This window comes from Exiguobacterium sp. ZWU0009, from assembly GCF_000798935.2.
GTDB lineage: Bacteria > Bacillota > Bacilli > Exiguobacteriales > Exiguobacteriaceae > Exiguobacterium_A > Exiguobacterium_A acetylicum.
The window spans coordinates 2,446,703-2,504,373 of the sequence record NZ_CP018057.1 but is presented as its reverse complement, the minus strand read 5'-3'; the positions used below and the strand labels follow the sequence as shown (position 1 = coordinate 2,504,373).

Genomic DNA, 57,671 nt, shown 5'->3' with positions numbered 1-57,671 from the left:
GCTTGCGTTTCGTCCGCTCTCTTTTTTTTGTATACTGACGACAGATACCACGAAGAAAGGAGCGACCGTCATGCAAGAGGTCACGACCGTCCCAGAAAACGGGCTATTGTATGTCTATGCACCGATGTGCGGGACATGCGCCATCGCGGAGCGCATGCTAGATATCGTCGAAGCGACGGAATCAGGTCAATCGATTCAGAAGGCGAACGGGAATTTCATTCCGGATTTCTTAGAAGAAGCCCGCGTCATGAGTGTTCCTGCGTTGCTGCGAATTGAAGAAAATCAAGTCGTAGAGCGACTTTATGCTTTTCAGTCCGTACAAAACGTCTTTGCTTTTTGTCAAGAACAGTAAGAAAAGTCCGACTGGATTTTTCTTTTTGTTAAATTGTCGGAATATTTACAATAATCCGTTGACAACGTCGAAATATGAATGGTATATTCATAACAACTTCTAGAAATGCATTATAGGAAGTCTAGCAGAGATGATCGTTCAATACGATTCAAGTCCTGAACCCTTTCTCCCATCCTAAGCCGGTGTATTGTTTCCCCTTAAGTCGTCCCCCAAAGACGAAGCGGTGCAATGAACAGGTGGTGGATCGAAAGGACTGATCAGGAAGTGAACGTAAGCTGGCGATCATGTCGAACAGGCGCCGTCCTCCACGCGGAAGAGCGAACAATTCCGAATGGAGCTGGGTTTTCCTTCGTAGCATTTCTAACCACATTATTCGTGTTGTCGGTTCGCCGGCAACGCCTTTTTTTGTTTTCTGGAAGTTTTTCGAGCCGGTCGCTTGCCAGGATAGCATCTCCTTGCTACAATGCGAATAAGGAAAATTACTTTAATTCATATCCGATTACTCGGAATTAACTGGTGAGATGGAGGACGACAAGGCATGACAGTACGTTTTATGGATGTTTTCACAGAATGGGCATCGACGTATGACGAGACAGTAACCGGACACGATCCGGAGTATAAAGAGGTTTTTCGTCGATACGATGAGATTTTGGATACAGTAGCGGATAAAGCGCAGTCGCCGGTCATTGAATTCGGAGCAGGTACAGGGAACCTGACACAACGTCTTCTGACACGTCACGACGCCGTACTTGCCGTCGAACCAAGTCCGGAGATGCGGGCGATCCTGACGGAAAAGATTCCATCGCTTGATGTACAGGACGGTCACTTCCTCTCGTTCGAAGCGAAGGAAGCACGCAGTTTCGTCTCCACTTATGCGTTTCATCATCTAACGGATGAGGAAAAGGGAGAAGCAATCGATCTGATGGCGTCACATTTACCGAAAGACGGAAAAATCGTCTACGCGGATACAATGTTCGTCTCAGAAGAGGCACGCCTGCAAACAATCCGTGAAGCACGCGCGCAAGGGTTCGATGCGTTAGCGGAAGATCTCGAACGCGAGTTCTACCCGTTGATTCCAGTCATGGAAGAATTGTTTACAGCACGGGGATTCACTGTTAAATTTATACAATACAATCACTTCGTCTGGCTCGTAGAAGCCGAGAAAATGGGGGAATAAATCATGGCACTTCAAAAAATGAACGTCGAAAGCTTTAACCTGGATCACACGAAAGTCAAAGCACCTTATATTCGCGTCGCGGGTTATAAAGAAGGTAAAGTCGACCAAGTCGTCAAATACGATATCCGTTTCACGCAACCAAACGTTGAGCAAATGCCGATGCGTGCGATGCACACACTCGAGCACTTACTTGCTGAAAACATCCGCAACTACTCGGATGATGTCATTGATGTCTCGCCAATGGGATGCCAAACAGGTTTCTACATGGCGATGATGAACTTCGACTCGGTCGAAAAAATGAGCGAACTCGTTGAGAAGACGTTGAATGACGTCCTCGCAGCAGAAGAGATTCCAGCGCAAAACGAAGTCCAATGTGGATTTGCGAGCGCACATGACCTCAAAGGAGCGAAGCACTATGCCGAGAAAATGCTTGCCGGTCGTGATGAATGGGACATCGTCTTCGGATGATCGCGAACAACGTCCGCGACCTCGTCGGAAACACACCACTCTACGAGATCACTTCATTCGATTTGCCTGCTGGTACGCGCATTTTGGCGAAGCTCGAATGGATGAACCCTGGGGGCAGCGTCAAAGACCGCCTTGGCATTCAACTCGTTGATGCAGCAATCGAAAACGGACATGTGACACCAGGCGGTACGATCATCGAGCCGACAGCCGGGAATACCGGCATCGGCTTGGCGCTCGCCGCTAAAAAATACGATCTCCAAGTCATCTGTGTCGTTCCGGAAAAATTCAGTCAGGAAAAGCAGACGTTGATGCGGGCACTCGGCGCAACCGTCGTCAACACGCCGACTGAACTCGATATGCAAGGGGCCATCGACCGGGCAAAAGAACTCGGTCAGGAAATTCCGAACAGTTACGTTCCGTTACAATTCGAAAACGAAGAGAACCCAGTCACGTATCAGCGGACACTCGGTCCTGAGCTGATTGCGGACTTACCGCATATCGACTGGTTCGTTGCCGGTTGTGGTTCAGGTGGTACGTTCGCCGGAACAGCGGACTTCTTAAAACAACGTCTCGGTACAAAAGCAGCAATCGTCGAACCGGAAGGCTCCGTCTTAAACGGTGGTCCAGCCGGTCCGCATAAGACAGAAGGTATCGGTACAGCAAAATGGCCAAGTCTCGTTCCGCGTGAACTCGTCGACGAGATTCATACGATTTCTGACCGTGATGCATTTGACGCAGTTCATACACTCGCTGCTCGCGAAGGATTACTCGTTGGTAGTTCAGCAGGTGCAGCGCTCGTTGCTGCGCTTGATATCGCAAAGCGTCACCCCGGCAGTACGATCGTCACCGTCTTCGCAGACAGTGCCGAACGCTACTTGAGCCAACAAATCTTTGAAAAGGTGGACGAAACTCATGCGTAAGAAGACAGCATTGATTCATGGAGGAACAGGTGTCGACCGGGCAACAGGAGCCGTCACACCTCCGATCTATCAAACAAGCACATACAAGCAGGATAAAATCGGTCAACTCAAGGACGGATATGAATACTCACGGACAGCGAACCCTACACGGACGAGCATCGAACGATTGATTGCGGATCTCGAAGGCGGCGCACGTGGTTTTGCCTTTGGTTCTGGGATGGCAGCAATCCATGCCGTCTTCCACTTGCTTGAGTCTGGCGACCACATCGTCATGACGGATGACGTCTACGGTGGTACGTTCCGCTTGATGCAACGCGTCTTACCGAAGTTCAACATCCAAGTGACGTTCGTCGATACGACGGACCTTGCGGCAACGGAAGCAGCGATTCAAGACAACACGAAGATCGTTTACGTTGAAACACCGACGAACCCGTTGTTGAAAGTAACGGACATCGAAGCGATCGCAACGATCGCCAAACGTCACGATCTTAAACTCGTCGTCGACAACACATTCGCGACACCATACCATCAACAACCACTCGCACTCGGTGCAGACATCGTCTTGCACAGTGCGACGAAATACATCGGCGGACATTCGGACGTCGTCGCTGGACTTGTCGTCGTTAAAGATGATGCGCTCGGCGAAGAGTTGCACTTCATCCAAAACTCGACAGGCGGCGTGCTTGGACCGCAAGACAGCTTCTTGCTCGTTCGTGGTCTTCGTACGCTCGGTATCCGGATGGATGCAATCGAAGAGACAGCACATGATCTCGTCGCGTTCTTACAAGCGCAAGACATTGTCTCGAACATCTTCTACCCAGGACTTGCATCGCATCCTGGTCACGACATCCAAGCGAAACAAGCGACTGGATTTGGTGGGATGATCAGCTTTGATGTCGGTTCAGCAGCGAACGCAGAAAAACTTGTCGAGGCGACACATTTCTTCACACTTGCTGAGAGTCTTGGTGCCGTTGAGAGTCTGATTTCCGTTCCGGCACGGATGACGCACGCGTCGATCCCAGCAGAACGTCGGGCAGAACTCGGTATCACGGACGGTCTCGTCCGGATTTCAGTTGGACTTGAGGATGCGGAAGATTTGAAAGAAGACTTAACACGTGCTTTCACGTTCCTCGAAAAAGTTTCTGAAAAAACTGTTTGACAACAAAAATAACCCCTGCTAATATTCAGAATATATTCTACAAACTTAATACCGAAACTCTTATCGAGAGTGGTGGAGGGACTGGCCCGATGAAACCCGGCAACCGCGGATCTAATCCGAAGTGGTGCTAATTCCAGCAGACAAAAGTCTGGGAGATGAGAGCAAATGGTTTTGTGTACTGAAAAGTGCGCGCGTTTGCTCTAAAACGCGCGCACTTTTTTATTTAGGAGGGACAGTAGTGATTCGTTTACAAGACGTAGGAAAGATTTATCGCTCAAAGCGCGGAGCAGTCGAAGCCGTCGCGAATGTTGATCTGACAATCGAGCGCGGTGAAATTTTTGGAATAATCGGTTATTCCGGAGCAGGGAAATCGACCCTGATCCGATTACTGAATATGCTCGAAGCACCAACGAGTGGTTCGATCCAAATCGATGGTGTCGAAATGACATCACTGAAACCAAAAGAATTACGAGGCGTCCGCAAGAATGTCTCAATGGTATTCCAGCACTTCAACTTACTTTGGTCACGAACAGTCGAGGAGAACATCATGTTCCCGCTCGAACTCGGTGGCTTTCCAAAAGCTCGCCGCAAGGAACGGGTTGCGGAACTGATTCAACTCGTTGGTCTTGACGGACGCGAAAAAGCTTACCCATCGCAATTATCCGGCGGTCAAAAGCAACGTGTTGGTATCGCTCGGGCACTGGCATCAAACCCAGACGTTCTCTTATGTGACGAGGCAACCAGTGCACTCGATCCGAAAACGACGGACTCGATCCTTGAGTTACTCGTCGACATCAATGAAAAACTGAAGCTGACGATCGTCTTGATCACACACGAGATGCACGTCATTCAAAAAATCTGTCACCGGGTCGCCGTCATGGAAGCCGGTAAAATCGTTGAGCAAGGTCCGGTCGCAGAAGTCTTCCGTCATCCGAAACAAGCGATGACGAAAGAATTCGTCAAACAATTGACGTCGCCGTCGGAAAACGAGTTGACGTTCGCGAAACTACGCGAACGATACCCAACCGGAAAGATCGTTCAGTTGACGTTCGTCGGATCGACGGCGGAAAGCCCGATCCTCGCGGAAGTCATGAAGGATTCACCGGTCCTGTTCAATATCATCGGCGGAAACGTCGGTCAATCGCAGGAAGGGGCACTCGGTACACTGTTCATTCAGTTGATCGGGGAAACAGAAGCAACACAAGCGGTCATCACGAAGCTTCAAGCCAGTGATGTTGAAGTGGAGGTGGATCACCGATGATTTCATTCTTTGACAACCTAGACTGGGACATGGTGTGGGAAGCGACAGGCAGTACCGTCTATATGACGGCAATCGCTGGGGTTTCGACATTCGTTCTCGGTTTGATCATTGGTCTATTATTGTATGCAACAAACGAAGAGTTATTATTCAAGAATCGGGCGTTTTATTCAATCTTGAGCTTGGTCGTCAACGTTTTCCGTTCGATTCCGTTCATCATCTTACTGATCTTATTGATTCCATTCACGACAGCAATCGTCGGTTCGTTCCTCGGACCAACGGCAGCATTACCGGCACTGATCTTCGGTGCTGCACCGTTCTACGGTCGGATGGTTGAACTCGCGTTACGCGAAGTCGATAAAGGTGTCATCGAGGCAGCCGAATCGATGGGTGCGACGAAGTTCCAAATCATCTATAAAGTCTTAATCCCGGAAGCGTTGCCTGCCATCGTTTCAGGTATCACGGTTACACTCGTCTCACTTGTCGGTTATACGGCAATGGCCGGAGTAGTCGGCGGAGGTGGACTTGGGGACATGGCCTTCATCGAAGGATTCCAGCGTTCTCAAAACGATGTCATCGTCATTGCAACACTCTTAATCTTAGCGATCGTCTTCGTCATCCAAATCATTGGTGACTTGCTGATCCGCGCAATTGATAAACGTTAATTCGAATCTTAATCATATTGGAGGAATCATTCATGAAAACTTGGAAAAAATTCGTAGGTACTGCCGCTGTATCCGTTTTAGCAATCAGCCTTGCTGCATGTGGTGAAAAATCATCAGGATCAGGTAGCGACGACAAGACACTCGTCGTTGGTGCATCAAACGTACCGCACGCTGAGATTCTTGAGCACGTTAAAAAAGAATACGAAGAAAAAGGTTACAAGCTTGAAATCAAGAAGTTCCAAGATTACGTACTTCCGAACAAAGCACTCGCTTCAAAAGAAATCGATGCGAACTACTTCCAGCACGTACCGTATCTCGAGCAACAAGAGAAAGAAAACAAATCATATAAGTTCGCGAACGCAGGTGGCGTCCACGTTGAACCACTCGGTATCTACTCGAAGAAATACAAATCACTCGATAAGTTGCCAAACGGTGCAACGATTCTGACGAGCTCAAACGTCGCGGAACGCGGTCGTGTCTTGACATTCCTTCAAAACGAAGGATTGATTAAGCTCAAAGACGGTAAAACGACAGATGCACAACTCGGTGATATCGCGGAGAACCCGAAGAAACTCAAGTTCAAGACGAACATCGAAGCATCGCTGCTTCCGCAAGCTTACAAAAACAATGAAGGCGACGCCGTTCTTATCAACACGAACTATGCGATCGATAACGGTCTGAACCCGTTGAAAGACGCAATCGCTTCAGAAGATGAGTCGTCACCATACGTCAACATCATCGTTACACGTGACGGCGATGAAAAAGACAAACGTGTCACAGCACTTCTTGATGTTCTGCACGAGAAGAAAAACCAAGATTGGATCCTCGACAAGTACAAAGGTGCAGTCGTTCCAGTCAGTAAATAAGTTCACCGAATCCGGCATCCTTCCTATATAATGGAAGGATGCTTTTCATTTGTCTGAAACAGGGGTTAGGGGGAATCATATGCAACGCATTCGTCAACTGCATCCGTTGACACTCGGGGTCTTGTTTGGAACGTTTTTCTCGCGTCTCGGAACGTTCATCACGATGCCGTTCTTCGCCATCTACATGACGACCGTTTTGAAATTCGATCCGGTCGATGTCGGCTGGGTCCTCAGTATCTCAGCGATCGCCAGTCTCGTCATGAGCTTCATCGGCGGTACATTGTCGGACCGGTATGGTCGCCGGGCGATGATGCTCGCCGGAACGATTGGGTTCGCGATCGTCTTCATTGCGCTGGCACAAGTCGAGACGTTCTGGGCGTTCTTTACGCTCAGTGCCTTGAACGGTGTCTGTCGCTCAATCTTCGAGCCATCCGCTCGTGCCTTGATCAGTGATACGACGGACGAAGCAAACCGATTATTCGTCTTCAATATCCGTTACGCGATGATCAACATCGCAGCAGCAATTGGACCGGGAATCGCCTTACTGCTGAGTGCGGGGAACACGTCAGCGACGTTTTACATCACGGCGTTCGTCTATATCGTGTACGGGGTGATGATTGGATTCTTATTCAAACGTCATCCGATCACCGAGACGCACGGTGGCAAGAAGGTCTCGTTCGGAGCGACGGTTCGTCTGTTACGGACGGACATCGCCTTTACACTCGCACTCGCCGGCATTATCTTCGGGGTCTTTGGTTACAGCCAGTTCAACTCGACCTTGCCACAGTTCTTGACGGAGACGTCACTCCTTGAAGGCGGAAAGACACTCTATGCGATCTTGATCACGATCAATGCGATCACCGTCTTGATCGTCCAATATCCGATCATGAAGTTCGGTGTCAAAACGTCACCGCTCGTCTCGATCACGACCGGGATTGCGACAGTTGCGATCGGATTGTTCATCATCGGTAATGTGAGTTCAATTTGGCTGATGGTTGTCGCGATGGTTATCTTCACGTGCGGGGAAGTCATGATGTTCACGATGACCGACATCTTGACCGATCGGTTTGCCAAACCGGAATTACGGGGCAGTTATTTCGGGGCGATGGGCTTGACGTCGATCGGACAATCCATCGGTCCGATCGCCGGAGGACATTTGTTAAGTTTATATGGAGCGGACCGTCCGTTACCGATTTTCGGGATATTAGCGGGCTTGACATTATTCGGAATACCACTACTCTTACTGTCACAACGGATTCATCGGGGTTCGACGATCGAGGAACTGGAGGAACCGGTGAAACTTTCGAATGATTCTCAACAAAACGCATGATTTTGAGAAAAATCAGCGAGCGATGACGCTTGAATAATACGCCATGTTTCTTTAAGATTAGAATGATACTAAATTAGTAACGCTCGTGTTCTGAATCGTCAGTCACGAAATGAATAGATGGAGGGATTCTAACATGAAGGCTTCACACTTGAAGATTGAAGATCTACACGTCGCGATCGACGGCAAGGAAATCTTGAAAGGCGTCAACTTGGAAATCAAAGGCGGGGAAATCCACGCGGTCATGGGACCAAACGGGACAGGTAAATCAACACTCGCATCAGCATTGATGGGTCACCCATCGTACGAAGTGACATCTGGTTCAGTCACACTCGACGGCGAAGACGTCCTCGACATGGAAGTCGATGAGCGCGCACAAGCGGGTATGTTCCTCGCAATGCAGTACCCAAGTGAAATCAGTGGTGTCACGAACTCAGACTTCCTTCGTTCAGCGATTAACTCGCGTCGTGAAGAAGGCGATGAAATCTCACTCATGAAGTTCATCCGTGAGCTTGATTCACAAATGGGTCTTCTCGAGATGCCTTCAGAAATGGCACACCGTTACCTCAACGAAGGTTTCTCTGGTGGAGAAAAGAAACGTAACGAAATTCTTCAAATGATGATGCTTAAACCAGCAATCGCGATTCTTGATGAAATCGATTCAGGTCTTGATATCGATGCATTGAAAGTCGTCGCAAAAGGTGTCAACGAAATGCGTTCACCTGAATTCGGTTGCTTGATCATCACGCACTACCAACGTCTCTTGAACTATATCGAGCCAGACTTCATCCACATTATGATGGGCGGAAAAATCGTCATGTCTGGTGGTAAAGAACTCGCACACCGTCTCGAAGCAGAAGGTTATGACTGGGTTAAAAAAGAACTCGGCATCGAAGACGTCGAAATCGAAACAAAAGCGTAAGACGAGGGAGGAAGCATGATGACTGTAGAACTGAATCTTGCAGTAAATCGCGAGGCAGTGGCAGAACGTGCGACTCGCTTAGGGGAACCATCTTGGATGGTCGCAAAGCGTCAAGACGCGCTTGATCTTGCCCCAACGCTCGCATTGCCAAAAGTAGAAAAAATCAAGATCGAAGGCTGGAACTTCACAGAAGGTACGACGGAACTCGAAACCGTCACTGGTCTTTCTTCAGATATCGAAGCATTGATCGGTGAAAACCGTGATCACATGCTCGTCACGCGTAACGGACAACTCGTCCATGCGCAAAACAGTGAAGCGGCGAACGGCGTCATCTTCACGACGCTTGAAGACGCATTAAAACAACACCCAGAACTCGTCGAGAAGTACTTCATGACGGAAGGTGTTCAAGTCAACGAAGATCGTCTTGCGGCATTAAACGCGGCACTTCGTAACGGTGGTACGTTCCTCTATGTACCAAAAGGCGTCAAGCTTTCTGTACCGATGCAAGCGATCTATACGCTTGAGCAATCAGGCGCAGCGCTTTACCATCACGCGATCATCGTCGCAGACGCGGACAGCGAATTGACGTATATCGAAAACTTTGTCTCTTACGGGGACGAAGCGCATAACGTCAACGTCGTCACAGAAGTCTTCGTCGAAGACAACGCAAAAGTTCTCTTCGGTGGTGTCGATACGCTCAGCAAGGGTGCGATCACGTATATGAACCGTCGTGGTGTCGTCAAACAAGGCGCGAAGCTTGAATGGGCACTCGGTCACATGAATGACGGTCACACGGTCACAGAAACAAAAACACACCTCGTCGGAAACGATTCGTTCTCAGATACGAAAGCCGTTACGGTCGGTCGTGGAGAGCAAAAACAAAACTTCAACGTCCGGACGGATCACTTCGGTAAAGGATCAGAAGGTTTCATCTTGATCCACGGTGTCCAAAAAGATTCAGCAACATCTATCTTCAACGGAACGTCGATGATCCATCACGGCGCTTCGAAATCAAACGGCGTTCAAACGGAACGTGTCCTCATGTTGTCTGAAAAGGCACGTGGTGATGCGAACCCAATCCTCTTGATCGATGAGGATGACGTCATGGCAGGACACGCGGCATCTGTCGGTCGTGTCGATGAACTACAACTCTACTACTTGATGAGCCGTGGCCTTTCACGGAAGGAAGCAGAACGCCTCGTCGTTCACGGATTCCTCCAGCCAGTCGTCTCGGAACTTGCGATTGACTCGGTGAAAGAACGTCTCGTTCAAGTCATCGAAGGGAAAGTAAACTAATATGGGAATCGATGCATCCATCCGCAATCAGTTTCCGATCCTCGACCAACAGGTCAACGACCGGAAACTCGTCTATCTCGATAGTGCGGCCTCTTCGCAGAAGCCGCTCGTCGTCATCAACGCGATTGACGACTACTATAAGACGATTCATTCGAATGTGCACCGTGGCGTCCATACGCTCGGAACACGAGCGACGGATGCGTACGAAGGTGCGCGTGAGAACGTTCGTCGTTTCATCCAGGCGCAACACCATGAAGAAATTATCTTTACCCGCGGCACGACGACGGCGATTAACATCGTCGCGTCAAGCTACGGCATGGAGCATGTCGAAGAAGGCGACGAGATCGTCGTCACGTACCTCGAACACCATGCGAATCTCATTCCGTGGCAACAAGTCGCTAAACGCAAAAAAGCGAAGTTGAAATACGTTGATTTGACAGCGGATGGTCGCGTGACGGTCGAAGCAGTCGAAGCACAACTGTCCGACCGGACGAAGATCGTCGCGATGGCACATGTCTCGAACGTTCTCGGTACAATCAATCCGATCAAAGAAGTCGCTCGTCTTGCACACGCTCGTGGTGCCGTCATGGTCGTCGATGCAGCGCAAAGTGCACCGCACCAACGAATCAATGTCACGGATCTCGATTGTGACTTCCTCGCCTTCTCCGCACACAAGATGTGTGGTCCAACAGGTGTTGGTGTCCTTTACGGGAAAAAGGCATTACTCAATGCGATGGAACCAGTTGAATTTGGTGGTGAGATGATTGATTACGTCGGTCTTGAAGAGTCGACGTTCAAACCGTCTCCATATCGTTTCGAAGCGGGTACACCAATCATCGCTGGTGCCGTTGGTTTATCAGCAGCGATTGATTTCTTAGAAGAGATTGGTCTAGAGAACGTCGAAGCACACGAACGTAAACTCGCGCAGTACGCGATGGCACAAATGCGTGACATCGACGGACTCACGATCTACGGTCCGGAAGAACGCGTCGGACTCGTCACGTTCAATCTCGGTGATGTCCATGCACATGACGTCGCAACCGTCCTTGATATGCAAGGAATCGCGGTTCGCGCCGGTCACCATTGTGCACAGCCCTTGATGCGTTGGCTCGGAGCGAGCTCGACGGCTCGCGCTAGCTTCTATCTCTACAACACGAAAGAAGAGGTTGACGCACTCGTGACAGGACTTCGCCAAACGAAGGAGTATTTCAGTCATGGATTTTAACAATCTCGATCACTTGTATCGTCAAGTGATCATGGATCATTATAAAACTCCCCGAAATCGCGGTGCGATCGAGGGGGGCGTCACAATCGACATGAACAATCCGACGTGCGGCGATACAATTCGTCTCCAGCTCGCGATTGAAGACGATGTCGTCCGTGATGCGAAATTTGACGGGGAGGGCTGTTCGATCAGCATGGCGTCTGCTTCAATGATGACGCAACTCGTCAAAGGGAAGACTATCGAAGAAGCCTTACGACTCGCGGATATCTTTTCGGACATGGTCCAAGGAAAAGACTATGACGACGAATCGTTCGACCTCGGGGACGTCGAGGCACTCTCGGGTGTCACGAAATTCCCGGCACGGATCAAATGTGCGACACTTGCCTGGAAGGCGCTCGAACGCGGCGTAGAAGAAGGGAAGTAAACTTCGGTCACAAGCAAGTAAGAGGAGGAAATGAACATGGCAAAGAATATGCCGGAAATTGGCGATTATAAATATGGTTTCCACGATCGCGATATCTCGATCTTCCGTTCTGGACGTGGCTTGACGACTGAAGTCGTCGAAACGATCTCGAAAATGAAGGAAGAACCACAATGGATGCTTGATTTCCGTTTGAAATCACTCAAGATCTTCAACGAACAAGCAATGCCAGCGTGGGGTGGCGATCTCTCAGAATTGAACTTCGACGACATCACGTATTACGTCAAGCCGTCTGAACGTGCAGAGAAATCGTGGGATGAAGTACCAGAAGAAATCAAACGTACGTTTGATAAGCTCGGTATCCCTGAAGCAGAGCAAAAATACTTGGCAGGTGTCTCGGCTCAGTACGAGTCAGAGGTCGTCTACCACAACATGAAAGAAGACCTCGAAGAAATCGGTGTCGTTTTCAAAGATACAGATACAGCGTTAAAAGAGAACGAAGATATTTTCCGTGAGTACTTCGGAAAATTGATCCCGCCAACAGATAACAAGTTCGCAGCCTTGAACACAGCAGTCTGGTCAGGTGGATCATTCATCTACGTACCAAAAGGCGTTAAAGTCGACACGCCGCTTCAAGCCTACTTCCGGATCAACTCGGAAAACATGGGTCAATTCGAGCGGACATTGATTATCGTTGATGACGAGGCATCGGTTCACTACGTCGAAGGATGTACAGCACCGGTCTACACGACGAACTCGCTTCACTCAGCGGTCGTTGAGATCTTCATCAACAAAAACGCTTACTGCCGTTACACGACGATCCAAAACTGGGCGAACAACGTCTACAACCTCGTTACGAAGCGTGCAATCTGTGAAGCTGGCGCAACGATGGAATGGGTCGATGGTAACATCGGTTCGAAACTGACGATGAAATACCCAGCTGTCATCCTCAAAGGTGAAGGTTCACGTGGTATGACATTGTCGATCGCAATCGCTGGTAAAGGCCAACACCAAGATGCGGGTGCGAAGATGATTCACTTAGCACCGAACACGTCGTCGACGATCGTCTCGAAGTCGATCTCAAAACACGGTGGTAAAGTCACGTACCGCGGTATCGTTCACTTCGGACGTAAAGCGACAGGTGCACGTTCGAACATCGAATGTGATACGCTCATCATGGATAACCAATCGACGTCGGATACGATTCCGTACAACGAAATCCTCAACGATAACATTTCGCTCGAGCACGAAGCGAAAGTCTCGAAGGTCTCGGAAGAACAATTGTTCTACCTCATGAGCCGCGGGATTTCACAAGAGGAAGCAACGGAAATGATCGTCATGGGCTTCATCGAGCCATTCACGAAAGAACTTCCAATGGAATATGCGGTCGAAATGAACCGTCTCATCAAGTTCGAGATGGAAGGTTCAATCGGATAATTCGTCTTACTCTCTCATCTGCGGATGAGGGAGTTTTTTTATGGAGTTATAATTGGGGTAAAGAGTGAAAAAGGAGGGGTTACTATGCGTGACGTCGTTTATTCCTTTCAAGTCTCACTCGACGGTTATATCGAGGATGCGTCAGGCAGTATCGATTTCGCTTCACCGGACGCAGAATTACATCAATATTTCAATGACTACGAGAAAGCGTTTGATACCCATGTCTACGGACGTCGTTTGTACGAGATGATGCAGTACTGGGAGACAGCGGATCAGGAAGACGAGCCGATTGTCGTGGAGTATGCGAAAACCTGGCAGGCACTTGAGAAGGTCGTCTTCTCGCGTACGCTTGATTCCGTCACAGGAAATGCGCGTCTTGCGACTCAGTCACTTGCGGAAGAACTTCAAGCTCTAAAAGCCTTACATGGAAAGCAGATTGCGATCGGTGGCGCGACGCTTGCTGCTGAAGCGTTTAAGCTCGGACTCATCGACCGTTATCATGTCGTGATTTACCCGATCCTGCTCGGCGGTGGGAAACGGATGTTTCCGGTGTTTGATCAACCAGAGGCGCTACGCTTAGCCGAAACACGCGTCTTCGAATCGGGATGTCTCGCGTTATCTTACGAAAAAATATAATCTGCTTAAAAAGAGTCTCTTATTGCAAAAGGGATTCTTTTTTGTTACATCCGATAAAATTTGGATATTATCATTTAATTTGGACGAAAATAGATTATAATAACTTTTGTGAAAAAATATATAAACATGATTAAGGTGTGAAAAAATGAAATTTTATCAAGAAATTCCTGTCATTCGATCGATTGCGGCAATCATGGTCGTTGCTGTCCATGTCATCGCAGGTCTGTATCATTCGAAAGGGGAATTCGAAAATGAAGCGATTGGTTACATCGATCAATTTTCTCGGATCGGTACGCCAATTTTTGCTATCATCAGTGCGTTTCTGTTGATGTCGATGGTCCAGCGCAAAGGATTCGATTTTGGAACATTCGTTAAGTCACGTTTCTCTAAGATCTTTATTCCTTACCTGATTTGGAGCACGATCTACCTCGTGTATCGTTATCATGTAGAAGATAGTCTAAAACCAGGTATGCCGCTATCAGATTACTTTCTCTATGGAACGGCGAACTTCCATCTGTACTTCATTTTGACGGTACTTCAGTTTTATGTCGTATTTCCGGTACTTGCACGACTTAAGAAAGGAACATTGCTACTTGTCGCGACAGTTGTGGCGATGGGCGTCAACTACTTCTGGCTGACATCAGGAAGCTTAACGACGGACATCGCGTTTCTCGATCGACTCGTCAATAGCCGCTCTTTCTTACTCAACTGGATCGCCTATTTCATGATGGGGATTACATATGCCGTCTATTATGAAGAGATTCAACAGATCCTAAAGCGTCATCGGACAATCTTGTTATTAATCAGTGGCTTGATCATCCTTGATATCTGGGTCAGCATTGATTTAGAGCGGACGTACACGTCGACGAACATTTCGAACCTTGTGTACATCCCGTTCGTTCTCGTCGTCTTGAACTACGTCTTCCGTCGTGTCCGGATGGATGCGACAGCGATGCGCATCTTCCAGACGATCGGAACGCATTCGATGGGCATCTATCTAATTCATCCGCTCGTCATCCGCGGAATTGGTCGGACGGATCTCTTCGCTTACTTCGACTCTGCGAGTATGTTCATTTGTGCGATGATCGTCACACTTACGGCTTCGATTTCTGTCTCTTATGTGATCAGTCTTTTGCCGTACGGAAACTATATCGTTCCGGTTCCAAAACGAAGAGCGCCTGCTCCGAAAATGGTCGAGGCACAGTCTACTGCTTCATGATAAGAACGATTGACTAGGCATCCTTTTCCTTCCTACATGAGTAGGGAGGAGAGGGGTGTCTTTTTCTGAAAAAAGAGTGTTTGCTTAGGAAGCATTGAAGAAGAAATCCCGGATTCTGCTATGCTATGATGAATAGGTAGAATAGTACACGTAAGGGGGAGGAGAGCATGATATATATCGGTGTCACAGGCTGGGGAGATCATGATAGCCTCTACTTGACCCCGCAAGATCGTAAAGAGAAACTGGCTGCCTATGCCGGGCATTTTCCAGCAGTCGAGGTCGACTCGACATTCTATGCGATTCAACCGGAACGAAACTACGAGAAATGGGTATCCGAGACACCGGATAGTTTCCGCTTCATCGTCAAGGTCCATCGGGCGATGAGTGGGCACGACCGGGAAAACAAAGATCCACTCGGACCGATTTTTGAACAATATATCGCGTCGATCGAACCGATGCGAAAGAGTGGAAAGATTGCCGCGATTCTCGTGCAACTGCCACCCTGGTTCGATGTTAGTAAACTGCACTTAGAGTATTTGCAAACGATCCGAAAATCACTTGCCGGACTGCCAGTCGCAATCGAATTCCGAAATCCATCGTGGTATTCAGATGCTTATCGTGAGCGGACACTCCGTTTTCTGAAGGAACATCAGTTCATTCATACGATTTGTGATGAACCGCAGACGGAAGACGGTTCCGTACCGTTCGTACCAGTCGTGACGCAGGAGACGGCATTCATTCGTCTCCACGGACGAAATAAAGCCGGCTGGTTAAAGAAACCAGGTCAAAGTAGTGACGATTGGCGTAAAGTCCGCTGTCTCTACCGTTACTCGGAAGACGAGTTACAGGAACTCGCAAGTCACGTCCGAAACGTGGCGGCGGAAGCAAAGGATGTCTATGTTTTCTTCAATAACAACTCAGCAGGAGATGCTGCCCCGAATGCGAAACGATTAATCGAGATTCTCGATCTCGACTATGAACTCGCGCCGCGACAAATCTCTTTGTTTTAAATCATCAAGGGGGGCTTCTGCATGAAGTTACACATCATTCACTATAATGATTTGCACTCACACTTCGACATGTGGCCTCGCTACATGTCCTTCGTCAAGGAACACCGGACGTATGATTCGCTCGTTTTTGATCTCGGCGATCATGCTGACCGCGTCGATCCAGCGACGGAAGCGACAAAAGGAAAGATCAATACACATCTATTGAATGCGTTGATGCCAACTGCCGTGACGATCGGGAACAATGAAGGCATCACCTTTCCACACGACTGGTTAGCAGATCTCTACACGGAAGCGGACTTTCCGGTTCTCGTCTCGAATTTAGAAGCACCGTTTGCGAAGCAAGGTGTCATTCACGAATTACCGACCGGTAAAGTCGGTGTCTTCGGTCTGACGGCACCTTATATCGAACTTTACGGTTTACTTGGTTGGACGATCGAAGAACCGTTTGACGTCGCAGCGCGTGAAATCGAGCGGTTGCGTCAAGAAGTTGACGTCTTGATTTGTTTAAGTCACCTTGGTTTTTATCAAGACGAAGAACTGGCAATGCGTTTTCCGGAGCTCGATTTAATCATTGGTGCGCATACGCATCATGTCCTCGATGACGGTGTCGTCAAGAACGGTGTCTTGATCACGCAAGCGGGGAAACACGGTCAATATGCAGGTGAGATCTACATGAATACGGATACGGGTGAGAAGGAAGCGGTTCTTCACTCCTTACACGATTACGTCGAAGATGAAGCGACAGCGAAACTACTCGACCGGGAACAGTATCTCGCAGAACAACAGATGAAGGAGCCGATTGGCGAGACAGCGGGTCTAGCCAATGATTGGTTCAGTGAGTCGCCGTTCTCACAATTGCTCGTCGAGACGATGCGCGACTGGTGTGACGCTGATATCGCATGTATTCCAGCCGGTATTCTGCTTGGGTCACTTCCGCCAGGTCCTGTCTCTGCCTTTGATTTACATCGACTCTGTCCGCATCCGATCAATCCTTGTAAGGTGACGATGACTGGTGCGGAAGTCCAAACCTTCCTCGATGAAGTCAAGACAGATCAGTTCGAACAACTGAAGGTTCGTGGTCTCGGTTTCCGAGGTAAGTTGATGGGGCGGATGCATTATGCTGGTTTGGCGGCACATCAACCGCTTGAGCCAACGCGAAACTACACGGTCGTATTGCCGGATATGTTCACGTTCGGTCCACTCTTCCCAGCAATCAAAGAGATGCCAAAAGAATACTTCATGCCGGAATTGTTACGGGATTTGTTGTTCGAACGCTTATCGGAGAAGTCGGAATATAATGAATTGCATGTTCGCAAACGCTGATTGTTTGTTATACTAAAGCAGACATTAATTGACTTTTTGGGGATGAAGGGGGAAGCGAAACCATGGGACGCGGAGAAATCCAACGTAAACCGGAATGGTTGAAAATCAAGCTGAATACGAATGAAACCTACACAGAATTAAAAAGTATGATGCGCGAGAAAAAGCTACATACTGTCTGTGAGGAAGCAAAGTGTCCGAATATCCACGAGTGTTGGGCGGTACGCCGGACGGCGACGTTCATGATTCTCGGAAGTATCTGCACACGTGCGTGCCGTTTTTGCGCCGTGACGACAGGACGTCCAAACGAACTTGATCTCGAAGAACCAAAACGTGTCGCGGAATCCGTCCGTTTGATGAACTTGAAGCACGCGGTCATCACAGCGGTCGCACGCGACGATCTGAATGATTTCGGAGCAGGCGTTTATGCGGAGACGGTTCGTGAAGTCCGTCGGATGAATCCAGAAACATCAATCGAAGTCTTGCCTTCAGATATGGGAGGGAACTTCGAAGCATTAAAAACGCTGATTGATGCACAGCCAGACATCATGAACCACAACATCGAGACGGTCCGCCGTCTAACACCGACCGTTCGTGCGAAAGCCACTTACGACCGGACGCTTGAATTCCTTCGTCGTTCGAAGGAACTCGCACCTGAAATTCCAACGAAGTCGAGCTTGATGCTTGGTCTTGGTGAGACATGGGAAGAGATTCTTGAAACGATGGATGATCTCCGTGCGAATAACGTCGATATCATGACGATCGGTCAGTATCTCCAACCAACGAAAAAACACCTCGACGTCATCAAATACTATACACCACAAGAGTTTGCTGAACTGAAGCAGATTGCCCTCAGCAAAGGGTTCTCGCACTGTGAGGCAGGTCCACTCGTTCGTTCGTCGTACCACGCGGATGAGCAAGTTAACGCAGCGAAAAAGAATAAAACAGCACTTCCGATCGACTAATGATCAAAAACCGTTCGAGCAGTTGCTCGGACGGTTTTTCGTCTGCCAGGCGAAATGGAATATGCTATGATAAGAACAGCAGGAGGTGGGAATAATGATACAAGTCAATCGGGAACGTTATGAGGTCGTCGAAGAGAAACGCGAAGGTTTTAATGAGGAAGCCTTCATCGGTCGTTTTAGCGATGTCCTTGAGAAATATGATTATATCGTCGGGGACTGGGGGCACGGTCAATTACGGCTACGTGGCTTCTATGAGGATCAACACGAGAAAGCAACATTTGATACGAAGATTTCGCATGTGGCGGATTATCTCTACGAATACTGTAACTTCGGATGTGCCTACTTCATCGTCAAGAAGATCGGATTGGTAGAAGGAGAAGAAGCACCACCTCGCTTCGACGGTTCTTCATCCAATACGTTGAAGTTGAAACGGAAGTTCGCACCTGCACCAGAGAAGACGGAAGGCGAGTAATCAAACTGTCATACAGAAAAGCGTTTCTAGTGGACGGAATTCGGCTATTACTATAAGTATCACGTACCTAATAGGGGGAACTATCCATGCGAATCGTTGGAATTTACTCATCCGTACCAGAAGTTGTTAGTGCCGTGCACGATCTCCGTGTTGCCGGTGTCGTCTCGACTGATTTAAAAGTTTTAGCACACGACAAATACGATCTTGAACAAATCGAGGAATTGGCGGATCTAAACAACCAACAGACGTCAACACGTTTGTCGCAGGAAGATCATCGTAATCTCTGGCAGGAAATCAAGAGCATCTTCAAAAAAGATGACACAGCTTCTCATGGAGACGCGATTCATGGAAGTGGCTTGACGAAGGAAGACGTCGATCGTGCGAATCACGCGGTCGAAAGTGGTCAATTCGTATTGCTCGTCGGTGATGAAGCGGATCAGCATTCAGAACGCCGTGCCCATGACGAGTCAGACAATACGAATGTCTTTAGCGGACCAAACACACTAAATGAACGAAACGATCGTCTCTTATAAGACAAACAGCCTTCGTCCGCGGACGAAGGCTGTTTTCATAGACCGATATAAGCGCGCAGATACATCTCGAGTTCCGTTGCCGCATCGTCTTCGACGTCAAACGCCGTCGCGATGTAGCCTGGTTCATCGAAATCATCCGCACCAATGATTGCAAACCGATTCGATAGAAGATTCAAGACGAGAATCTTACCGTAAAAATGTTCCGAATGCGTGATGGCGAGATCAAACCGGCTTGCTTCTCCAATCCAACTGACGAAGCGTGTCTTCGTTTGTTCGACATCATCATATAAAAAATCACGTTCTTCCATCATCAAGCTTCCCTCATTTCCCTAACGTCTGTTTCAGATTAAAGGGTTTGGGGGACTTTTTGCAAGTACGGTTTACGAGATAAGCTATGCTCGGCGATAACTTTTCGGATTGTCCGTGTTTTCGAACGCATGACGAGGGATGTCGTTTCAACGATATCATCCGTCAAGAACTTCACGCCATCGAGCATTTCGCCTGTCGTGACGCCTGTTGCAGCAAAAATGCAGTCGTCGCTTTTGATCAGGTCGTCGAGTGTTAAGAGTTGAAGCGGATCTTCAAGTCCCATCCGGATGACGCGAGCGGTTTCTTCTTCGTTCATCGGGTGTAAGCGGGCTTGCATGTCGCCACCCATCGCTTTGACCGCAGCAGCCGTGATGACACCTTCAGGCGCACCGCCTGTGCCGATGAAGATATCGATTCCTGTCGCAGGAGAGAGTGGTGCGATTCCAGCTGAGACATCACCGTCTTCAAACAGACGAACCCGTGCGCCCATTCGCATTGCAGCTTCGCGGAAGTGATCGTGACGCGGGCGATCCTGCATGATGACCGTGACGTCCTCAATCCGTTTATTGTTGTATTGAGCTGCTTTTTCAATAATGACTTCAAGTGGATCGTCGAGCGAGACGTGCCCTTTTAAGTTTGGTCCAACTGTTAATTTATCCATATACATATCGGGTGCGTGGAGCAGGGCACCTTGATCGGCGACGGCGATGACGACCATCGCATTACCGAGACCTTTGGCAACGATGTTCGTACCTTCGAGTGGGTCGACAGCGATGTCAACGATTGGACCGTTTGCTGTTCCGACACGTTCGCCGATGAAAAGCATCGGTGCTTCGTCGAGTTCGCCTTCACCGATGACGACCGTTCCGTTCATGTTGACCGTGTTCAAGACTTCGCGCATTGCAGTCGTTGCTGCATCATCCGCTTCATTTTTCTTGCCGCGACCAATCCATTGAGCAGAAGCTAGTGCTGCTGCTTCCGTAGCGCGTACGATTTCCAGTGCGAGTTCCCGTTCCATGTATATAACCTCCACGTCACCAATGTGACATACTATTTTCAGCAAAAATCTAAATTGAGGATAACACATTGGGGAATGTGATGCAAATGACCTTTCTGCTTTTCAGGATTGCCGGATAACGATAAAATGGAGGATGTGAGGGGGAATGAAGATGTATTTCGTCAATCGTCAAAAAATCGAAGAGACGGTCGTCTGTTATGAGACGGCACTTCGACAAAGTAAGGAAGTTACGGGGGATCCGGTGACGACAGCACTGGCTATGGAGCGAATCGGTTTTTTAGTCATCGAGAGTGTCATCGACATCGGAAACAGTATGATTGATGGATTCATCATGCGGGATCCGGGAAGTTATGAAGATATCATCCTCATTTTAGAAGATGAGAAGGTGATCGATGGACCGCTCGCGACGAGTCTGAAGAAGCTTGTTGCATTACGTACGTTGATCGTCCGGTCATTCACACAATCGAGTATGGCGGAGATTCGGGCGGTACTAGAGACAGAGGAAGCAGAACTACGTCGTTTCCCAGAAGCGATTCGCCGGTATATCGAGACAGAACTCGGACCGGTGTCTGCATTTTTACCAAACGAGGAGTGAGTCAGGATGAAGGCAAAAGGCTATTTATTTGATTTAGATGGAACGATGTACAACGGAACGGAACCGGTAAAAGAAGCGGTCGATTTCGTCAATCGTCTGCAAGCAGAAGGCATTCCGTATTTGTTCGTGACGAATAATGCGTCGATGACGGCAGAAGCCGTGGCAGAGAAATTACGCGGGATGGGTGTTCATTCTGATGCGAAGCACGTCTTAACGAGTGCGATGGCGACTGGTCGTTATATCGCTGATCTGTCACCGAAAGCGCGCGTCTATGCCATCGGAGAAACAGGACTGATTGATGCGCTTGAACGGGAAGGGTTAGACGTCGTCGCAACCGAAGCGGCAGACTACGTCGTCATCGGTCTCGACCGTCAGATCACGTATGAAAAACTCGCTGTCGGTGCCCTTGCGATTCGTGCCGGTGCTCGTTTCATCTCGACGAATGGTGACATCGCCATTCCGACAGAACGCGGTTTCTTACCAGGAAACGGTGCCTTGACGTCCGTCCTACGCGTGACGACGGAGAAGGAACCGTTCTTCATCGGTAAACCGGAACCGGTCATGGTCGATATCGCAACGGAGATGATTGGTCTATCGAAAGAAGACGTCATCATGGTCGGGGATAACTACCATACGGATATTCTGTTCGGAATCAATGGAGGCATCCGGACGATGCACGTCAATTCTGGCGTCCATACACCCGTCTTCATTCAAGGTCAGGATCGTCAACCGACATATATGGTCGATACGTTAGCCGAATGGATTCTATGAATCAAAAAATCCCGAACGAGAATTCGTTCGGGATTTCATGTATTAGAAGACTTGTTCGACTTCAACGACGCCAGCGACTTCTTCAAGAAGGGCACGTTCGATACCGGCCTTCAATGTGATTGTTGAACTTGGGCAGCTACCACAAGCTCCCATCAAACGGAGTTTTACGATTCCGTCTTCTACATCTACGAGTTCAACGTCTCCTCCATCACGAAGAAGGAACGGACGCAATTTTTCAAGAACTTCATTCACTTGATCAAACATTTCCATGCGTAAACACATCCTTTCGTATAATTTCATTGTAACAGGGTTGAAAAATGTTCTCAATCTGGAAAACTTGTATACTAAAGAGGAGAGAATTGAAAAGGGGGACTTCAAGATGGAAATCACGGTCTACGGAACAGCGGTCACTTGTCCGAGTTGTGTCGGGGCACCCAGCTCGGAAGAGACGTTCAGTTGGCTCCAAGCCGTCCTCGGACGGAAATATGAGCAAGCGATGACGCTACGCTATGTCGATTTCGAGACAGCGACAGCGGATCAATGGACGGAAGCCTTAAAAGAGGATGTCTATTTTTATCCATTGATCGTGCTTGATGATGAGATGATTGACGAGGGGTACGTCAAGCTGAAGACGATCACGGCGGCGATCGATGCGAAGTTAAGTCAGACGGGGTGAACGAAGAAGAGGTATCCCGAAGCTCGGGACACCTCTTTTGCTCATTTAATCTTTTTGTGTTTCCATAAGACACCGGACTTCAAGAGACGTGGGACTTTCCCCGTCAGTGCTTGTTTGCCCATGACGATCCCAAAACCATCTGATTTTCCGAGCGAGCCGAGCATCCCACGCAGTTTGATTTCTGGCAGCTTCGGCAATTTCTTCCCTTGCCATTTCGCTTGCAAGACGTCAACGACTTGTTCTGCTTGATGTTCTGCAAGTTGACCACTTGGTGCATACGGCAAGCTGGCACAATCGCCGATGACAAAGACATTATCGTATTCCGGTACGTGATGATGTGCCGTCAATTTGATCCGACCGCCACTGTCTGCAGCAAAGCCGAGATCACGAACGACCTTGACCGGCTGCGTACCTGCCGTCCAAATCGTTAAGTCGGATGGATACGTATCGTCGCCATTTCGCACGTCGTCCGCCGTGACGAGCGTGACGTTCGAATTATTGATGACCTCTACGTCATGCTCCTCGAACCATTCTTGAACGTAAGATGAGACTTTGTCCGATAAGAACGACAAGACGGATGGTCCGCGGTCGAACAGACGGATCGTTAAATCTTTCCGGCTCTCATGCAGTTCACTGGCAAGTTCAACACCAGATAGACCAGCACCGACGATCGAGACGACGGATCCCGGTGACAGACCGCAAATTGCTTGCTGTGTCTTCCTTGATTCTTCAAGTGTCTGGATGCTGTATGTAAACTCTTGAGCACCCGGAATGTTGTGGTATTTATCCTCACAACCGAGAGCGATGATCAAGTCATCATAAAATAATTCTGATCCGTCCTGCAGGTGGACCGTATTCGTCTCCGGTGAGATTTTGATGACATGTCCATATTTATAAGTAAGATGTTTCCCCTCCGGAAATTCAATCCGGACATCCCGATCTGATAATGTACCTGCTGCGAGTGCGTAATATTCCGTTTTGAGTGCGTGGTATGGTAGACGGTCGACGAGCGTGACGGCAACTTCCTCGTCCTTGAACCGCTCACAAATCCGCATTCCACCATATCCTCCGCCGAGTACGACCAATTGCTTCATAACGTAAAATCCCCCTTAGTTCCCCTAAATCAGTCTGACCTTGTATAATACGACATGAGGCAGGTCGTTTCCTGCTTGAAGGAGGAAAAAAAGTGAATCCGATTATTGAATTTTGTATCAGTAACTTAGCAGCTGGTACACAGGTCGTCATGGAGCAACTCGAACGTGACCCGAATGTCGATGTCGTCGAATACGGTTGCCTAGGCTATTGTGGCATTTGTTCGCTCGATCATTTTTGTCTCGTCGATGGTGAGACCGTCGTAGGCGAAACACCGGAAGAGTTGCTCGAGAAGATTTACCTGAAAATCGAAGAGAACGAGCTGTAAACAAAGACAGCCAAAAAATCCCCTCGTTCATCTGAACGAGGGGATTCGTGTCCGTCAGCGGGCGCAGCTTTTCGGATCAGGCAGATTGTTGACGGCGCATCATCCATGGTCTTAGTTTCAAGAACAGTGGAATGAAGAGTGCCGAGATGAACAACGCCTTGATAACGTTAAACGGTAAGATACCGGCTGTGATCGCTGTCCATTTGACAGCTGGATCCGCCATGTAGTCCATACCGAGGAACCATGCATACGCTGGCAGGATCAAGATATAGTTGAGGATCGCAAGACCAAGTGCCATCGTGATCGTACCAGCGACGAGGCCAGTTGCGAGACCTTGTGTTGATTTCTTTTTGTGGTAGAACCAGCTGACAGGAAGTACGAATGCGACGCCTGCAGCAAAGTTCGCGAATTCTCCGACCGGAACACCACTTCCGCGGAAGATATAGTACAACACGTTCTTCAATGCTTCGACGATGACGCCTGCAACCGGTGAGAACATGATCGCTGCGACGAGAGCAGGAACATCACTGAAGTCGATCTTCAGATAGTTCGGTAAGAACGGTAGTGGAAAATTGATTAGCATAAGAACAAACGAGATTGAACCTAACATTGACAGAGTGACCATTTTTTGTGTGCGTTTCATACGAGTATTGTCTCCTTTTGCTCGTTCCTCTCGATGAAGTATTGGCATGACTGCGACCATAAAGAAACCCCTATTGATGAGATCAACAGGGGAGAAGTCCGCATTAAATAAACCTAATCGATTGTTGCAAAAATCGATCAAATTCAAACTCATGCCGCCATCTTCTCCCATCCAGACTATACTGTCGGCTCCTGAATTACACAGAATCAGCAAATAGCGCCCTATTCGCTCGCGGGCTTCAACTCAAGAAGAGTTGTTTACCGCCGGTCGGGAATTTCACCCTGCCCTGAAGATGGAACGATTATTTTATTGTACATACCATTTATACAACGAATTCAAGATAGTTTCAAGCAACTAGGTTTCGATTCGCCCAAAAGTTGCGTATACTAAAGAAAAGGAAGGTGATGACATGATCCATTTAACGGAGGCAGCAGCGTTACAAGTCCAGGACATGATGGCGCAGGCACCAGCAGATGAACGGAATCTTCGGATGCTCGTCCAAGGTGGTGGATGTAGTGGTCTGTCGTACGGAATGGGATTCGATCAACAGAAAGAAACGGATCTCGTTTTCGAACAGCACGGCGTGACCGTCATCGTGGACGAAAAAGATTATCCGGTCGTCAAAGGACTGGAAATCGATTATAAGCAGTCGATGCTCGGCGGCGGATTTACGATCACGAATCCGAATGCTATCGCAACATGCGGTTGCGGGACATCGTTCCGGACGGCAACGAATGCCGGGACACCGGGTGGCTGTTAATGAATCCAATCGTGGACGATGTCCACGATTTTTTTATTGCCTTCTACAGGAGACCTGTTCCATTGACTCGAAATATTAAGAGAGTGAATGCTACTACGAAAAGGGAGGGCTTCAAGATGAGAAAAGTATTGATCTTCGGGGGAACACGCTATTTCGGACGACGCTTAGCGATTCGGTTAGCCGATTCGGGGGATGATGTGACGATCGTCACACGCGGTGAGCATACTCCACCGGTCGCAAAGGGCTTGACATTCTTTAAAGGGGATCGGACGTCGAGTAGTACGATGAAGGACTTGAGCCAACAGCACTGGGATGTCATTTATGACAATATCTGTTTCACGCCGTATCAAGCAAAGCTCGCGGTCGACGCGTTTGAAGGAAAAGTCGGACGCTACGTGTTGACTTCGACGATGTCTGTCTATGAAGACGGTGGTGCGAATATCACCGAGCGTGCCTACAATCCGTTTCCCGGGAAATATGACCTTGAGAAGGAACATGGATATGGCGAAGGGAAACGCCAAGCGGAGAGTTATTTCTTCCAACGGGCGACATTCCCAGTCGTTGCCGTCCGTTTCCCGGTTGTTCTCGGACCCGATGACTATACGGAGCGACTTGTCTTTCATATCAAGCGGGCGCTTGGCAGCCGTCCGATCGTTGCTGAAAACACATACGCAAAGATGGGTTATATCTCAAGTTACGAAGCCGCTGCCTTTCTTGAGTGGTGTGGTCGCTCGGAACTGACGGGACCGATCAATGCTGCAAGTGACGGTGTCTTATCGATTCAAGACCTATTGGATAAAATCGACCGCGTTGCGGGAACGACAAGTCAACTCGTCGCAAAAGGAGAGGATGAATCACCGCTTGCGCCAGAACGCGATTTCTATATGGATACAACAGCTGCGAAACAAGCGGGCTATCTGTTCCAACATGTCGATGACTGGCTCGATCGTTTGATTGAAGAGGAGGTGCGCAATCATCAATGATGCAGTTAATGAAACCAACTCTTGCGTGGGAGACAGAGTACCGCGCCTTTTTAGAAGACTGGCGAGAGTCGGGCGAAACGATTGTGCCGGAAGCAGTCGGAGACACATATGAACCGCTCGGCGCTTATTTTGCGGAACTCAAGGAGATGGAGACGACGGTCAGACCGGGTCTTGTCACCCATTCGACGTACTGGATGGTCGACGGGCAACGAATCGTCGGTGCGCTGAACTTCCGGCATGATTTGACGGAGAACTTGAAGTTATACGGCGGACATATCGGATACGGGATCCGACCATCTGAGCGTCAGAAAGGGTATGCGACGACTGGTCTTCGATTGACGCTTGAAGAAGCACGACAACGTGGACTGGATCAAGTGCTACTGACGTGTGGCGTTGATAATCTAGCATCACGTCGTGTCATCTTAGCGAACGGCGGACGAGAAATCGAGCCGACTGTTCGTAATGGACGCGAAACACGTCGCTTCATCATTGCGTTATGAATATTCGTAAAGCGCGTCTTGAAGATGCGTCAGCCATCGCGCGCGTTCATATCGATGCCTGGCGCGAGACGTATCAAGGGATCATCCCGGCTCCGTATTTAGCACAGTTGTCGCATGCGAAACGGACGAAACAATGGGAGCAGACGTTAGTCGATGAGCGCGTGTATGTTGTGGAATCAGAAGACGAAATCGTCGGATTTGCGCAAGGCGGACCGAATCGAAGTGATGCGCGTGAAGGGGAGCTCTATGCGATTTATGTCTTACAAGCGTCTCAAGGGCAGGGATTCGGGAAAGCGTTGTTTCACCAGATTGCTGATGATTTAGCGGAGTATGAGACGATGCAGGTTTCTGTCTTGCGAGATAATCCTGCGTGTCGGTTTTACGAACGATTTGGTGGTCAGGTCTTCGAAGAATCGACGATTGAGCGTGGTGGAGTCGAACTCGTACAACGGATTTATCGGATACCTGTTAAAAGATCATCCGTATGAAATCGGACGTTTTCAACATCTTAAGTGTGATTCCATGAAAATGAGAGGTCGGGCTCCGGTATGTCATCCGGAATCCGACCCCTCATCATTTGCAGTCATTCACATATATCTCAAGAATGATTCGTTACTTTTTCAAACAGACTCGTCGAGTGTTGCGGGTGACGAGCAGATGGATCAACGAGAAGCTTCGCTTGGTTAACGGCGATCGGTGCTTCACCGAATCCTGTTGCGATCAGTTTAACGCGTCCTTCGTAAGTCGCAATATCACCACAAGCGAAGACACCTGGAATCGCTGTCTCCATCTTCGAGTTGACGCGAATCGAATTGCGTTCGAATTCAACTTCCCATTCTTTAAGCGGTCCGAGTGACGAGACGAAACCGAAGTTACAGACGACATCGTCAGCAGCAACGACAACGACTTCGCCGCTTTCAGCATGTTTGAACGTCAGCGTCTCGATGTGTGTCTCACCTGTGACCGATTCAAGTGTATATGGTGTCATGACGTTGACGGACGAATCGTGTAACAGTTCGACCGAATGTTCATGGGCACGGAACTTATCGCGACGGTGGACGAGCGTGACGGATTTTGCGATCGGTTCAAGCATCAATGACCAGTCGACTGCTGAATCGCCGCCACCAAGCAAGACGACTTGGCGATCCTTAAAACGCTCCATGTCGTTGACGAAATAGTGTAAGTTCGTCTCTTCGAAGCGTTCTGCGTCCGCGACGCCGAGTGGACGTGCAGCGAACGAGCCGTTTCCTGCCGTCAAGATGACGGTCTTCGTATAATGCTCGCCTTTGTTCGTGACGAGGCGGATGATTCCGTCATCCATGCGTTCGTAAGCAATGACGGTCTCACCGAGTACGTACGTCGGATCGAATTCATTTGCTTGTTCAAGCAATCGATCGACCAGTTCCTGCGCTTTTACTTTCGGAAAACCGGCGATATCGTATATATATTTTTCAGGATAAAGCGTAGCGAGTTGACCACCTAATTGAGGTAGACTCTCGATGACCTTCGTCTTCATCTGGCGCATCCCTGAATAAAACGCGGTGAACAGTCCGACCGGACCGCCGCCGATGATCGTGACATCATATGGTTGGTGCATCTGATTCCCTCCTAGCGTTGGATAGGTCTATTATATAGGAAGTAGGGGGTGAGGGTGCAAGTGCGGGACATCTCACATTTTTTTAAGGGAAATGACATTTTTCTTTTGCAATCATTCCTAAAAAGTGTTTCAATAGGCTTATAGACATGTGAACATTATTTGAACAAAATTTTTGAGCATTCGTCTGTAATTGAATGTGAAGAAAATCACAACAAAACTACGATTCGTAAGGAGTATCAGAACATGAACACACCTAACATTGTTATTCTTGGAGCGGGCTACGGTGGATTGATCACAGCAGTCAACCTTCAAAAGAAACTCGGCGTCGATCAAGCGAACATCACGCTGATCAACAAACACGACTATCATTACCAAACAACTTGGTTGCACGAACCAGCTGCAGGTACGATGTCTGCGGAGCAAGCGCGCATCTACATCAATGATGTCATCAACCCGTCACGCGTCAAACTCGTTAAAGGTATCGTTGAGAAAGTCGATACGGCTGCTAAAACGGTTCTCTTACAAGATGGCGGAACAGTTCCTTACGATTACGTTGTCGTTGCTCTCGGTGGCGTTCCTGAAACATTCGGTATCAAAGGATTGAAGGAACACGCGCTGACAATCAGCTCGTTGAACAGCGTCCGTAAAATCAAGGAACATATCGATTACTCATTCGCACAGTACAAAACAACAGGATCACAAGATCGTTCACTCTTGACGATCGTTGTTGGTGGTGCTGGATTCACAGGAATCGAGTTCATGGGTGAACTCGTCAACCGTATTCCAGAACTGTGCAAACAATATGATATCCCACGCGAACTCGTTCGTGTCGTCAACATCGAGGCAGCACCAACAGTCCTTCCAGGATTCGATGCAGATCTCGTCAACTACGCACACAAATGGCTCGAGCGTCAAGGCATCGAGTTCAAACTCGGTAACGGCATCAAGGAATGTGGACCAGGAAGTGTCACATTCGGTCCGCTTCAAGGCGACACAACTGAAACAATCGAAGCGAACACGATCATCTGGACAGGTGGCGTCAGCGGTAACCCTGTCGTTGCAGCATCTGGTTTCGAAGCAATGCGTAACCGTGTCGTCGTCGAAGAAGATCTCCGTGTTCCAGGACACGACAACGTCTTCATGATCGGTGACTGTTCAGCAGTCATGGATCCAAGTTCGAACCGTCCGTACCCACCAACTGCACAAATCGCGACACAACAAGCACACAAAGTCGCTGAGAACATCGCAGCACTCATCGCTGGTCGTCAAACATCGACGTTCACGTACGAGAACAAAGGAACGGTCGCTTCACTTGGTCATAAAGACGGTATCGGCATGGTCTTCGGTAAGAAGATCTACGGCCGTAACGCATCGTTCATGAAAAAAGTCATCGACAACAAACACTTCTTCGAACTGAAAAAACTTGGTCTTGCGATCAAAAAAGGGAAGTTCTAAGTTCACGTTTTAGGCAAATGTACACTCGTGCATTTGCCTTTTTTGTCGGTTATACTAGAAGAGATTCAAAGGGGGAACAGTATGCATATCATTCAAGCCGTGATCGGGAGTGTGCTTTATCTCGTCATGTTCTTCAGTATCGGATTCATCTTAAACATGTTGTTGCGGAGTACATGGGTGATGCTCGTACTCTATCCGGTCATCATCATCATGATGATTGACAACCAATCGACGCTCGAATACTTCACGAATGCTCGTGAAGCGATTCCGAATCTTGGGGACCGGATTGCTGGTCTACAGACAGCGGATATCACGATGTTCGCGGCTGGTCTTGCCGGAATCATCATCGCCGGTCTATCGATTCGCTTCTTGCGTAAGAGCGGTTACCAAATGTTTTAAAGTCTACTTGAGTAAGTAGGCTTTTTTCGTGTCTGAAAAACCGTTATAATAAAAACAATGTCTTTAAATAAATGTGTAAGAGCAGATTGGGTTGAGAGCGAATGGATAAACAAATGTACCACGTTATCAAGGTATTGAATAATAATGTCGTCATTTGTTCGACTGGTGCGAATCAGGAAGTCATTATCCTCGCAAAAGGGATTGGCTTCGGTCGGAAGCCAGGCGATCAACTGACAGATCTCGACAAGTTGGAAAAAGTCTACACGTTGAAGGATAAAGAAGAACAGGATCAATATAAGGCACTCGTCGGTCACCTCGATGAAAATTTCATCGCGCTGATGAATGAGATCGTCTCGATGATCGAGACACGCTTCGGAAAAAAGGTCGACGAACATATCCATATCGGATTGACGGATCATTTGACGTTTACGTTCAAGCGACTAGAACAAGGAATGGAAGTCACGAATCCGTTTCTTGCCGAAACGGAAGCCCTGTATCCGGAAGAGTACGCCCTTGCAGAAGAAATCGTCGAGTTCATCAGTGCTGAGATGAATTTTTACTTGCCTACAGCGGAGACAGGATTCATCGCACTTCATATTCATTCAGCGACGAACTTCAAAGACGTACTCGAAGTCAACCGCCATCATCAGCTCGTCGGTTTAATCGCTAGTCATATCGAACAGCGACTGGAGATTAAAATCGACCGAAAATCGCTTGATTACAAGCGTCTGATTCGGCATCTTCGTTCAGCGATTGAAAGGGTTTCCAATGGGGAGTATCTAGAGGCTCCAGAAAAAGTAGAAAAGCTATTGCGTGAAGAATATCCGCTATGCTATGATACTGCTTGGGAGCTGATGTCCATCATGGAACGTCAGTTGAAGAAAGCGGTACCGCGCGGTGAGGCGACGTATCTTACGATGCATCTGCAACGCTTAGTGCAGTACGATTCAGGTAAATGACCGCACGGACTACGTGTTACTGATACGATCAGGCATGAGTGGGATGTCGGGCAAGAAGCTTTATTTCCGTTATTCAACGGGATAAGTCTATTGTCTACAATCCGCTCGTGCCTGATTTTTTTCTGTAAAAAAACGGTCAGATGTCTGACTTTTTTCGTCTCAATCATTGGAATTATTCATCATACTTCGCTCTTAACAGGAAAAGGAGGAAACACACATGTTCAAACAGATTTTTGCTGTTCTTCAACGTGTCGGTAAAGCGTTGATGCTTCCTGTAGCGATTTTGCCAGCTGCCGGTATCCTACTCGGATTCGGTAACGCGATGCAAAATCCGAACTTGACGTCAAAACTCGAGTTCTTGAAAAATGATGCAATCATCAAGGTTGCAAAATTGATGGAAGCAGCCGGGGATATCATCTTCGGTAACTTAGCACTCTTATTCGCGGTCGGTGTCGCGATTGGTCTTGCAGGGGACGGCGCAGCCGGACTTGCGGCAATCGTCGGATTCTTGATCATGAACAAAACAATGAGCGTTTGGCTCGGCGTTACACCAGAAATGGTTGCTAACGGTCAAGGGTATGCAAACGTACTCGGTATCCCAACACTTCAAACTGGGGTATTCGGTGGTATCATCATCGGTCTGATCGCAGCTTGGGCGTATGGGAAGTACCATAATCTCGAATTGCCACAGTTCCTCGGATTCTTTGCTGGTAAACGTTTCGTTCCAATCGTTACTGCTGTCGTTTCATTGTTCGCAGGTCTTGTACTTGTATTCGTTTGGCCGTTCGCTCAGGACGGATTGAACACATTCTCCCACTTCATGATGGAGAAAAACCCAACACTCGCAGCATTCGTCTTCGGTCTCATCGAACGTTCGTTGATTCCATTCGGTCTTCACCACATCTTCTATGCACCATTCTGGTTCGAATTCGGTTCGTACACGAATGCAGCAGGTGATGTCGTTCGTGGTGACCAAGCGATCTTCTTCGCTCAATTGAAAGATAACGTTGAATTGACTGCTGGTACGTTCATGACTGGTAAATTCCCGTTCATGATGTTCGGTCTTCCAGCGGCAGCTCTTGCTATGTACCACGAAGCTCGTCCTGAGCGCCGCGCAGTCGTTGGTGGTCTTCTTGGATCAGCAGCACTTACAGCATTCTTGACAGGTATCACAGAGCCAATCGAATTCGCGTTCTTGTTCGTTGCTCCAATCTTGTTCGCAGTTCACGCAGTCTTCGCAGGTCTCTCGTTCATGACGATGCAATTGTTGAACGTTAAGATCGGTATGACATTCTCTGGTGGTTTGATTGACTTCCTTCTCTTCGGTGTTCTTCCAGGACGCACGCAGTGGTGGCTCGTCATCGTCGTCGGTCTTGCACTCTCTGTCATCTACTATGTTGGATTCCGTTTCGCAATCCGCAAGTTCAACCTGAAAACTCCAGGTCGTGAAGATGCAGCGCAAGAGACTTCATCTGCTCAAGGTTCTGAACTCGCTGAAGGTATCCTTGATGCACTCGGTTCAGAGTCGAACATCAAACACTTGGATGCATGTATCACACGTCTTCGTGTCGAAGTTCTCGACAAATCGAAAGTCAACAAAGATGAGTTGAAAAAATTAGGTGCTGCTGGTGTCCTTGAAGTTGGTAACAACGTTCAAGCGATCTACGGACCGAAATCAGACAACATCAAGTCTGAAATTCAAGCCGTCATCGCATCACGTAAACAAGAAAAAACAGTCTGATGTTTTTAAAGTGAGTCCTTCTGCGGAAGGGCTCATTTTTTTTGGAAAAATCTTTTAGAATCGTTTTGCGCTAGAATATTTTAGGGTATGAATTAAGTAGTTTGTTTAAAAAAAGGAGGGAATATACGCATGTGGAAAAACGTGTTTGGTGTCTTACAGCGGATCGGTAAGGCCCTGATGTTACCGGTAGCGATTTTACCGGCAGCGGGGTTATTGCTCGCGTTCGGGACAGCGTTTCAAAACCCGAACTTGACGCAATATTTACCGTTCCTCGAGAACGATTCGCTAGTCGTCATCTGGCGAGTCATGCAGGATGCGGGTGATATCATCTTTGCGAACCTCGGATTACTGTTTGCCGTCGGGGTCGCGATTGGTCTTGCGAATGGGGAAGGAGTTGCCGGTCTAGCAGCGATCGTCGGTTTCTTGATCATGAACAAGGTCATCAGTTCGTTCTTACAGATCACACCAGAAAAAATCACGGAAGCACAGAAGGCGAGTGACTTGTCGTATGCGACGGTCCTCGGGATACCGACCTTGCAAATGGGGGTATTCGGAGGGATCATTGCCGGTTTGATAGCAGCGTACAGTTATAATAAATTCTTTAAAATCAAACTGCCTGATTTCCTCGGATTCTTCGCAGGGAAACGTTTTGTTCCAATTGCAACTGCCTTATTCAGTCTTGTCGCCGGGTTTGCCTTATCGTATATTTGGCCACCGATCGGCAGTGGAATCAACACATTCTCGAAAACAATTATCGAAGCGAACGAACCGTTGTCTGCCTTTATCTTTGGACTCGTCGAACGTTCGTTGATTCCGTTTGGTCTTCACCATATCTGGTACTCAAGCTTCTGGTTCCAGTTCGGGGAATATACGGATAAAGCAGGAACGATCATTAATGGGGATCAGCGGATCTTCTTTGCACAGTTGAAGGACGGTGTACCATTCACGGCAGGGACATATATGACCGGGAAATACCCATTCATGATGTTCGGTCTGCCAGCAGCCTGTCTTGCGATGTACCATACGGTCGCAAAAGATCGTCGTAAAGCCGTCGAAGGTCTCTACTTCTCAGCGGCGTTGACTTCTTTCCTGACTGGTATCACGGAGCCAGTCGAGTTCTCCTTCGTATTCGTCGCACCACTCTTGTTTGCCGTTCACGCTGTCTTTGCAGGTCTTTCATTCATGATCATGGATCTACTGAACGTCAAGATCGGGATGACGTTCTCCGGTGGATTGATTGACTACACGTTATTCGGGATTCTACCGAACCGAACCTCGTGGTGGCTCGTCATTCCAGTCGGTCTTGTCTTCGCCGTCATCTATTACTTCGGATTCCGCTTCGTCATTACGAAGTTTGATTTGAAGATTCCAGGACGCGAAGCGATTAAAGAGGGTGCCGCTACCTCAACGGCAAAAGCAGGCGATCTACCGTATGAAATTCTACAAGCATTCGGTGGTCCATCAAACATTAAACATTTAGATGCTTGTATCACGCGTTTACGGATTACGGTTAATGATAAATCAGGTGTCAACAAGGATCGTTTGAAAGAGCTCGGTGCTGCCGGTGTTCTTGAAGTCGGAGATAACGTCCAGGCCATCTTTGGACCGAAATCCGATGGAATCAAGACCGAAATGGCAGATATCATGAAAGATCCAAATTATAAACCGAAAGAGACACCAGAAGCCGATCCAATTCCACAAGTACCAACGGGAGACGAAGCACGGACTTCTGGAGCTGGTACAGCAGATGCCGGTCCACTCGCTGGGGATCGTGGTGGGGCTTACGTGCCTGAAGATGGATATGTCGCACCATTAAGCGGTATCATTTGTTCTCTCGATGATGTACCGGACCAAGTGTTCTCCGGTCGCATGATGGGTGACGGATATGCAATCGAACCAACGGAAGGATATGTCGTCTCTCCAGTCTCTGGTGAGATCACGACGTTCTTCCCGACGAAACACGCGATCGGTATTCTTGCGGATAATGGAGATGAGATCTTGATTCACATCGGTATTGATACGGTGTCACTCGAAGGAAAAGGGTTCGAGGCGTTGGCGAAAGCCGGCGATCGTGTCGAACCGGGGACACCACTCCTCAATGTGGATCTTGAACAAGTACGACCACTCGTACCATCATTACTGACACCAATCATCGTCACGAATAGTGGGGATCGAAAAGTTGATGTTGATGTCGGACGGACGGTCGAAGCCGGAGAAGCAATTTCGTATCGTGTAGAGTAAAGAAGAAAAGCGACGGATCGTCATAGGCGATCCGTCTTTTTTGTGTGAAACGATCGTAGAGCACATTTGATAATGAGATTTTGCACATATGATGATACAATGAGTTAGCTATTATAAGAGTTAGCTAATTTTTTTAGAAATGAGGTGAGTCGATGTCTTCGACTACAACAAAAACGAATACGACACCTGTCGTCATCGGATTATTGATTGGGATTTTAGTCGCAGCAATGGATAACACGATCGTTGCGACAGCGATGCCAACGATCGTCAGCGAACTGAATGGTTTTGATCAGTACGCATGGGTCACATCTGCTTACATGATTGCAACCGTTGCCGGAATGCCGATCTTCGGTAAACTGAGTGATATGTATGGAAGAAAACGCTTCTTCCTCTTTGGGATGCTTCTCTTCATGGTAGGGAGTATCTTGTGTGGGATGGCGGATTCTATCATTGAATTGTCTGCGTATCGTGCCTTGCAAGGGCTCGGTGGAGGGGCGTTGATGCCGATTGCTTTTACGATCATCTTTGATATCTTCCCACCGGAAAAACGGGGGAAGGTCAGTGGCTTGTTCGGAGCAGTCTTCGGAATCTCGAGTATCTTCGGTCCGTTGCTTGGTGCCGTATTGACGGACTCCCTTGATTGGCGCTGGGTATTCTATATCAATATCCCACTCGGCTTGATTGCCCTTGGTCTCGTAACGGTCTTCTATCAGGAATCACCGGTGCACCGGACACAGAAAATCGACTACGTCGGTGCCTTTACGCTTGTCGCCGGATTGGTATTATTCTTACTCGCGCTCGAAATGGGTGGAAAAGAGTATGCGTGGTCTTCACCACAAATTCTTGGTCTGTTCGGAGCAGCACTCGTCGCGTTCGTTGCTTTTGCGTTTGCAGAACGTCGTGCTGCAGATCCCGTCATTACGTTCAGTCTATTCCGCCGTCGCTTATTTGCGGCAACACAAGGCGTGGCGTTCTTTTACGGATTCGTCTTTATCTCGGCCAGTGTATTCATTCCAATCTTCGTGCAAGGTGTCTTTGGTGGCAGTGCGACGAATTCTGGTCTAATCCTGATGCCGATGCTGATTGCATCAGTCGTCTCGGCACAGCTCGGCGGGCAATTGCCGAATAAGTTCGGTTTCCGCAACATCATGATCGTCTCGGCTGTCTTTTTCTTACTCGGTGTCTATCTCCTCAGTACGATGACGCTTGAGACATCGCGGACAGCGGTAACGATTTATATGATCATTCTCGGCTTCGGTGTTGGATTCAGTTTCTCTCTGTTGAATCTAGCGAGTATCAATGGCATCGAGATGCAACGTCGTGGCGCAGCGACCTCGATGGGCTCGACATTCCGGACAATCGGGATGACGCTTGGTGTCACAGTCCTCGGAATCATCCAATCGCGGACGTTCATATCGGCTGTCTCCGATCGGTTACCTCAAGGCGGAGCGCCGTCGGGTGGGCAGTTCCCAACGGCTGATGCGTTTGCGAAGATGCCACCAGAAGTCGCGACAGCAATCAAGACGTCGCTTGCAGAATCGATCTCAACCGTCTATTTCTGGGCACTGATTCCAGCAGTGCTTGGTGTCATCTTTATCTTCTTGATGGGGAACGAGCGTCCGATTTTATCGGAACAAGCAACGCCAGCGAAGAAGAAACAAGCTCAATAACCACCGTTTTAACAACGTCTTCTTTCTTATTAGAAAGAGGCGTTGTTTTTTTGTTTAACAGGACAAAAAAAAGACGAACCTGGATTACTCCAGATTCGTCTGACAAAACTTATTTTTTGATGTCGAATGTCGTGCTGAGGAAGTCAACGACTTCTTCTGCCGTATCCATATCGAGTACTTGCTCGACGATTGCTTCACACTCTGATTTGTTGAGGCGTGTCATCAAGCTGCGTGCGCGAAGGACAGATGATGCTGACATCGAGAACTCATCAAGACCAAGACCAAGAAGGATCGGGAGTGCCAATTCTTCTCCTGCCATCTCACCACACATGCCGACCCATTTGCCTGCTTTGTGTGCTTCAGTGATGACGTTGTTCAAAAGGTTCAAGATCGCTGGGTTGAACGGTTGGTACAGGTATGATACTTTTTCGTTCATCCGGTCTGCTGCCATCGTGTATTGAATCAAATCGTTCGTTCCGACTGAGAAGAAATCGACTTCTTTTGCGAACTGACGAGCCATGACCGCTGTTGCTGGGATTTCGACCATCATACCGACTTCGATGTCTTCCGATACAGTGACGCCTTCAGCTTGGAGGTTTGCTTTTTCTTCAAGGAGAAGTGCTTTTGCAGCACGGAACTCTTCGATCGTTGCGATCATCGGGAACATGACAGCAAGTTTACCGTATGCGCTCGCACGAAGAAGTGCGCGTAATTGCGTACGGAACAAGTCTGTTTGATCGAGACAGAGACGGATCGCACGGTAACCGAGGAACGGGTTCATCTCGTGTGGGAGATCAAGGTACGACAATTCTTTATCGCCACCGATATCGAGTGTCCGGATGACGACTTTTTTATCGCCCATTGATTCGAGAACTGTTTTGTAAGCTGTGAATTGCTCGTCTTCCGTTGGGAATGTCTCTGCATCCATGTAGAGGAATTCCGTACGGTAGAGACCGACTGCTTCTGCACCGTTCTCAAGAACGCCTTTGACATCGTTTGGTGTACCGATGTTTGCAGCGAGCTCGACGTGATGACCGTCAGCCGTCATTGTTTTTTCGTTCTTGAGTTTTTTCCACTCTTCTTTTTGTGCGATGTATGCTGCGCGTTTTGCTTCATACTCAGCTACTTGCTCTTCGCTTGGGTTGACGATGACGTCACCTTCAGCACCATCAAGGATGAGAAGGTCGCCGTGTTTAACGTCCGTTAAAACAACTTTTGTTCCGACGACTGCTGGGATTTCGAGTGAACGTGACATGATGGCAGAGTGCGATGTCCGGCCACCAATGTTCGTTGCGAAACCTTTAGCATATTTACGGTTCAATTGAGCTGTATCTGAAGGAGTCAAGTCTTCTGCGATGATGATGACTTCTTCGTTGATTTGAGCTGGAGTGACGAACGTGATACCGAGAAGGTGAGCCATCGTCCGTTTCGTGACGTCACGAACGTCTGCTGCACGTTCGCGCATGTATTCGTTATCCATTGATTCGAAAATCATGACCATCATGTTTGCGACTTCATCGAGTGCTTTTGCAGCATTTGCTTGCTCATCCTCGATTTTTGCGTTCACCTGACTGACGATTTCCGGATCTTCTAAGATGAGAAGGTGAGCCGAGAAGATCTCCGCTTTATCTGGACCTAATTCTTGTAAGGTATTTTCACGAATGACTTCGAGTTCCGTCTTCGATTTTGCGATCGCTGCTTGGAAACGTTCTTTTTCCGCAGCTGCATCCTCGATTTTGTGCGATGGAATCTCAAAGACCGGTGTTTCCATCACGAATGCTTTTGCAATCGCGATCCCTGCAGAAGCGCCAATTCCCTTGATATGTTGTGCCATGTGTATTACCCTCTTTTCAGTAAGTTTTTTTAACGCGACGACTTCGTTTCTTAGCTATCTATAGATACCCATAAACGCCTCTCTCTTAACGAGCCTTCTGCGCACTCTCCCTTGAATGAAAACGTAGACATTTCTCGGAACAGCAAACGCATCGTTTCTTGAAGTGTCTCAACATTTCACCCGTTTAATCCTATCATATTGTGAAACGGGCAACAATTGTTTGAAACCAAGCATTTCGACAAATTGTCGAACAGAAGTAGTGAAAGCGTTTGCGGTCGGTCGAGAGGCTATCAGTTGGAAAATGACTGAAAACACTTCATACTAATAGATACTAGTCAAAGGGGGAGTTTTATATGCAAACGAATCAATCCGTAGATGTACTCGTTGTCGGGATTTCAGGAAATCAACCGCTCGATGAACGGTTACAGGCACTGTATGGTGACAAATTAGAAGAGTGGGTCCGTCAAGGTGATATCTCAACGAAACGCGGAGAACTCCGACTGTTGCCGACATTATCGGGAGACATGGCACGTGTCTTGTTCATCGGCCTCGGGAAAGTCGATCAGCTTTCGCAAGATGATTTGCGTCGCTTACTCGGAAAAGCAGCACAACATGTTAAAGCACGTCGCTTAGAACATGTCACAGTTGATGCGACGACATTCCCAGGACAACCGGTCGAACTGATTGCCGAGACATTTACCCTCGCTACATATGAGGTCAAGCATTATAAGACGTCGCCTTCTAAAGCATATACGTTACAACTGACGGTCTTACCTGAAGAGGAAGAAGCAGTACGCCGCGGGACAGTCTTGGCTGAAGCGACGAACTTAGCGCGTCGTCTCGTAACGATGCCAGGGAATCTCTTGACAGCGCCAGCGCTTGCGGACGAAGCCCGTTTCATCGCGGAGCGTCATGGGCATGATCTCCGGATCATCGATAAGGAAGAGATGGAAGCACTCGGGATGGGCGCCTTGCTTGCGGTCAACCAAGGATCCGTCATTCCACCGAAATTGATCGTCCTTGAATATAAAGGTTCAGCAGAAGCACCAATCGCGGTCGTCGGAAAAGGCGTCACATTCGATACAGGTGGTTATTCCATCAAACCGAAAGACGGAATCGTCGGAATGAAGGGCGACATGGGGGGAGCAGCAGCGGTTCTCGGTCTGTTCGAAGCACTCGGTCAGCTGAAGCCAGATGTTCACGTCATCGGTGTCATTCCAGCAACAGACAACATGATTTCCGGGGATGCCTTCAAGCCGGACGACGTCATCACATCGATGGCAGGAAAAACGATTGAGGTCTTGAACACGGATGCGGAAGGACGGCTTGTCCTCGCAGATGCGGTCACGTACGTCAAAGAGTATCAGCCAAAAGCGATCATTGATCTTGCGACTTTGACAGGTGGTGTCCTTGTTGCCCTTGGAACAGAAATCACAGGTGCGTTGACGAATGATGCGTCACTTTACGAACGTTTTGAACAGGTGACGAAAGAGACGAATGAGATGGTCTGGCAAATGCCGTATGTCGATGCCTTCATTAAACAAGTCCGCCGTTCGGAAGTCGCAGACTTGAACAACTCACCAGGACGCATGGGACATATGATCTTCGGTGGTGCGTTTGTCGGTGAATTCGTTGGTGACACACCATGGTTGCACCTCGATATCGCGGGAACATCGGAACAGAATCAAGCGTCTGAGATTGGTCCAAAAGGAGCAACGGGTGTCATGGTTCGTAGTCTGTATCGATTCGTCGAGCAAGAAAAATGAGACGCTGGAATTTACTCGGTGTCTTGTTGACGATTCTTGCCGTCGTCTGGTACTTGGATGCGCGCGATCGTCTATCGCTCGGTCTCGCGACGTTCATCGGTATCTTCACCGTCTTATCACTACTGCGTTCTTTCCGGGAGAAGACGAATGCACGTCATCGGAATTGATGCGGCAAAGGCGGGGTGGGTCGTCGTTATGTACGAAAACGATCGTTATAGGGGATTTGTCGAACCGACGCTTGCACAGATTCCGATCGCCGACCGGATTTGGATCGATATGCCGATTGGTTTAACGGAAGGACGACGCGAAACGGATCAGTTGTTACGACAGGAATTACGCCCTGGGCGGACGAGTAGTGTCTTTAATGCACCGTTTCTCAGTGCGTTGACAGCTTCAACGTATATGGAAGCAAATGATTTAGCGAAACAACATGCGGGGATCGGGCTTTCAAAACAAGCATGGTATCTCTTACCGAAAATCAAAGAAGTTCGTCAGGTATATCGAACGGAGATGATTGAAGCCCATCCAGAAGTCTGTTTCGCGCGACTCGCCGGTCATCCGGCACGCTTTTCAAAGAAAACGACCGAAGGCATTGCGGAACGAATCGAATTGCTGGAGCGCTTTGATTGTCCGCCGTTATGGGAACAGCGTCAGTCGCATGTTGCGATCGATGATTGGCTCGACGCTTGTCTGCTTGCGACCGGTGCCCGTTTTCCGTGCGATTACCTGCCAGCCAGTCGACCGGTGGATCCGGAAGGGTATCCGTTATATGCAGCTCTACCGAAAAAATCACCCTCACCGAAATGGTGTGGGTGATCCTTTAACGAAGTCCCAAATGTAATGGAAAATCTGTGCATTGTAGAGTGCTTTTAAGATGACCGCGATCAATGGTCCGAGAATTAACCCGAAGACACCGAAAAATTGAATTCCGACGAACAGTGCAATCAATGCTGTAATCGGTTGAATGCCGATATTATCGCCGACAATCTTTGGTTCCATGATGTTACGTTGAAGAATGACGAGGGCGTACAAAATACCAAGTCCGATTGCAAGAGTCGTATCGCCCGTGATGATCGAGTAGGTGATCCAAGGCAGGAAGACGGAACCGGTACCGAGATACGGTAAAATATCAAAAAAGGCAGCAATAAAAGCAATTGCAAACGGATGCTCGACACCAATGATGAACAAACCGATCAAGACGATGAAGAACGTGATTGTGATCAAGGTGAGCTGTGCTTTGAGATAGCCGAATAAGGCGGACCGTAAGCTCAGGAAGACCGACTCGAAACGAGCGAACCAGGGAAGCATCTCATAACGTTTCAATCGCATCTCGTACCGGTGCCAATCTTTTGCGATGAAAAACCAGGCAAGTAAGACGATGACGAAAATCAATGCAATCGATGGTAATGTCGCAAGGATCGTCTGCAACATCATGGCGATACTTTTTGATCCTTCGCCAATCGCACTCGCAAGTGAACTACCGAGCGATTGGATACTGTTTTGAACCGTATTTTGTTGCGATGGTTCCAGTGAGCGTAAGGCTTCAGAAGCATCGTTCCAGATGGGTGCCAGTTTTTCGTTGTACAGCTTTTGAAAATACAGGCTCAATTCTTGGATTTGCGCCGGTAATTGATTCGCGACGAACACAAGACCACGTATTAACTGCATGATGATCAAGGCGAGCGAACCAACCAATAAGCCACTGATCAAAATGATCGATAACAACGCACCCCATCCGCGATTGATCCGTAACCGCTTTTGGAAGAAATCAACGAGCGGTCGGCTGAAAAGGGCAAGTAGAAACGCAAAGACGAATGGATACAAGATGGACGAGAGGCGGATGAGTAACCATCCACCAATTAAGAAGGCGAAGATCACCGTCAGGAACCGGGCCATTTGCCAAAGACGTTCAGTCGACACAAGCAACACCTCTTACTGGATTATGTAGAATTAATTGATATCATCATATCATGTTTCGGTAGATTACGAGTCATTCAAAAGGAGGAGATCTCGATGCGTAAAAGAGAAATCGGACTATTTGCTGCATTGATTGCTGCGACATCTGTCGGAATCCGGGAATGGAAGAAAAATCAGGCGTATGCACAACGCGTCAAACAAGAGACAGAAGCGCACGTACGCCAGGCTATCGTGGAGGGTCAGACTGATGGAACAGATGAAGACACTGCAACAAAAGGTTGATGCGACGATTCGCTCACTCGGCGGTTATTTTCGACCGTTATCGGGTCTCGCACGCCTGACGGAGGAAATCGGAGAAGTCGGCGAAGCACTGGAACAAAATGATGTAGAAGTCCTGCGTTCGGAACTTGTCGACGTCTTGATGATCTCAACCTGTCTTGCGAATCAATACGTGACGAATCTTGCAGCACAGCATGAGACACTCGGTACGGCAAACGACGATCAGGATGGTTCATTTTATCGACTTGTACATGAGGCAGGGCAAGTTGCACGTGTCATGAACGGATATGAAGGCGATAAGCCACCGAAAGCGAAAGATACGATTGTTCCAATCGGTAATTCCTTAGCACGTCTGCAACGCGAACTGTTTCGTCTAGCACGACCGCTTCAACTTGATTTACTGACAGAAATCGACCGGACGAATGAGAAGAATCTGAAGCGGGATAAAACACGCTTCGCGTTGACGCGTGATCCCATCACGGAGGAGACGATTGATCATTTCCGGAGTGCGACAGGAAGTGAGGTGCGCCTCTGGGGAGCCCCTGTGTACGAGGAGAACCAAACGATAGAGGACAACATGGAAGCAGCATTACCGTCACTCCGACGTTTCATCCGATGTGCGCCGACTGAAGGAATCGAGGCATTCGTCTTCGAGGCACCGATGGAACGCTCGCGCAGTTTAGTTGAAGTGAAAGAACTAGCGGACGAAATGGGACGCTTGATCAAAGAGCGGACACCGCTTGACTTCAAGAATTCACCGTATCGGTTGGAAGTCTTTGCACCACAACTTGGTCCAATCTCACCGTATCATGCGGAAGACGACCATCGGATGTTCCTTGTTCTCTATATCGATTAAAAAATGATCCGCCTGCTTTTCGGAGCAAGGCGGATCATTTTTTAATGTGAATGAGACGATGTTGCCTCATCTTGAGTCTGCCATTTTTTCATGAAGCGCTGAATCCGTGCGATCGCTTCTTGGAGTTGTTCGATCGAACTCGCGTAACTTGCTCGGACATATCCCTCACCACTTGCTCCGAAGACGGATCCTGGAACGACGGCGACACGTTCAGCGAGTAACAATTGCTCCGCGAACTCTTCACTCGTTAGTCCAGTATGACCGATGTACGGGAAGGCATAGAAGGCACCGCCGGGTAAGTGTGTCGGGAGACCGGCATCGTTTAACGCCTTGACGAAATAGTTCCGGCGTTGCCGATAACTCGTCACCATGTCAGGAACCGTCTTATGACGTGAACGGAGTGCTTCAATGCCCGCGAATTGAACGAGTGTCGGGGCACACATCATCCCGTATTGATGCACCTTCAGCATCGATTGCGTGATTGAAGGTGGTGCACAAGTGAAGCCGAGCCGCCAGCCTGTCATCGCGAAGGCTTTCGAGAAACCGTTGATGATGATCGTCCGCTCCCGCATTCCGGGAAGGGTCGCAAAGCAGATTGCTTCCGTTTCGTAGGATAGTTCGGCATAAATCTCGTCACTGATGACGTATAGATCATGTTTTTGAACGAGTAGTGCAAGATCGGCGAGTTGATCGCGTGTCATTGTCGAGCCCGTCGGATTCGATGGGAAACAGAAAATGATCGCTTTCGTCTTGTCCGTTAGCAATTGCTCGATCGTTTCCGGTTGAATCGCAAAACCATCTTCTGCATGACACGCAGCGGCGACAGGAATGCCTCCAGCGAGTTCAATTAAAGGGGCATACGAGACGAACGCCGGTTCAACGACGATGACTTCATCTCCTGGATTGATCAAACTACGAAACGCAAGGTCGAGTCCTTCTGAAGCTCCGGTCGTGACGATGATTTCTTCCGTCGTCGAATAGGAGATGGCGAACTTTTCTTGCATATAGAGTGCGATTTCCTGACGTAACTCGAGTAAACCGGCGTTCGCACTATACGCTGTATAGCCTTGCTCGAGTGCTGCGAAGCTCGCTTCGCGAACATTCCATGGCGTGACGAAATCAGGTTCGCCGACACCAAGGGAGATGACGTCCTCCATCGATCCTGCTAAATCAAAGAAACGACGGATGCCGGATGGGGCTAGCTGTTCGACACGTTCAGATAGAGACTTCATGGAGACACCTTCAATCGTTTGTCGTCATCATCCTGACTGAAGAGAACACCATCGTGCTTGTAGGTCTTCAAGCGGAAATGGGTCGTCGTCGAGATGACGGAGTCGAGCGTCGATAATTTTTCCGAGACGAATTGAGAGACTTCTTGTAGCGATTTGCCATCAAGTACGACTTGTAAGTCATATGCGCCCGACATCAGATAAAGGGACGTCACTTCCGGGAAACGATGAATCCGCTCCGCTACCTCGTCAAAACCGCGTCCACGTTTCGGTGTGACTTTGACATCGATGAAAGCTGTCACGCCATGGTGGGCATGAATCTTTTGCCAGTCGATGACAGCGGTGTAACCAAGTAGGACACCGTCGCGTTTGAATGTCTCGATGGAAGCTGCTACTTCTGCCGCTTCCCAGTCGAGCATTTGCGCAAGCAAGTCCACGTCCATCGGACCATTTTGTGTTAATAATGCTAATAATTCGAGTTGTTTTTCGGTGTACATGGGATCACTCACTTTCTGTCAATTGACCATTGAAGGTACGGCGGGTCTGGCGCAATCGTGCGCGTCGCTCAGCCTGGACGATATGAAAGTTCTTCATTTCAGTTGTCGGAAGTTGGTGTTTTTCAACGAGGCGTTCAAAAAAGACGCGTCGCGCCGCATCCTGACGCGCGGATTCATGATTACCCGACGGATTGAAAGCATATAGGACGGTCGCGCGCGCCGGGTGCAGTATTAAATGATCCTTGCCGACGCGTAAGATCCAGTCCCAGTCCCAGTAGTTGAAGACGTCCTCGTCAAACGGACCGAGTTGATCGTGGAGCGATTTACGGTAGAGTGACCCGGACGGAATATACGTCGAGTCTTCTCGAATCGTCTCTGAATCGTACGGATACGCGAATGGCTCAGAATCGATTGCAATCCGGTGATCCTCTTCCCAGCGGTACGTAAAGAGTTCCGCGTCTGTATAGGTGAGATCGGCACCAGCTTCGAGATCGCCGACCGCTTCTTCGAGGTGACTCGGTAATAAGAGGTCATCGTCATCATGAAGTAAGATATACCGACCGGAAGCGAGCGTGACACCATGATTTCGAGCACGAACATGATGGTTTTCAGGTAACTCGACATAGGTCAGTTGAAGACGGTCCTGATATGCAGTCGTCACTGCTGAGACATCGTCTCCATTATTATTTAAGACGATGACTTCGAAGTCTTGATAGTGTTGACGTGTCAACGCTTCTAGCGCTTCTGCTAATTCACGAGGACGATTGTACGTCGGAATGATGATGGATACGGTTGGCATCAGTGATCGCTCCTTGAACAAAGACACCTGTCCAGGAACAGGTGTCTTCTTGTTTTTTACATGTTTGCTTCAATACGTGGTAGCAGTTCGTTCCATTCTGCTTCTGGTTCTTTCGTAACCGTTACGAAGTCGCCGTAAGCGAACAGATTGTCGATGCCATCGAGGGCGATCAATGATGCGAGCAACGCATCTTCAGGTGTATCTTCTTTTTTGACACTCGTACTTTTAGCACCGAAGCGCTGTTCTTCGAGCGTGATTTTGACGGAATTCGGATTTGGTGTGTAATCGACTTGCATGAGGTAAGCTCCTTTCAACGTACATCCATGTTTGGATGGTAGGTATCACTTTCAGTATTATTAGTTTGAAAATTAACAGTTTATAATAAAGTAATTTGCTTGAGTAATCTAACTTGATTATAAACTTTCAATAAGTTTAGTATAGCAGATATCTCAAGAATACATTTTGTTGACTGAACATTCTTGTTTGAAACTTTGTTTTAATATTTGAACGAAGCAATCACCTTAGATTTCACTCTATTGTGGTAGTTAAAATTCATAAAAAAATCTATTATTAATAATAGGTTCTGAAGAACTTGAAAATAAAAAAAACCTTAGGTTTATGTTATTTTAATATGTTGTTAAACCGCTCTATGGAGGGAACGGATAAAACGGAAGTTTACTACCATCTATCTCTTTAAAAAAGTCAAGGTTTGTATAAAAAAAAAACTACGTTTAATCTACATATTGTATCTTAAAGGCGAATTGCAGTTTGTTACGATCAATATATAGAGAAATACGTTTGAATACCGTCATGACCGGATATATAGTGATAAAAACACTATATATCCGGTCATGACGGGTTCTCTTTGTAGTCGTACTTAAATTTATAATCCACATAAATAAATTGTTTTGTATTTCAAAAAAATTTATTTATGAATTTTAAAAACTGTGATGTCGTCTGGCGACTTATTTTTACGAACAGAAGGAGTGGTTCATAGTGGCATCTCCACTGAATACAGCACGCATCTTTAAAGGTGCAATGACAATAGAAGACGTATATGTCGTGATTAGACAAGCAACGGAAACGTATCCGGAGCTTGATATCGACCGCTATACTGAACGTGCCATCCGAGCGCTTGAAGGAAAATCCTTACAAGCCGATCAAGTCTATGAACTGTTAACGATGCACGCACTCGATATGTTGAAGGCAGAAGAGCCGAACTGGACATTCGTAGCGACAGCGACTTACTTAAATCGGTTATACCTTGAAGCAGGTGAAAATCGCGGATATGCAGCAGAAGAACGGTATGGTTCGCTGTATACGCTGATTGAAAAACTGACAGAAATCGGCATCTTCACGAAACATTTACTAGATGCGTATTCGAAGGAAGACATCAACGAACTGTCGGCAACGATCGATCCATCCCGCGACCACTTGTTCACATACATTGGTCTTCGAACTCTGGCAGACCGGTACCTCGCACGCGATCACGTCAAAAACCTGTACGAGCTACCACAAGAACGGTTCATGGTCATCGCGATGACACTGATGCAGAACGAACCGAAGGAACGTCGTTTAGAACTCGTCAAAGAATCTTACTGGGCATTGTCGAACCTCTACATGACAGTTGCGACTCCGACGCTTTCGAACGCTGGTAAGTCTTACGGTCAACTTTCTTCATGTTTCATCGATACAGTCGATGATTCGCTACGTGGCATCTACGACTCGAACACGGACGTGGCGACACTTTCTAAAGGTGGCGGCGGAATCGGCGTCTACATGGGTAAGATTCGCTCACGCGGATCAGACATCAAAGGATTCAAAGGTGTCTCAAGCGGTGTCATCCCGTGGATGAAACAGTTGAACAACACGGCAGTCAGCGTCGACCAGCTCGGTATGCGTCAAGGATCAATCGCTGTGTATCTCGACATCTGGCATAAAGACATTCTCGAGTTCCTGGACGCGAAGCTCAACAATGGGGATGAGCGACTTCGGACACATGACTTATTCACAGGTGTTAACTTACCGGACCGTTTCATGCGTGCCGTCGAAGCACGAGAAGACTGGCATTTGTTTGACCCACATGAAATTCGGACGGTCATGGGCTTCAGCCTCGAAGATTACTTCGATGAGACGGAGCAAGGTGGCAGCTTCACGGAACGATACGAAGCGTGTGTAAACGAACCACGCCTCAGCAAAAAAACAGTCCCGGCGATCGATCTCGTCAAACGCTACATGCGTTCGCAGCTCGAGACAGGGACGCCATACATGTTCTTCCGTGACGCCGTTAACCGTGCGAATCCGAATAAACATGCAGGGATGATCTACTCGTCTAACCTTTGCTCAGAAATCATGCAGAACATGAGCCCGACGACCGTGACAGAAGAATACACGGAAGACGGTAAAATCATCGTCACGAAGACACCAGGGGACTTCGTCGTCTGTAACTTGTCATCGATCGCACTTGCACGTGCAGTTCGTTCTGACGTCCTAGAGCGATTAATTCCGATTCAAATGCGGATGCTTGATAACGTCATCGACTTGAATACGATCGATGTTCCGCAAGCACAATTGACGAATCAAAAATACCGTGCCGTTGGTCTTGGCACGTTCGGTTGGCACCATCTGCTCGCACTCGAAGGCATCCGTTGGGAATCGGTCGAAGCGGTACAATACGCAGACCGTCTCTACGAGAAGATCGCTTACTTGACGATCGATGCGTCGATGCAACTTGCGAAAGAGAAGGGCGCATACCGTCTCTTCGAAGGTTCAGAATGGCAAACAGGAGAGTACATCAAACGTCGCCACTACAAAACGACGGATGAACTTGATTGGGATCGTCTCCAAGCTGACATCACGGCGTACGGAATGCGTAACGCATACTTGATGGCGGTCGCACCGAACTCATCGACGGCGATCATTGCGGGTAGTACGGCATCGATTGATCCAATCTACAAAAAAGTCTACTCGGAAGAGAAGAAAAACTATAAGATCCCAGTCACTGTTCCGGATTTAACACCGGAAACGAACTGGTTCTATAAATCAGCGTTTGAGATTGATCAGTTATGGAGCATTCGTCAAAATGCTTCACGTCAGCGTCACATCGACCAAGCGATCAGTTTCAATCTGTATGTGAAAAACAACGTCAAGGCGAAAGAGTTACTCGAGATGCACATGGAAGCGTGGCAACTCGGGATGAAGACGATCTACTACACGCGTTCGACAACGGTTGAGATCGACGAATGTGAATCGTGTTCATCATAAGATAAGGAGGACGATATCATGAAGGCAGCAATCGTATATGCGTCATTGAGTGGAAACACAGAGGAGGTGGCAGAACTCGTCGCGAAGACGTGTTCTGAGATGGGAATCGAGCCGACGATGTTGTTTGCGGACGAAGTGACGACGTATCAGTTAATGCCTTATGATATCGTCTATTTTGGTTCGTATACGTGGGGAGATGGGCAACTGCCCGACGATATGCGCGACTGTCTTAGAACCGTTCTGAAGGAGAGTTCGCATGCGATTCCGCAGGCAGCTGTTTTTGGAACAGGGGACAAGATGTTCGTCAAATATTGTCGCGCCGTTGATGAGATGGCATATCATCTCTCAAAATTCGGGGTACCGCTTGCTGGAGAACTGTTGAAAATCGAACAGTCACCACGCAATCGCCCGCATCTCGTCAAGGAATGGACGAAACGGACCATTCTTCAATTACAGCAAGAAGGAGTCGAAGCACATGGAACAGCTACAAAAAATCAAACTGCTTGATGCACGCCATCCGAATCGCGCGACAGCGATCATCGGTGGCGAAACGAGTGCCATCGTCAACTGGAACGACATTGCGTATCCACAGTTTTATTCGATCTACAAACAATTGTTATCGAACTTCTGGATTCCAGATGAGATTTCGATGTCAAAAGACATGCAACAATGGAATCAATTGAGCGAACGGGAACAGGATGCCTTCAAACGAATCATCGGGCTACTCTCGATCCTTGACTCGGTTCAGACACGTTATATCTTGGAATCGGCAATGTTCACATCGGATTCATCTGTTCATGCGATTCTCGCCATCATCGCTCAACAGGAAGTCGTTCATAATCAGTCGTACAGCTACGTCTTATCCAGCTTAGTTCCATTGGCTGAACAAAACCGGATTTTCGATATCGCGAAAGACGATGACATGGTCATGAAGCGTAATGCATTCATTCTTGATTTATACGAAGATTTCCAAAATGACCGGACTCCAGAAAACTTCGCGAAATCGCTTGTTGCTTCGATCGTTCTTGAAGGAATCAACTTCTATTCAGGCTTTGCCTTCTTCTATAACTTAGCGCGTCACCAAAAAATGGTCGGAACATCGACGATGATCAGCTATATTCAACGGGATGAATTACAACACTCGTACTTCATCAGCCAATTGTTACGTGCTGTCTTGTCAGAGCATCCGGAAATTGATGCCGATGGCTCATTCACACAATTCGTCTATGATACGTTCAAGCGTGCCGTTGATCTTGAAATCGAGTGGAGCGAATACGTCTTACGTGATCTAGACGGACTTGACGTCAGTGAGATGCGTGATTACGTTAAATATCTCGCGAACAAACGCCTTCGCGTCATCGGTTTGTCGGATCTCTATGAAGGGCACGACGAAGACGTCATGCCATGGATTCGTGCGTATTCAGATGATTCGATGAACGCGACGAAATCGGACTTCTTCGAACAAAAATCACGTTCGTATGCGAAAGTAACGGATGCGAATGGATTCGACGATCTATAAGTAATAAATAGATAATTGATGATTGCTTCTACTCTATATTTCCTTTACGCTAGGACAGGTGAGGTTCTGCTCGACTCCTGCGGAAAAACAAGTCATCATGACCCTGGAAGATGCGACGCATCTGAAGCGGCATGAGGGCTTATCCGCGGAAAACGAGCAGACCGAGACTGTCCGTTTTTATTAGAGCGTTGTGAAAGTCGCTCACATCACTTTTCGGTATCTGTTTTTTAGGTCAATTGAGTAAAAGAACAAAAAAAGGGCCGAACTCGGAAAGTTCGGCAGAATCAGGGGGAATACTTGAAGTCTTGCTACTAAAATGTTCCCTCGTGAAATAAAAAATAAACAAATTCCAAAAATATTTTTTACGATACAAGAAAAGTGTGTTATTATAAGTTGATGAATTTAGTTAGGGAGTGTATACATTATGGCAAACTTTGAAAAAGACCAAGTCGTTACTGGTAAAGTAACTGGTATTCAAAACTTCGGTGCTTTCGTAGCACTTGACGAGCAAACACAAGGTCTCGTCCACATCTCAGAAATCTCACACGATTACGTAAAAGACATCAACGATTACGTAAAAGTTGGCGATGAAGTAACTGTTAAAGTTCTCGACATCGACGAAGCTAACAAAAAAATGAAGCTTTCGATCAAAGCAACTCAGGAAGCTCCAAAACGTGAAGCACGCGCGAAAGGTCCACGCAAAAACGCTGGACGTCGCGATGCAGGTCCTGCTTTCAAACAAGAAGAAGCACCTGGATTCAACGTTCTTAAAGGTAAATTGGAAGAATGGATTGAAAAATCAAACTTCCAAAAATAAGCCACATGAGAGAATCGACATCGGTCGGTTCTCTTTTTTTATGCGGTTTTTACATAGAATAAGCATTAAATTAGATGCGAAAGGGGAATGTGTGGATAATGTAAGGTGTTCATTACTTATTGAGGAGGCAACACAGATGGAAAACTTTGAATATCGCAATCCAACAAGACTTATTTTTGGTGACGGTCAAGTCAGCCAACTGAAACCACAACTCGAAGCACTCGGTGCAAAGAAAGTCATGCTCGTCTTTGGTGGCGGTAGTATCAAACGTAACGGCGTTTATGATGATGTTACACGTGAACTCAACGCGGCAGGAATCGAGTACGTCGAATGCGACGGTGTCGAACCGAACCCGCGTATCGAGACAGCAGAGCGCGGTATCAAAATCGCACGGGAAGCAGGCGTTGACGCATTGCTTGCACTCGGTGGCGGTTCTGTCATCGACTGCACGAAATTGATTGCTGCTGGTATTCCTTATGAAGGCGAAGCGTGGGATCTCGTCATCGGTAAAGCAACACCAGAAACAGTCATCCCATTCGGAACAGTCTTGACGCTTGCAGCAACAGGTTCTGAGATGAACTCAGGATCGGTCATCACGAACTGGAAGACACAAGAGAAATACGGTTGGGGCAGCCCGCTTACGTTCCCGACTTTCTCAATTCTTGATCCGAAGTACACAGTCAGTGTGCCAAAAGATCAAACGATCTACGGTATCGTCGATATGATGAGCCACTGCCTCGAGCAATACTTCCACCCTGCGCATGCACCGGTCCAAGAACGGATGACAGAAGGTGTCATGAAAGCAGTCGTCGAAGCAGCACCAAAACTCGTCAACGATCTCGAGAACGTTGAACTTCGTGGCACGATTCTCTTCGCTGGTACGATGGCACTTAACGGTGTTCTTCAAATGGGAGCACGCGGCGACTGGGCATCACACAACATCGAGCACGCTGTCTCAGCTGTTCACGATATCCCGCACGCAGGTGGACTCGCAATCCTCTTCCCGAACTGGATGCGCCACGTGCTTGACGAATCAAATGCACATCGCTTCGTGACACTCGGTGAGAACGTCTTTAACGTTGATACGGAAGGTAAATCAGAGATGGAAGCAGCACACGCGACAATTGACGCGATCAGCGCTTTCTGGACATCACTCGGTGCACCAAACCGACTTGCTGATTACGACATCAAAGAAGATACAGTTGATTCAATCGTCAAGTCAGCGATGACACGCGGCGACTTCGGAAACTTCAAATCACTTGGAAACGAAGATGTTCGTCAAATCGTGACAGCTGCCCTATAACAATCTGTAACATTTGCTACTCATTTCACAAAAGACTTGAACGACCTTCCTTCTTGCGTTTTAATGAAAAGGAAGGTCGCATTTCGTTGCGAATGAATAAGGAGGACGATGGCATGTCAACAGTACGTTTTGATTATTCGAAGGCCCTACAATTTGTAGGTCAACATGAAGTAGATCATATGGCGGAGACGGTAAAGACGCTTCACCATGCGATTCATGAAGGAACAGGCGCAGGAAGTGATTTCTTAGGATGGGTAGATCTTCCGACGAACTACGATCAAGCGGAGTTTGCACGCATCCAAGCGTCTGCAGAAAAAATCAAGTCGGATTCTGATGTGTTGTTAGTCGTCGGAATCGGCGGTTCGTATCTCGGTGCGCGTGCTGCAATTGAGATGCTCGGACACTCATTCCATAACTTGTTATCAAAAGAAGATCGCAAAGCACCACAAATCATCTATGCAGGTCATAATATCTCATCGACGTATCTGCACGATTTATTCGAAGTCCTCGAAGGAAAAGATGTATCGGTCAACATCATCTCAAAATCGGGTACAACGACAGAACCAGCAATTTCGTTCCGTCTCTTGAAATCGTTCATGGAAGAAAAATACGGTAAAGCAGAAGCGAAACACCGGATTTATGCAACGACGGATAAAGCACGCGGTGCATTAAAAACACTCGCAGACTCTGAAGGATACGAAACTTTCGTCATTCCGGATGATGTCGGCGGCCGTTTCTCTGTTTTGACACCGGTTGGTCTATTACCAATCGCAGCAGCTGGTATTTCAATCGAAGAGTTGATGCAAGGTGCCCGTGACGCGCAAGAGCGCTATGCGAGCGAAAACCTAGCTGACAACGAAGCGTATCAATACGCGGTCGTCCGAAATGCGCTTTATGCGAAAGGGAAGACGATCGAGCTTCTCGTCAACTACGAACCAGCACTTCATTATGTATCGGAGTGGTGGAAACAATTGTACGGCGAGTCAGAAGGAAAAGACTTCAAAGGGATCTTCCCAGCAGCAGTCGACTTCTCGACGGATCTCCACTCGATGGGACAATATGTCCAAGAAGGTCGTCGTGACCTGTTCGAGACAGTCATCAAAGTCGGTCAAGCGCGTCATGCGTTGACGGTTGAAGAAGATGCTCAGGATCTCGATGGATTGAACTTCCTTGCAGGCAAGTCGATTCAATTCGTCAACGATAAGGCGGCAGAAGGTACGTTGCTTGCGCACACGGATGGACAAGTACCGAACTTGACGGTCGAACTTCCAGAGATGACACCGTATCACCTCGGATTCCTGTTCTACTTCTTCGAAAAAGCTTGTGCGATGAGTGGTTACCTCCTCGGAGTGAACCCATTTGATCAGCCAGGCGTCGAAGCGTACAAGAAAAACATGTTCGCGCTTCTTGGGAAACCAGGATTCGAAGCAGAAAAAGCAGAACTCGAAGCACGTTTGAAGTAATGTGAAACGACAGTCGATCGTTCCCTTGTGGAACATCGGCTGTTTTTTTGCGTTTACCGGATGATAGTAGGAGATCATTTTCCAGATTTACAGGTAATCCTAGCGTTTTCACTTTTAGAATACCCGTGAAACAGGTAAAGTGAAGTTAGAAGAAGAAATGAGGTGCACGTACGTGATTACATTCTTGGATTATTATCAAAATCAAGTGGAATTAAGTTTTGATGACCATCCGTTCTCGGATCGTCCCTTGCACGTGTGGGTCATTGCCGTGTACGAAGGAAAATGGTTGCTGACCCATCATAAGCAGCGTGGGTACGAATTTCCCGGCGGAAAGGTTGAACCAGGTGAGACAGCAGAAGAAGCCGCACGTCGTGAAGTGATGGAAGAGACGGGTGGGAAAATCGATTCTCTCTCATATGTCGGACAGTATCGTGTTGCCGGAAAAGGTGATACGATCATCAAAAACATCTATTTCGCGCAAATCGGATCATTGTCGTCTCATCTTGCCGTGGATGAAACAGATGGTGCTTTTCTATTCGAGGAACTCCCTGATCGTCTCGATACGAATCGACAATACAGCTTCATGATGAAGGACCGTGTCCTTCCGGAGACGCTCCGTGTACTTAGCGAACGCCGATTGGTTTGAACTTCCGCGTCAAGGTCCGTTTCGTACGTTTCGGATGTTCTATACCACAGGGGATGGGGAACGGGTCGGTGCCTATATCGTACTCCCGCAAGTCGCAAATGGTCAGGGAATTCTCTATTTGCGTGGTGGAACGCGTTCGATCGGAATGGTCCGACCGACACGACTGCTCGCGTTCGCACAGGCTGGCTTTTTTGTCATGGCACCTTTCTATCGGGGGAATTTAGGCGGTACGGGAAAAGAAGACTTCGGTCATCACGATATCGAAGACGCCTGCAGTGCCTTTGACTGGTTGCAGCAACGTGTCTCGCATGTTCACGCATTCGGATTTTCACGTGGTGGGCAGATGGCATTGCTCCTTGCGCATCATCGTCCAGTTGCCCGAACGGTGTCGTGGGCAGGGGTGACCGAGTTGAAATGGACCTATGAAGAGCAGAAGACGATGCAAAAGATGCTTCGTCGCTACACGGGAGGTACACCCGACACGGTTCCTGATGCATACGCGGTTCGCTCTCCGCTTCATGTCGCACCTCAAGGTGAAGTGTTATTGATTCACGGTGCGTATGATGAAAACGTTCGTTTACGCCACGCGACGGCTTATGCTGCGCGTCATTCCGAAAAGACGATGCTTCAGACTTACGCCTACGCGCATCAATTTCCGATTCACGAAAAGTTACGTGTGACGTGGAATGTATTGAATTGGTTTGAGACTGGTATCTATAATCGATGATGTAACCGGTACGACGAATGTCGTATCGGTTTTTTGTCATCTAAAGAATTGAACTTACATACATAATGGGAAAAAAAGAATATTGATTCGTTGTAAAAAACAATAAACTTCCTAAAAAATAAATTTTGATATAATTAGAACCATATGAGTAATGTAGAGGGGGATGGAGGACGATGGATATCTTATTAGCACGTCAACCCATCGTTGACCGAATCGGAGCAGTTGATGCATTTGAGTTGCTGTATCGTTCCGTCAAACAAATGAATGTATTCGACGGTGACTTAGCGACAATGGATGTATTAACGAATACACTTGTTCATATGGGTGTGGAGCATGTCGCTGAAGGTAAAAAACTTTTCGTCAACTTTACGGCGGATCTCTTAAAAAGTGATCTGATTCACTATTTAGATCCAAGTCGGTTCGTTATCGAAATTTTAGAAACTGTCGACATCGATACAGAGATGTTATCTGTGTTGCACAGTTGGAAAGAAGCAGGTTTTACGCTAGCACTCGATGATTTTGAAACGGATTTACTTCGTCAACATGGAACAGAATTATTTGCACTAATTGATTTAATTAAAATCGACATCGAAGCGATTCCCACTCGTGAGCAAAGTGCAATCTTGCATATTGTCCGGCGTAATTATCCCCATATTAAGATGCTTGCCGAACGAGTCGAGACACACGAGGATCATACACGTTGTCTTGCCATGGGATATGACTGGTTTCAAGGCTATTTTTACGCTAAGCCAATGTTGATGAAGGGAAAAGCTGTCCCTCCTCAATTGCCGGTATTGCTGAAGATGCTAAAATGGCTCGATACGGACGAAAAATACGATGAAGTCATTGATGAGATTGAAGCAAATCCGTATATCAGCATTCAAGTACTGCAACTGATCAATTCTCCGGGCATGGGATTACGAAATACGGTCAGCTCTGTTCGTCAAGCCATCTCATTGCTAGGCTTCTCGCAACTCAAAAGCTGGATTTCGTTAATTGTCTTACGCGAGATGAAGCTTGCTAGTCCTTACGAATGGTCAAATGAGTTACTCCGGTCTTCCTTACATTGTGCAAAACTTTGCGAGTTGTTTGCGAAAGAGACGCGTACGTTAAAGCCGGAGAGTGCTTATATGATCGGTCTGTTATCACATATTGATGCGTTATTGTCTGTGGATATCGACGACATCATCGACCAACTGCCAATTGAAGATTCTCTAAAGGTCGTTCTACAAGGAAAAGATCATCCGTTTCGGGATTGTTTAGTGCTTGCAATCAGTGCAGATCGCGGTGATTTTGATCAGTTCGAACTGCTCAGTCAACGTTTAGGTGTCTCGCTTACTCGTTCCTATGCGCTACTAGCAGAAAGTCAG

Annotated in this window: 61 protein-coding genes and 2 riboswitches (1 of these 63 cut by a window edge); of the genes, 49 read left to right on the top strand and 12 right to left on the bottom strand. The window is 47.9% G+C overall.

Annotated elements, in window-relative coordinates; translation table 11 throughout:
• Positions 1-70 precede the first annotated feature (70 nt).
• The 21 genes from L985_RS13065 (at position 71) to L985_RS12965 (ending at position 19,648) form a co-directional block, all read left to right on the top strand.
• Entirely contained in the window at positions 71-352 is a 282-nt protein-coding gene (locus tag L985_RS13065; RefSeq protein WP_047393406.1) for a thioredoxin family protein, read from the top strand.
• A 538-nt stretch (positions 353-890) separates the two neighbouring features.
• Complete coding sequence (locus L985_RS13060; RefSeq protein WP_047393409.1) at positions 891-1,529, top strand: class I SAM-dependent methyltransferase; 639 nt, start codon at positions 891-893, stop codon at positions 1,527-1,529.
• Positions 1,530-1,532: 3 nt separating this feature from the next.
• A complete protein-coding gene (locus tag L985_RS13055; RefSeq protein WP_029342435.1) occupies positions 1,533-1,997 on the top strand; it encodes an S-ribosylhomocysteine lyase in 465 nt (154 codons plus the stop codon).
• Positions 1,994-2,917 (top strand): PLP-dependent cysteine synthase family protein, encoded by a 924-nt coding sequence (locus L985_RS13050; protein ID WP_023469164.1) that lies wholly within the window; start codon positions 1,994-1,996, stop codon positions 2,915-2,917. Before L985_RS13055 ends, L985_RS13050 begins: the two co-directional genes overlap by 4 nt.
• The gene (locus tag L985_RS13045) at positions 2,910-4,076 is read left to right on the top strand and encodes a bifunctional cystathionine gamma-lyase/homocysteine desulfhydrase (protein WP_023469163.1); all 1,167 of its coding nucleotides are present in this window, start codon (positions 2,910-2,912) and stop codon (positions 4,074-4,076) included. Before L985_RS13050 ends, L985_RS13045 begins: the two co-directional genes overlap by 8 nt.
• A gap of 57 nt (positions 4,077-4,133) precedes the next feature.
• Positions 4,134-4,238, top strand: a riboswitch (SAM riboswitch).
• 76 nt (positions 4,239-4,314) lie between these two features.
• Positions 4,315-5,337: a methionine ABC transporter ATP-binding protein gene (locus L985_RS13040; RefSeq protein ID WP_029342433.1), complete on the top strand. Its 1,023-nt coding sequence runs from the start codon at positions 4,315-4,317 to the stop codon at positions 5,335-5,337.
• A complete protein-coding gene (locus L985_RS13035) occupies positions 5,334-5,999 on the top strand; it encodes a methionine ABC transporter permease (RefSeq protein ID WP_029342432.1) in 666 nt (221 codons plus the stop codon). Before L985_RS13040 ends, L985_RS13035 begins: the two co-directional genes overlap by 4 nt.
• A gap of 32 nt (positions 6,000-6,031) precedes the next feature.
• A complete protein-coding gene (locus L985_RS13030) occupies positions 6,032-6,865 on the top strand; it encodes a MetQ/NlpA family ABC transporter substrate-binding protein (RefSeq protein WP_047393412.1) in 834 nt (277 codons plus the stop codon).
• Positions 6,866-6,944: 79 nt separating this feature from the next.
• Positions 6,945-8,195, top strand: coding sequence for an MDR family MFS transporter (locus L985_RS13025; protein ID WP_029342430.1), 1,251 nt, complete (start codon positions 6,945-6,947; stop codon positions 8,193-8,195).
• A 133-nt stretch (positions 8,196-8,328) separates the two neighbouring features.
• Complete coding sequence (sufC, locus tag L985_RS13020; RefSeq protein WP_023469158.1) at positions 8,329-9,114, top strand: Fe-S cluster assembly ATPase SufC; 786 nt, start codon at positions 8,329-8,331, stop codon at positions 9,112-9,114.
• A gap of 18 nt (positions 9,115-9,132) precedes the next feature.
• The gene (gene sufD, locus L985_RS13015; protein ID WP_047393415.1) at positions 9,133-10,410 is read left to right on the top strand and encodes a Fe-S cluster assembly protein SufD; all 1,278 of its coding nucleotides are present in this window, start codon (positions 9,133-9,135) and stop codon (positions 10,408-10,410) included.
• A gap of 1 nt (position 10,411) precedes the next feature.
• On the top strand, positions 10,412-11,635 hold the full coding sequence (locus L985_RS13010; RefSeq protein ID WP_047393419.1) for a cysteine desulfurase: 1,224 nt from the start codon (positions 10,412-10,414) through the stop codon (positions 11,633-11,635).
• On the top strand, positions 11,625-12,059 hold the full coding sequence (gene sufU, locus L985_RS13005; protein WP_023469155.1) for a Fe-S cluster assembly sulfur transfer protein SufU: 435 nt from the start codon (positions 11,625-11,627) through the stop codon (positions 12,057-12,059). Before L985_RS13010 ends, sufU begins: the two co-directional genes overlap by 11 nt.
• 36 nt (positions 12,060-12,095) lie before the next feature.
• Positions 12,096-13,493, top strand: a complete 1,398-nt coding sequence (sufB, locus tag L985_RS13000; protein WP_023469154.1) for a Fe-S cluster assembly protein SufB — start codon at positions 12,096-12,098, stop codon at positions 13,491-13,493.
• A gap of 84 nt (positions 13,494-13,577) precedes the next feature.
• Complete coding sequence (locus tag L985_RS12995) at positions 13,578-14,129, top strand: dihydrofolate reductase family protein (protein ID WP_047393423.1); 552 nt, start codon at positions 13,578-13,580, stop codon at positions 14,127-14,129.
• Between the two features lie 145 nt (positions 14,130-14,274).
• Entirely contained in the window at positions 14,275-15,348 is a 1,074-nt protein-coding gene (locus L985_RS12990; protein ID WP_047393426.1) for an acyltransferase, read from the top strand.
• Between the two features lie 167 nt (positions 15,349-15,515).
• The gene (locus L985_RS12985; RefSeq protein ID WP_029342425.1) at positions 15,516-16,358 is read left to right on the top strand and encodes a DUF72 domain-containing protein; all 843 of its coding nucleotides are present in this window, start codon (positions 15,516-15,518) and stop codon (positions 16,356-16,358) included.
• 21 nt (positions 16,359-16,379) lie between these two features.
• Entirely contained in the window at positions 16,380-17,681 is a 1,302-nt protein-coding gene (locus tag L985_RS12980; protein WP_047393429.1) for a bifunctional metallophosphatase/5'-nucleotidase, read from the top strand.
• Positions 17,682-17,743: 62 nt separating this feature from the next.
• On the top strand, positions 17,744-18,643 hold the full coding sequence (gene lipA, locus L985_RS12975; protein ID WP_023469150.1) for a lipoyl synthase: 900 nt from the start codon (positions 17,744-17,746) through the stop codon (positions 18,641-18,643).
• A 94-nt stretch (positions 18,644-18,737) separates the two neighbouring features.
• Positions 18,738-19,115, top strand: coding sequence for a YutD family protein (locus tag L985_RS12970; protein WP_029342423.1), 378 nt, complete (start codon positions 18,738-18,740; stop codon positions 19,113-19,115).
• Positions 19,116-19,201: 86 nt separating this feature from the next.
• Positions 19,202-19,648 (top strand): general stress protein, encoded by a 447-nt coding sequence (locus L985_RS12965; RefSeq protein ID WP_029342422.1) that lies wholly within the window; start codon positions 19,202-19,204, stop codon positions 19,646-19,648.
• 35 nt (positions 19,649-19,683) lie between these two features.
• On the opposite strand, the gene L985_RS12960 is transcribed toward L985_RS12965, so the two are convergent.
• Complete coding sequence (locus tag L985_RS12960; protein WP_034786088.1) at positions 19,684-19,959, bottom strand: DUF3055 domain-containing protein; 276 nt, start codon at positions 19,957-19,959, stop codon at positions 19,684-19,686.
• A 35-nt stretch (positions 19,960-19,994) separates the two neighbouring features.
• Positions 19,995-20,975, bottom strand: a complete 981-nt coding sequence (gene glpX, locus L985_RS12955) for a class II fructose-bisphosphatase (protein WP_029342420.1) — start codon at positions 20,973-20,975, stop codon at positions 19,995-19,997.
• A gap of 151 nt (positions 20,976-21,126) precedes the next feature.
• On the opposite strand from glpX, the gene L985_RS12950 reads away from it, so the two are divergent.
• Both L985_RS12950 and L985_RS12945 read left to right on the top strand, forming a co-directional pair.
• Positions 21,127-21,570 (top strand): DUF86 domain-containing protein, encoded by a 444-nt coding sequence (locus tag L985_RS12950; RefSeq protein ID WP_023469145.1) that lies wholly within the window; start codon positions 21,127-21,129, stop codon positions 21,568-21,570.
• A 6-nt stretch (positions 21,571-21,576) separates the two neighbouring features.
• Positions 21,577-22,341: a TIGR01457 family HAD-type hydrolase gene (locus L985_RS12945; RefSeq protein WP_023469144.1), complete on the top strand. Its 765-nt coding sequence runs from the start codon at positions 21,577-21,579 to the stop codon at positions 22,339-22,341.
• A 42-nt stretch (positions 22,342-22,383) separates the two neighbouring features.
• Here L985_RS12945 and L985_RS12940 read toward each other — a convergent pair whose 3' ends face one another.
• Complete coding sequence (locus tag L985_RS12940) at positions 22,384-22,611, bottom strand: NifU family protein (protein ID WP_012371190.1); 228 nt, start codon at positions 22,609-22,611, stop codon at positions 22,384-22,386.
• Between the two features lie 109 nt (positions 22,612-22,720).
• Between L985_RS12940 and L985_RS12935 the strand changes: the two genes are divergently transcribed.
• Positions 22,721-23,017: a DUF1462 family protein gene (locus L985_RS12935; RefSeq protein ID WP_047393437.1), complete on the top strand. Its 297-nt coding sequence runs from the start codon at positions 22,721-22,723 to the stop codon at positions 23,015-23,017.
• 41 nt (positions 23,018-23,058) lie between these two features.
• Here L985_RS12935 and L985_RS12930 read toward each other — a convergent pair whose 3' ends face one another.
• On the bottom strand, positions 23,059-24,111 hold the full coding sequence (locus L985_RS12930; RefSeq protein ID WP_023469142.1) for an NAD(P)/FAD-dependent oxidoreductase: 1,053 nt from the start codon (positions 24,109-24,111) through the stop codon (positions 23,059-23,061).
• 92 nt (positions 24,112-24,203) lie between these two features.
• Here L985_RS12930 and L985_RS12925 point away from each other — a divergent pair, with 92 nt between their 5' ends.
• Complete coding sequence (locus L985_RS12925; RefSeq protein ID WP_023469141.1) at positions 24,204-24,437, top strand: YuzB family protein; 234 nt, start codon at positions 24,204-24,206, stop codon at positions 24,435-24,437.
• A 76-nt stretch (positions 24,438-24,513) separates the two neighbouring features.
• On the opposite strand, the gene L985_RS12920 is transcribed toward L985_RS12925, so the two are convergent.
• Positions 24,514-25,080, bottom strand: coding sequence for an ECF transporter S component (locus L985_RS12920; protein WP_029342415.1), 567 nt, complete (start codon positions 25,078-25,080; stop codon positions 24,514-24,516).
• A 155-nt stretch (positions 25,081-25,235) separates the two neighbouring features.
• Positions 25,236-25,378, bottom strand: a riboswitch (FMN riboswitch).
• Between the two features lie 111 nt (positions 25,379-25,489).
• Here L985_RS12920 and L985_RS12915 point away from each other — a divergent pair.
• The 4 genes from L985_RS12915 (at position 25,490) to L985_RS12900 (ending at position 27,811) form a co-directional block, all read left to right on the top strand.
• Complete coding sequence (locus L985_RS12915) at positions 25,490-25,840, top strand: HesB/IscA family protein (RefSeq protein WP_029342414.1); 351 nt, start codon at positions 25,490-25,492, stop codon at positions 25,838-25,840.
• 116 nt (positions 25,841-25,956) lie between these two features.
• On the top strand, positions 25,957-26,823 hold the full coding sequence (locus L985_RS12910; protein ID WP_029342413.1) for an NAD-dependent epimerase/dehydratase family protein: 867 nt from the start codon (positions 25,957-25,959) through the stop codon (positions 26,821-26,823).
• Positions 26,820-27,323, top strand: coding sequence for a GNAT family N-acetyltransferase (locus L985_RS12905; protein ID WP_047393442.1), 504 nt, complete (start codon positions 26,820-26,822; stop codon positions 27,321-27,323). The genes L985_RS12910 and L985_RS12905 overlap by 4 nt, the downstream gene beginning before the upstream one ends.
• The gene (locus L985_RS12900; protein WP_047393445.1) at positions 27,320-27,811 is read left to right on the top strand and encodes a GNAT family N-acetyltransferase; all 492 of its coding nucleotides are present in this window, start codon (positions 27,320-27,322) and stop codon (positions 27,809-27,811) included. Before L985_RS12905 ends, L985_RS12900 begins: the two co-directional genes overlap by 4 nt.
• Positions 27,812-27,921: 110 nt before the next feature.
• On the opposite strand, the gene L985_RS12895 is transcribed toward L985_RS12900, so the two are convergent.
• Positions 27,922-28,920, bottom strand: a complete 999-nt coding sequence (locus L985_RS12895) for an NAD(P)/FAD-dependent oxidoreductase (RefSeq protein WP_023469135.1) — start codon at positions 28,918-28,920, stop codon at positions 27,922-27,924.
• Between the two features lie 243 nt (positions 28,921-29,163).
• Here L985_RS12895 and L985_RS12890 point away from each other — a divergent pair, with 243 nt between their 5' ends.
• From L985_RS12890 to L985_RS12865, 6 genes are all read left to right on the top strand, one after another.
• Positions 29,164-30,375, top strand: a complete 1,212-nt coding sequence (locus tag L985_RS12890) for an NAD(P)/FAD-dependent oxidoreductase (RefSeq protein WP_029342410.1) — start codon at positions 29,164-29,166, stop codon at positions 30,373-30,375.
• An 81-nt stretch (positions 30,376-30,456) separates the two neighbouring features.
• Positions 30,457-30,774, top strand: a complete 318-nt coding sequence (locus L985_RS12885; RefSeq protein WP_023469133.1) for a YuiB family protein — start codon at positions 30,457-30,459, stop codon at positions 30,772-30,774.
• Between the two features lie 101 nt (positions 30,775-30,875).
• On the top strand, positions 30,876-31,733 hold the full coding sequence (gene glcT / locus L985_RS12880) for a glucose PTS transporter transcription antiterminator GlcT (protein ID WP_047393447.1): 858 nt from the start codon (positions 30,876-30,878) through the stop codon (positions 31,731-31,733).
• 217 nt (positions 31,734-31,950) lie between these two features.
• Complete coding sequence (gene ptsG, locus L985_RS12875; RefSeq protein WP_029342409.1) at positions 31,951-33,474, top strand: glucose-specific PTS transporter subunit IIBC; 1,524 nt, start codon at positions 31,951-31,953, stop codon at positions 33,472-33,474.
• Between the two features lie 129 nt (positions 33,475-33,603).
• Positions 33,604-35,715, top strand: coding sequence for a glucose-specific PTS transporter subunit IIBC (gene ptsG / locus L985_RS12870; RefSeq protein WP_047393448.1), 2,112 nt, complete (start codon positions 33,604-33,606; stop codon positions 35,713-35,715).
• A 152-nt stretch (positions 35,716-35,867) separates the two neighbouring features.
• A complete protein-coding gene (locus L985_RS12865) occupies positions 35,868-37,385 on the top strand; it encodes an MDR family MFS transporter (RefSeq protein WP_047393450.1) in 1,518 nt (505 codons plus the stop codon).
• Between the two features lie 109 nt (positions 37,386-37,494).
• On the opposite strand, the gene ptsP is transcribed toward L985_RS12865, so the two are convergent.
• Positions 37,495-39,219 carry a phosphoenolpyruvate--protein phosphotransferase gene (gene ptsP, locus L985_RS12860; RefSeq protein WP_047393452.1) on the bottom strand — a complete coding sequence of 575 codons (1,725 nt, stop codon included), beginning with the start codon at positions 39,217-39,219 and terminating at the stop codon, positions 37,495-37,497.
• A 353-nt stretch (positions 39,220-39,572) separates the two neighbouring features.
• Here ptsP and L985_RS12855 point away from each other — a divergent pair, with 353 nt between their 5' ends.
• The 3 genes from L985_RS12855 to L985_RS12850 are packed head-to-tail and all read left to right on the top strand — an operon-like array spanning position 39,573 to position 41,801.
• Complete coding sequence (locus L985_RS12855) at positions 39,573-40,985, top strand: leucyl aminopeptidase (protein WP_047393453.1); 1,413 nt, start codon at positions 39,573-39,575, stop codon at positions 40,983-40,985.
• Positions 40,982-41,152 (top strand): hypothetical protein, encoded by a 171-nt coding sequence (locus tag L985_RS16985; RefSeq protein ID WP_158513350.1) that lies wholly within the window; start codon positions 40,982-40,984, stop codon positions 41,150-41,152. Before L985_RS12855 ends, L985_RS16985 begins: the two co-directional genes overlap by 4 nt.
• Positions 41,133-41,801 carry a DUF429 domain-containing protein gene (locus L985_RS12850; RefSeq protein WP_047393455.1) on the top strand — a complete coding sequence of 223 codons (669 nt, stop codon included), beginning with the start codon at positions 41,133-41,135 and terminating at the stop codon, positions 41,799-41,801. Before L985_RS16985 ends, L985_RS12850 begins: the two co-directional genes overlap by 20 nt.
• Here the strand turns inward: L985_RS12850 and ytvI are convergent.
• Positions 41,781-42,905: a sporulation integral membrane protein YtvI gene (gene ytvI, locus L985_RS12845; protein ID WP_047393457.1), complete on the bottom strand. Its 1,125-nt coding sequence runs from the start codon at positions 42,903-42,905 to the stop codon at positions 41,781-41,783. The two genes, L985_RS12850 and ytvI, sit on opposite strands and share 21 nt — an antisense overlap.
• A 93-nt stretch (positions 42,906-42,998) precedes the next feature.
• Here ytvI and L985_RS12840 point away from each other — a divergent pair, with 93 nt between their 5' ends.
• Positions 42,999-43,184: a hypothetical protein gene (locus L985_RS12840; protein WP_047393459.1), complete on the top strand. Its 186-nt coding sequence runs from the start codon at positions 42,999-43,001 to the stop codon at positions 43,182-43,184.
• Positions 43,150-44,037: a MazG nucleotide pyrophosphohydrolase domain-containing protein gene (locus L985_RS12835; protein ID WP_235609833.1), complete on the top strand. Its 888-nt coding sequence runs from the start codon at positions 43,150-43,152 to the stop codon at positions 44,035-44,037. Before L985_RS12840 ends, L985_RS12835 begins: the two co-directional genes overlap by 35 nt.
• A gap of 41 nt (positions 44,038-44,078) precedes the next feature.
• Here L985_RS12835 and L985_RS12830 read toward each other — a convergent pair whose 3' ends face one another.
• From L985_RS12830 to L985_RS12815, 4 genes are read right to left on the bottom strand one after another with little or no spacing between them, the layout of a single operon-like run.
• Positions 44,079-45,269 (bottom strand): aminotransferase, encoded by a 1,191-nt coding sequence (locus L985_RS12830; RefSeq protein WP_034786083.1) that lies wholly within the window; start codon positions 45,267-45,269, stop codon positions 44,079-44,081.
• Positions 45,266-45,763, bottom strand: coding sequence for an Lrp/AsnC family transcriptional regulator (locus L985_RS12825; protein WP_029342399.1), 498 nt, complete (start codon positions 45,761-45,763; stop codon positions 45,266-45,268). Before L985_RS12825 ends, L985_RS12830 begins: the two co-directional genes overlap by 4 nt.
• Positions 45,764-45,767: 4 nt before the next feature.
• Positions 45,768-46,562, bottom strand: a complete 795-nt coding sequence (locus L985_RS12820; protein WP_047393462.1) for a glycosyltransferase family 2 protein — start codon at positions 46,560-46,562, stop codon at positions 45,768-45,770.
• A gap of 56 nt (positions 46,563-46,618) precedes the next feature.
• A complete protein-coding gene (locus L985_RS12815) occupies positions 46,619-46,858 on the bottom strand; it encodes a NifU N-terminal domain-containing protein (RefSeq protein ID WP_023469118.1) in 240 nt (79 codons plus the stop codon).
• A 700-nt stretch (positions 46,859-47,558) separates the two neighbouring features.
• Here L985_RS12815 and L985_RS12810 point away from each other — a divergent pair.
• From L985_RS12810 to L985_RS12770, 9 genes are all read left to right on the top strand, one after another.
• Entirely contained in the window at positions 47,559-49,826 is a 2,268-nt protein-coding gene (locus tag L985_RS12810) for a ribonucleoside-diphosphate reductase subunit alpha (RefSeq protein ID WP_023469117.1), read from the top strand.
• Positions 49,827-49,844: 18 nt separating this feature from the next.
• Positions 49,845-50,333 (top strand): flavodoxin domain-containing protein, encoded by a 489-nt coding sequence (locus L985_RS12805; RefSeq protein ID WP_023469116.1) that lies wholly within the window; start codon positions 49,845-49,847, stop codon positions 50,331-50,333.
• A complete protein-coding gene (locus L985_RS12800) occupies positions 50,302-51,345 on the top strand; it encodes a ribonucleotide-diphosphate reductase subunit beta (protein ID WP_035406099.1) in 1,044 nt (347 codons plus the stop codon). Before L985_RS12805 ends, L985_RS12800 begins: the two co-directional genes overlap by 32 nt.
• A gap of 424 nt (positions 51,346-51,769) precedes the next feature.
• The gene (gene yugI, locus L985_RS12795; protein WP_012371159.1) at positions 51,770-52,162 is read left to right on the top strand and encodes a S1 domain-containing post-transcriptional regulator GSP13; all 393 of its coding nucleotides are present in this window, start codon (positions 51,770-51,772) and stop codon (positions 52,160-52,162) included.
• Between the two features lie 136 nt (positions 52,163-52,298).
• A complete protein-coding gene (locus L985_RS12790; protein WP_029342395.1) occupies positions 52,299-53,465 on the top strand; it encodes an iron-containing alcohol dehydrogenase in 1,167 nt (388 codons plus the stop codon).
• Between the two features lie 113 nt (positions 53,466-53,578).
• Entirely contained in the window at positions 53,579-54,928 is a 1,350-nt protein-coding gene (locus tag L985_RS12785; RefSeq protein WP_047393465.1) for a glucose-6-phosphate isomerase, read from the top strand.
• Positions 54,929-55,100: 172 nt separating this feature from the next.
• A complete protein-coding gene (ytkD, locus tag L985_RS12780; protein WP_047393467.1) occupies positions 55,101-55,574 on the top strand; it encodes an RNA deprotection pyrophosphohydrolase in 474 nt (157 codons plus the stop codon).
• Positions 55,546-56,301 carry an alpha/beta hydrolase family protein gene (locus tag L985_RS12775; protein ID WP_051656293.1) on the top strand — a complete coding sequence of 252 codons (756 nt, stop codon included), beginning with the start codon at positions 55,546-55,548 and terminating at the stop codon, positions 56,299-56,301. The genes ytkD and L985_RS12775 overlap by 29 nt, the downstream gene beginning before the upstream one ends.
• Positions 56,302-56,474: 173 nt before the next feature.
• Positions 56,475-57,671 carry the 5' portion of an EAL and HDOD domain-containing protein gene (locus tag L985_RS12770; RefSeq protein WP_047393469.1) on the top strand. Its footprint extends 60 nt past the window's final position, so 1,197 of the gene's 1,257 nt are visible here — the first part of the coding sequence; its start codon is at positions 56,475-56,477; its stop codon lies beyond the right edge, outside the window.

Coding starts and splice junctions, on each gene's coding strand:
- L985_RS12835 (WP_235609833.1), top strand. CDS start 43,150: ATGGAACAGATGAAGACACTGCAACAAAAGGTTGATGCGACGATTCGC.
- L985_RS12895 (WP_023469135.1), bottom strand. CDS start 28,920: ATGCACCAACCATATGATGTCACGATCATCGGCGGCGGTCCGGTCGGA.
- L985_RS12850 (WP_047393455.1), top strand. CDS start 41,133: ATGCACGTCATCGGAATTGATGCGGCAAAGGCGGGGTGGGTCGTCGTT.
- ptsG (WP_047393448.1), top strand. CDS start 33,604: ATGTGGAAAAACGTGTTTGGTGTCTTACAGCGGATCGGTAAGGCCCTG.
- L985_RS12905 (WP_047393442.1), top strand. CDS start 26,820: ATGATGCAGTTAATGAAACCAACTCTTGCGTGGGAGACAGAGTACCGC.
- L985_RS12855 (WP_047393453.1), top strand. CDS start 39,573: ATGCAAACGAATCAATCCGTAGATGTACTCGTTGTCGGGATTTCAGGA.
- yugI (WP_012371159.1), top strand. CDS start 51,770: ATGGCAAACTTTGAAAAAGACCAAGTCGTTACTGGTAAAGTAACTGGT.
- L985_RS13045 (WP_023469163.1), top strand. CDS start 2,910: ATGCGTAAGAAGACAGCATTGATTCATGGAGGAACAGGTGTCGACCGG.
- sufC (WP_023469158.1), top strand. CDS start 8,329: ATGAAGGCTTCACACTTGAAGATTGAAGATCTACACGTCGCGATCGAC.
- L985_RS13025 (WP_029342430.1), top strand. CDS start 6,945: ATGCAACGCATTCGTCAACTGCATCCGTTGACACTCGGGGTCTTGTTT.
- L985_RS12790 (WP_029342395.1), top strand. CDS start 52,299: ATGGAAAACTTTGAATATCGCAATCCAACAAGACTTATTTTTGGTGAC.
- L985_RS12970 (WP_029342423.1), top strand. CDS start 18,738: ATGATACAAGTCAATCGGGAACGTTATGAGGTCGTCGAAGAGAAACGC.
- ptsP (WP_047393452.1), bottom strand. CDS start 39,219: ATGGCACAACATATCAAGGGAATTGGCGCTTCTGCAGGGATCGCGATT.
- L985_RS12840 (WP_047393459.1), top strand. CDS start 42,999: ATGCGTAAAAGAGAAATCGGACTATTTGCTGCATTGATTGCTGCGACA.
- L985_RS12815 (WP_023469118.1), bottom strand. CDS start 46,858: ATGCAAGTCGATTACACACCAAATCCGAATTCCGTCAAAATCACGCTC.
- L985_RS12785 (WP_047393465.1), top strand. CDS start 53,579: ATGTCAACAGTACGTTTTGATTATTCGAAGGCCCTACAATTTGTAGGT.
- L985_RS12800 (WP_035406099.1), top strand. CDS start 50,302: ATGGAACAGCTACAAAAAATCAAACTGCTTGATGCACGCCATCCGAAT.
- L985_RS13030 (WP_047393412.1), top strand. CDS start 6,032: ATGAAAACTTGGAAAAAATTCGTAGGTACTGCCGCTGTATCCGTTTTA.
- L985_RS12950 (WP_023469145.1), top strand. CDS start 21,127: ATGTATTTCGTCAATCGTCAAAAAATCGAAGAGACGGTCGTCTGTTAT.
- glpX (WP_029342420.1), bottom strand. CDS start 20,975: ATGGAACGGGAACTCGCACTGGAAATCGTACGCGCTACGGAAGCAGCA.
- L985_RS12980 (WP_047393429.1), top strand. CDS start 16,380: ATGAAGTTACACATCATTCACTATAATGATTTGCACTCACACTTCGAC.
- L985_RS12995 (WP_047393423.1), top strand. CDS start 13,578: ATGCGTGACGTCGTTTATTCCTTTCAAGTCTCACTCGACGGTTATATC.
- L985_RS12915 (WP_029342414.1), top strand. CDS start 25,490: ATGATCCATTTAACGGAGGCAGCAGCGTTACAAGTCCAGGACATGATG.
- L985_RS12965 (WP_029342422.1), top strand. CDS start 19,202: ATGCGAATCGTTGGAATTTACTCATCCGTACCAGAAGTTGTTAGTGCC.
- L985_RS12865 (WP_047393450.1), top strand. CDS start 35,868: ATGTCTTCGACTACAACAAAAACGAATACGACACCTGTCGTCATCGGA.
- sufB (WP_023469154.1), top strand. CDS start 12,096: ATGGCAAAGAATATGCCGGAAATTGGCGATTATAAATATGGTTTCCAC.
- L985_RS13060 (WP_047393409.1), top strand. CDS start 891: ATGACAGTACGTTTTATGGATGTTTTCACAGAATGGGCATCGACGTAT.
- L985_RS13050 (WP_023469164.1), top strand. CDS start 1,994: ATGATCGCGAACAACGTCCGCGACCTCGTCGGAAACACACCACTCTAC.
- L985_RS12910 (WP_029342413.1), top strand. CDS start 25,957: ATGAGAAAAGTATTGATCTTCGGGGGAACACGCTATTTCGGACGACGC.
- ptsG (WP_029342409.1), top strand. CDS start 31,951: ATGTTCAAACAGATTTTTGCTGTTCTTCAACGTGTCGGTAAAGCGTTG.
- L985_RS12830 (WP_034786083.1), bottom strand. CDS start 45,269: ATGAAGTCTCTATCTGAACGTGTCGAACAGCTAGCCCCATCCGGCATC.
- L985_RS12890 (WP_029342410.1), top strand. CDS start 29,164: ATGAACACACCTAACATTGTTATTCTTGGAGCGGGCTACGGTGGATTG.
- L985_RS16985 (WP_158513350.1), top strand. CDS start 40,982: ATGAGACGCTGGAATTTACTCGGTGTCTTGTTGACGATTCTTGCCGTC.
- glcT (WP_047393447.1), top strand. CDS start 30,876: ATGGATAAACAAATGTACCACGTTATCAAGGTATTGAATAATAATGTC.
- L985_RS13035 (WP_029342432.1), top strand. CDS start 5,334: ATGATTTCATTCTTTGACAACCTAGACTGGGACATGGTGTGGGAAGCG.
- L985_RS12935 (WP_047393437.1), top strand. CDS start 22,721: ATGGAAATCACGGTCTACGGAACAGCGGTCACTTGTCCGAGTTGTGTC.
- L985_RS12960 (WP_034786088.1), bottom strand. CDS start 19,959: ATGATGGAAGAACGTGATTTTTTATATGATGATGTCGAACAAACGAAG.
- L985_RS12805 (WP_023469116.1), top strand. CDS start 49,845: ATGAAGGCAGCAATCGTATATGCGTCATTGAGTGGAAACACAGAGGAG.
- L985_RS13055 (WP_029342435.1), top strand. CDS start 1,533: ATGGCACTTCAAAAAATGAACGTCGAAAGCTTTAACCTGGATCACACG.
- L985_RS12985 (WP_029342425.1), top strand. CDS start 15,516: ATGATATATATCGGTGTCACAGGCTGGGGAGATCATGATAGCCTCTAC.
- L985_RS12820 (WP_047393462.1), bottom strand. CDS start 46,562: ATGCCAACCGTATCCATCATCATTCCGACGTACAATCGTCCTCGTGAA.
- L985_RS12885 (WP_023469133.1), top strand. CDS start 30,457: ATGCATATCATTCAAGCCGTGATCGGGAGTGTGCTTTATCTCGTCATG.
- sufU (WP_023469155.1), top strand. CDS start 11,625: ATGGATTTTAACAATCTCGATCACTTGTATCGTCAAGTGATCATGGAT.
- sufD (WP_047393415.1), top strand. CDS start 9,133: ATGACTGTAGAACTGAATCTTGCAGTAAATCGCGAGGCAGTGGCAGAA.
- L985_RS12945 (WP_023469144.1), top strand. CDS start 21,577: ATGAAGGCAAAAGGCTATTTATTTGATTTAGATGGAACGATGTACAAC.
- L985_RS12920 (WP_029342415.1), bottom strand. CDS start 25,080: ATGAAACGCACACAAAAAATGGTCACTCTGTCAATGTTAGGTTCAATC.
- lipA (WP_023469150.1), top strand. CDS start 17,744: ATGGGACGCGGAGAAATCCAACGTAAACCGGAATGGTTGAAAATCAAG.
- L985_RS13010 (WP_047393419.1), top strand. CDS start 10,412: ATGGGAATCGATGCATCCATCCGCAATCAGTTTCCGATCCTCGACCAA.
- L985_RS12900 (WP_047393445.1), top strand. CDS start 27,320: ATGAATATTCGTAAAGCGCGTCTTGAAGATGCGTCAGCCATCGCGCGC.
- L985_RS12825 (WP_029342399.1), bottom strand. CDS start 45,763: ATGTACACCGAAAAACAACTCGAATTATTAGCATTATTAACACAAAAT.
- L985_RS12990 (WP_047393426.1), top strand. CDS start 14,275: ATGAAATTTTATCAAGAAATTCCTGTCATTCGATCGATTGCGGCAATC.
- L985_RS12930 (WP_023469142.1), bottom strand. CDS start 24,111: ATGAAGCAATTGGTCGTACTCGGCGGAGGATATGGTGGAATGCGGATT.
- L985_RS13065 (WP_047393406.1), top strand. CDS start 71: ATGCAAGAGGTCACGACCGTCCCAGAAAACGGGCTATTGTATGTCTAT.
- L985_RS12940 (WP_012371190.1), bottom strand. CDS start 22,611: ATGGAAATGTTTGATCAAGTGAATGAAGTTCTTGAAAAATTGCGTCCG.